The sequence below is a fragment of the Lichenibacterium minor genome (assembly GCF_004137685.1).
GTDB classification, from domain to species: domain Bacteria; phylum Pseudomonadota; class Alphaproteobacteria; order Rhizobiales; family Beijerinckiaceae; genus Lichenihabitans; species Lichenihabitans minor.
In genome coordinates this window covers 55350-95835 of sequence record NZ_QYBB01000017.1, presented here as the reverse complement: position 1 = coordinate 95835, position 40486 = coordinate 55350, and the positions used below count along the sequence as shown (strand labels likewise).

At 72.7% G+C, this 40486-nt stretch carries 39 protein-coding genes (1 of these 39 running past the window's edge); 13 read left to right on the top strand and 26 right to left on the bottom strand.

Annotation, left to right across the window (positions count from 1 at the left end):
• Positions 1-128 precede the first annotated feature (128 nt).
• The 6 genes from D3273_RS15615 to D3273_RS15590 form a co-directional block, all read right to left on the bottom strand.
• On the bottom strand, positions 129-371 hold the full coding sequence (locus tag D3273_RS15615; protein ID WP_129227812.1) for a hypothetical protein: 243 nt from the start codon (positions 369-371) through the stop codon (positions 129-131).
• Between the two features lie 631 nt (positions 372-1002).
• On the bottom strand, positions 1003-2433 hold the full coding sequence (locus tag D3273_RS15610) for a hypothetical protein (RefSeq protein WP_129227811.1): 1431 nt from the start codon (positions 2431-2433) through the stop codon (positions 1003-1005).
• A gap of 276 nt (positions 2434-2709) precedes the next feature.
• Positions 2710-2991, bottom strand: coding sequence for a helix-turn-helix domain-containing protein (locus tag D3273_RS29205; RefSeq protein WP_129227810.1), 282 nt, complete (start codon positions 2989-2991; stop codon positions 2710-2712).
• A 145-nt stretch (positions 2992-3136) separates the two neighbouring features.
• On the bottom strand, positions 3137-3991 hold the full coding sequence (locus D3273_RS15600) for a hypothetical protein (protein WP_207210789.1): 855 nt from the start codon (positions 3989-3991) through the stop codon (positions 3137-3139).
• A 90-nt stretch (positions 3992-4081) separates the two neighbouring features.
• Positions 4082-5038 carry an isoaspartyl peptidase/L-asparaginase family protein gene (locus D3273_RS15595; protein WP_129227808.1) on the bottom strand — a complete coding sequence of 319 codons (957 nt, stop codon included), beginning with the start codon at positions 5036-5038 and terminating at the stop codon, positions 4082-4084.
• Positions 5039-5048: 10 nt separating this feature from the next.
• Entirely contained in the window at positions 5049-5837 is a 789-nt protein-coding gene (locus D3273_RS15590; RefSeq protein ID WP_129227807.1) for an enoyl-CoA hydratase, read from the bottom strand.
• A 165-nt stretch (positions 5838-6002) separates the two neighbouring features.
• Here D3273_RS15590 and D3273_RS15585 point away from each other — a divergent pair, with 165 nt between their 5' ends.
• The gene (locus D3273_RS15585) at positions 6003-7232 is read left to right on the top strand and encodes a cell wall hydrolase (RefSeq protein ID WP_245501194.1); all 1230 of its coding nucleotides are present in this window, start codon (positions 6003-6005) and stop codon (positions 7230-7232) included.
• 34 nt (positions 7233-7266) lie between these two features.
• Here the strand turns inward: D3273_RS15585 and moaB are convergent, their stop codons facing one another.
• Entirely contained in the window at positions 7267-7815 is a 549-nt protein-coding gene (gene moaB, locus D3273_RS15580; RefSeq protein WP_129227806.1) for a molybdenum cofactor biosynthesis protein B, read from the bottom strand.
• Between the two features lie 216 nt (positions 7816-8031).
• Here moaB and D3273_RS15575 point away from each other — a divergent pair, with 216 nt between their 5' ends.
• Positions 8032-8604, top strand: coding sequence for a YbhB/YbcL family Raf kinase inhibitor-like protein (locus tag D3273_RS15575; protein WP_129227805.1), 573 nt, complete (start codon positions 8032-8034; stop codon positions 8602-8604).
• A gap of 162 nt (positions 8605-8766) precedes the next feature.
• Positions 8767-8988, top strand: a complete 222-nt coding sequence (locus tag D3273_RS15570) for a hypothetical protein (RefSeq protein ID WP_129227804.1) — start codon at positions 8767-8769, stop codon at positions 8986-8988.
• Between the two features lie 6 nt (positions 8989-8994).
• Here D3273_RS15570 and D3273_RS15565 read toward each other — a convergent pair whose 3' ends face one another.
• The 6 genes from D3273_RS15565 to D3273_RS15540 all read right to left on the bottom strand — a co-directional run bounded on the left by D3273_RS15565 (position 8995) and on the right by D3273_RS15540 (position 16105).
• Positions 8995-9579 (bottom strand): collagen-like domain-containing protein, encoded by a 585-nt coding sequence (locus D3273_RS15565; protein WP_245501193.1) that lies wholly within the window; start codon positions 9577-9579, stop codon positions 8995-8997.
• 110 nt (positions 9580-9689) lie between these two features.
• Entirely contained in the window at positions 9690-11048 is a 1359-nt protein-coding gene (locus D3273_RS15560; protein ID WP_245501192.1) for an MFS transporter, read from the bottom strand.
• Positions 11049-11210: 162 nt separating this feature from the next.
• Positions 11211-12143, bottom strand: coding sequence for a hydroxymethylglutaryl-CoA lyase (locus D3273_RS15555; RefSeq protein ID WP_129227803.1), 933 nt, complete (start codon positions 12141-12143; stop codon positions 11211-11213).
• Complete coding sequence (locus D3273_RS15550) at positions 12143-13384, bottom strand: CaiB/BaiF CoA transferase family protein (RefSeq protein WP_129227802.1); 1242 nt, start codon at positions 13382-13384, stop codon at positions 12143-12145. Before D3273_RS15550 ends, D3273_RS15555 begins: the two co-directional genes overlap by 1 nt.
• A gap of 108 nt (positions 13385-13492) precedes the next feature.
• The gene (locus tag D3273_RS15545; RefSeq protein ID WP_129227801.1) at positions 13493-15343 is read right to left on the bottom strand and encodes a bifunctional sugar phosphate isomerase/epimerase/4-hydroxyphenylpyruvate dioxygenase family protein; all 1851 of its coding nucleotides are present in this window, start codon (positions 15341-15343) and stop codon (positions 13493-13495) included.
• Between the two features lie 180 nt (positions 15344-15523).
• Positions 15524-16105 (bottom strand): AraC family ligand binding domain-containing protein, encoded by a 582-nt coding sequence (locus tag D3273_RS15540; protein WP_245501198.1) that lies wholly within the window; start codon positions 16103-16105, stop codon positions 15524-15526.
• Between D3273_RS15540 and D3273_RS29200 the strand changes: the two genes are divergently transcribed.
• Positions 16025-16285 (top strand): hypothetical protein, encoded by a 261-nt coding sequence (locus D3273_RS29200; RefSeq protein ID WP_245501199.1) that lies wholly within the window; start codon positions 16025-16027, stop codon positions 16283-16285. The two genes, D3273_RS15540 and D3273_RS29200, sit on opposite strands and share 81 nt — an antisense overlap.
• 137 nt (positions 16286-16422) lie before the next feature.
• On the top strand, positions 16423-16743 hold the full coding sequence (locus tag D3273_RS28800; protein WP_207210788.1) for a hypothetical protein: 321 nt from the start codon (positions 16423-16425) through the stop codon (positions 16741-16743).
• A gap of 74 nt (positions 16744-16817) precedes the next feature.
• Here D3273_RS28800 and D3273_RS15530 read toward each other — a convergent pair whose 3' ends face one another.
• The gene (locus D3273_RS15530; protein WP_129227799.1) at positions 16818-17618 is read right to left on the bottom strand and encodes a DeoR/GlpR family DNA-binding transcription regulator; all 801 of its coding nucleotides are present in this window, start codon (positions 17616-17618) and stop codon (positions 16818-16820) included.
• Complete coding sequence (locus D3273_RS15525) at positions 17615-18250, bottom strand: TIGR02466 family protein (RefSeq protein WP_165359516.1); 636 nt, start codon at positions 18248-18250, stop codon at positions 17615-17617. Before D3273_RS15525 ends, D3273_RS15530 begins: the two co-directional genes overlap by 4 nt.
• A 196-nt stretch (positions 18251-18446) precedes the next feature.
• Here D3273_RS15525 and glpD point away from each other — a divergent pair, with 196 nt between their 5' ends.
• Positions 18447-19988 (top strand): glycerol-3-phosphate dehydrogenase, encoded by a 1542-nt coding sequence (glpD, locus tag D3273_RS15520; RefSeq protein ID WP_129227797.1) that lies wholly within the window; start codon positions 18447-18449, stop codon positions 19986-19988.
• A 17-nt stretch (positions 19989-20005) separates the two neighbouring features.
• On the opposite strand, the gene D3273_RS15515 is transcribed toward glpD, so the two are convergent.
• Entirely contained in the window at positions 20006-20548 is a 543-nt protein-coding gene (locus tag D3273_RS15515) for a DUF1330 domain-containing protein (RefSeq protein ID WP_129227796.1), read from the bottom strand.
• A gap of 173 nt (positions 20549-20721) precedes the next feature.
• Positions 20722-21216 (bottom strand): YciE/YciF ferroxidase family protein, encoded by a 495-nt coding sequence (locus D3273_RS15510; RefSeq protein WP_165359515.1) that lies wholly within the window; start codon positions 21214-21216, stop codon positions 20722-20724.
• 299 nt (positions 21217-21515) lie between these two features.
• Here D3273_RS15510 and D3273_RS15505 point away from each other — a divergent pair, with 299 nt between their 5' ends.
• The 6 genes from D3273_RS15505 (at position 21516) to D3273_RS15480 (ending at position 29128) form a co-directional block, all read left to right on the top strand.
• Entirely contained in the window at positions 21516-22931 is a 1416-nt protein-coding gene (locus D3273_RS15505) for a sensor histidine kinase (protein ID WP_129227794.1), read from the top strand.
• Entirely contained in the window at positions 22916-24271 is a 1356-nt protein-coding gene (locus D3273_RS15500; RefSeq protein ID WP_129227793.1) for a sigma-54-dependent transcriptional regulator, read from the top strand. The genes D3273_RS15505 and D3273_RS15500 overlap by 16 nt, the downstream gene beginning before the upstream one ends.
• Positions 24272-24435: 164 nt before the next feature.
• Positions 24436-25656, top strand: coding sequence for an MFS transporter (locus D3273_RS15495; RefSeq protein ID WP_129227820.1), 1221 nt, complete (start codon positions 24436-24438; stop codon positions 25654-25656).
• Positions 25653-26798 carry a metallophosphoesterase gene (locus D3273_RS15490; RefSeq protein WP_129227792.1) on the top strand — a complete coding sequence of 382 codons (1146 nt, stop codon included), beginning with the start codon at positions 25653-25655 and terminating at the stop codon, positions 26796-26798. The genes D3273_RS15495 and D3273_RS15490 overlap by 4 nt, the downstream gene beginning before the upstream one ends.
• A 58-nt stretch (positions 26799-26856) precedes the next feature.
• Positions 26857-28101 carry an arsenic transporter gene (locus D3273_RS15485; protein WP_129227819.1) on the top strand — a complete coding sequence of 415 codons (1245 nt, stop codon included), beginning with the start codon at positions 26857-26859 and terminating at the stop codon, positions 28099-28101.
• 103 nt (positions 28102-28204) lie between these two features.
• Positions 28205-29128: a DMT family transporter gene (locus tag D3273_RS15480; protein ID WP_129227791.1), complete on the top strand. Its 924-nt coding sequence runs from the start codon at positions 28205-28207 to the stop codon at positions 29126-29128.
• A gap of 114 nt (positions 29129-29242) precedes the next feature.
• On the opposite strand, the gene D3273_RS15475 is transcribed toward D3273_RS15480, so the two are convergent.
• A complete protein-coding gene (locus D3273_RS15475; protein WP_129227790.1) occupies positions 29243-31036 on the bottom strand; it encodes a peptide ABC transporter substrate-binding protein in 1794 nt (597 codons plus the stop codon).
• 164 nt (positions 31037-31200) lie between these two features.
• Between D3273_RS15475 and D3273_RS15470 the strand changes: the two genes are divergently transcribed.
• Positions 31201-32556 carry an LLM class flavin-dependent oxidoreductase gene (locus D3273_RS15470; RefSeq protein WP_129227789.1) on the top strand — a complete coding sequence of 452 codons (1356 nt, stop codon included), beginning with the start codon at positions 31201-31203 and terminating at the stop codon, positions 32554-32556.
• Positions 32557-32587: 31 nt separating this feature from the next.
• Here D3273_RS15470 and D3273_RS15465 read toward each other — a convergent pair whose 3' ends face one another.
• From D3273_RS15465 to D3273_RS15430, 8 genes are all read right to left on the bottom strand, one after another.
• The gene (locus D3273_RS15465; protein ID WP_129227788.1) at positions 32588-33709 is read right to left on the bottom strand and encodes an NAD(P)/FAD-dependent oxidoreductase; all 1122 of its coding nucleotides are present in this window, start codon (positions 33707-33709) and stop codon (positions 32588-32590) included.
• A 108-nt stretch (positions 33710-33817) separates the two neighbouring features.
• Entirely contained in the window at positions 33818-35008 is a 1191-nt protein-coding gene (locus D3273_RS15460; RefSeq protein WP_129227787.1) for an NAD(P)/FAD-dependent oxidoreductase, read from the bottom strand.
• 4 nt (positions 35009-35012) lie between these two features.
• Positions 35013-36563 (bottom strand): FAD-dependent oxidoreductase, encoded by a 1551-nt coding sequence (locus D3273_RS15455; protein ID WP_129227786.1) that lies wholly within the window; start codon positions 36561-36563, stop codon positions 35013-35015.
• Positions 36563-37834 carry a cystathionine gamma-synthase family protein gene (locus D3273_RS15450; protein ID WP_129227785.1) on the bottom strand — a complete coding sequence of 424 codons (1272 nt, stop codon included), beginning with the start codon at positions 37832-37834 and terminating at the stop codon, positions 36563-36565. The genes D3273_RS15455 and D3273_RS15450 overlap by 1 nt, the downstream gene beginning before the upstream one ends.
• A 7-nt stretch (positions 37835-37841) precedes the next feature.
• On the bottom strand, positions 37842-39092 hold the full coding sequence (locus D3273_RS15445; RefSeq protein WP_245501191.1) for an aromatic ring-hydroxylating oxygenase subunit alpha: 1251 nt from the start codon (positions 39090-39092) through the stop codon (positions 37842-37844).
• Positions 39093-39278: 186 nt separating this feature from the next.
• Positions 39279-39614 carry a thioredoxin gene (trxA, locus tag D3273_RS15440; protein ID WP_129227783.1) on the bottom strand — a complete coding sequence of 112 codons (336 nt, stop codon included), beginning with the start codon at positions 39612-39614 and terminating at the stop codon, positions 39279-39281.
• Between the two features lie 130 nt (positions 39615-39744).
• Positions 39745-40425 (bottom strand): 3-oxoacid CoA-transferase subunit B, encoded by a 681-nt coding sequence (locus D3273_RS15435; RefSeq protein ID WP_129227782.1) that lies wholly within the window; start codon positions 40423-40425, stop codon positions 39745-39747.
• Between the two features lie 52 nt (positions 40426-40477).
• Positions 40478-40486, bottom strand: partial view of a CoA transferase subunit A gene (locus D3273_RS15430; RefSeq protein ID WP_129227781.1) — the final stretch only. Its footprint extends 729 nt past the window's final position; only the last 9 of its 738 coding nucleotides appear in the window; its start codon lies beyond the right edge, outside the window — the gene reads right to left on this strand; it ends in the stop codon at positions 40478-40480.

The window sequence follows — 40486 nt, the reverse complement described above, 5'->3', positions numbered from 1 at the left end:
CGCAGCGCTCTCATCCTGCCGCGTGATCGCGATCCCAGCCGCCATGGTCAGCCTCCCAGCAAGGAAGCCAAACCGAACCAGAAAGCCCGCCCCCTGTCCACGTGAGTCACGACTTCAAGCGATTGGTATTATCCGAGAAACAGCCGCGACTTGAGACACCTCGATCTGTCGAAGAAGCGTGGGCAGTTCGACTCGCCCCCGACGTCGTGGACGAGGTAGTCGAGGGCTTGAACGTGAGCCGTGACGGCTGCATCGAGCACCACGAAGGCCCGCGCCGCGGGCGTCGTGCCCCGGTCGACGTCGGCCAGACAGGGCCGGAACTCGTCCAAGACGGCGCGGGACGGCAACCGCCCGGTGATGAAATTTCCCAAGCCGATCCCCTCCGGCACGATCACGACCGGGAAGCTTCATGGGAGGGTCGAGGCCTTTACGGCTGGTGGCAGATATCTTTTCGCCACGGCGCCGGGCGCGGATCGCGAATCTAAGAGCGCCGCGGCCAGTCCGTCCGTCGAGACGAAGCGGGTCGGGCTGGGAAGACGTCCACGACGGGTCCCACGGTGCACAGACAGGGCGCGCCCGCAGTCGATGCCGGCAAGCGGCGGGTGCCCCGAGCCACATCCTGCACCGTCGGAAAAGCCCGAGACGAAGCCCCTTAAAAATAGTTGGGGCTTCTTTCGCTCTCCCCTCGGGACAGCCTCATCCGGAACCGTCGAGCGCCGTCACCCACCCAGCACCACGTCCGGCACCGGCGCGGCCCTCGATCTCCATGCCCCTTCCAGGGGCAAAAGAGGGTAGAATTCGCTCTCCTCCGGATGAAGCCTCCTCGACCAGGTCGAGGGTCACCCGACCGGCCCTGCGCCACATCCTGTACGCCCGTCCATGTCCCCGAAAGAAGCCCCTTAGATAGATGTTTTTGGGGCTTCTTTCTGCTCGTCTCCGGATGCTCCACATCCGGTACCGTCGAAGCTCGGCACCCGGCTGACCCAGGCTCGAGGTCGAGGATCACTCCCAAGGTAGCGGTGATCTGAGGATCCGCGCGATCAGGATGGAGCGCTTCTCCTCCCGAAGGCGGCGGAGCATGGAGACCTGTTCCTCGGTCGCGGCCACCACCTTAGGATCGGTGAGGTTCGTGGTTATCCTCGTCCGCTTGCCCGCGATGAAGCCCGAGCGGTTGTAGATCATCCAAGGATGCTTGCCGATCGTCTCTTTGCTGGCGGCCTTGAGAAGGTAGTTGAGCGCAGAACCGATCCGTTCACCGTCGATCTGTTCCTCCTCGTCGACCTTCCTGACGACGATGTCGCGGCACCATATCCGATCGTCCTTCCGAGCCATCGCATTCAAATGTTTTCGAAGGTGACGAAGCTCCTGATTGTCAGGGACGTGAATGAGCGTGTGGAAGTGCTCGCGTAGATGGTTGTGACGCTGTGACTCGCGGGCGCCGATGAGCACGAGCTGCCACCACGACGGCGGCTTCCCGCGGGCGTCCCGACGGGATGCGACATAAGACCTGATGTTGACCACGAGGTCGGCCCAAAACCTCACCCTCGCTGCATCATCGAGGTGGTCGATGCCGGGATTGAAGTCGAGGGCGACGTTGAACGGGTAGCCGAGTGCGTGCGCCACGAGGTACGCCGTCTCTATGTCCTCGTGGTCCGCGAAGGGTATAGTCTTGAGCTTCTTGAGCTTGGCTTTCCCCTTGCCCTTCCGAGGTGTGGAGGGGCGGCGACGGCGCGTGCGCTTCGGCTGTGACGATTGGGACCATTGATCGGTTGGATCGGCGCCGCCCTTACCTAATAAAGAGGGGGTGGAGGTCGGCTCCAGCACAGGCGAGGCACCCACACCCGGCAAAAGTTGAGCAGTGACAGGCTCTTGCGGCCTGTTTTCGATAGAGTCCGACGCGGGAAATTGCATTGTGGCTTTTGTGCGACGAAGCGCACCCGCGATCTCGCGATCTGCTCCCTGAGGGGTAGGTGAGTTGTCCTTGAAGGCGGAGATTGGCTCTTCGGACGGGATAGCTAGTGGATGAAGCTGAAGGCGAAAAACCTCGGCCGGCGCCACGCCGACTTCGAGCGGATCGGCAGAGCGTAGCTCGCACGCTCTGATCCGCGCCGACGTTCCATCCGGACGGAAGTAGTCGCCCTCGGGCTCGACCTGATCCGCTGACGGATCCATACCGGTCGGCGCGGGTTCAGCACCTCCCGTCGCCGACACTCCGATAGAGGCTTTGGATTTTGCGAGGATAACCTGCGCGAGATTCCAGAAACCGGCTTTCGTGAGCGCGGTGACTAGATCGCGCCTGCTCTTCTCCGCCGCAAATTCTGCGCGGACTTCGTCGAGAGTCGGAGCCGGATCAGATAGCGATGCGGGATCTCGGTCGAGGACACGGCGCCAAAACTCGGCCTCGGCCGGATCGCGCCGTTCATGGTAGAACATAAGTAGCTCGCAGACTTGGCGGCGAGCGGGCGCGGACCGGCGTTGTCGGCAGAGCCGACTTCGTTTCACCCTTGTGCAGATGAAGGCGAGGTACTACAAGAGTGTCGTCACACGCTCTTGGTAACGGCCTCGGCCGGCACGCGCCCACCTTTGCATAGGTGGGCGTTTGCATTCCGGCAAGCGGGATGCACTCGGTCGTTATTGATCGTGCGGATCCTCCTCAGCCTCGCAGCGAGTGAGAATTCCTGGATTGTGGAGATCAGAGGGCGTGCGGGCTCAAGCCCGGCGGAGCGACCTCTGCATCACACGCGTCGGCGTCACCGAGGGCTCAGAAGTGCTCCGGTACCGGTGCTGCTGAGCCCACGCCCTGAGATCGTCGGGGTGGTACAGAATGCGACGACCGAGCCGCATGAACACGGGACCGGTGCCATCAAGGCGGTGACGTTCGAGGGTCCGCGTTGCAAGGCCCAGGAAATCCGCTGACTTGGTCGTGTTGAAGTACCCGCCCGCGCTCTCGTGCGGGGTCGGGGTGCGATGAAAAACGGGAGGCGCTTCCACTTACCTGCTCCGGGATACCGTACTCATGGCGGTTCCGGGAAGAAGCAGTTTGGCAGGGTAGGGAGGAAGAGGCAGACAGTTCGGCACTGTCTGCCGGAGTGCTCCGCACTCTCCTCCTCCCTGCAAACCGGCTCCAGGAAGCGGTTTAAGAACTTCGACCGCGGGGGTACTCAACCCCGGCAAACGGCTTCTCCGGGTTCTGACTGCGACGGCCTTCCTCGTCCGGAGGTGGCGGCCTCCTGTCCCACTTGGGATTGCCGATCAAGGTGATAAGCACTCTGATAATGTTGTCGCTGAACTGGTAACCCCGTCCTTGCTCAGCCAAAAGCTGCTTTGCCAGGGACAAGGCCGCTTCCCTGTTGAAAGGGTAATCGAGCCAAAGATCAAACCGCTCTTGGAGCTCACGCGCGAACGCGAAGGCCACCGCCAAGCGATCGTTCGGAGCGACGATCTTCGCCGTGTCTACCGGGAATGCTGTGGCGTCGACGAGGCCGAGGTCACTGGATATGCCCTCCTCGAAAGCCTTCCGGTCCAAGACAAGGAAGCCGGGAACTAACCCAAATTCGGGGCGGATGGGGAGCTGGCTCTGATCCCACAGCGTCGCGAACCACGTCCCGTCGTCTCTGAAGGCAGCCTCATGGACGTCGCGTGGTGGAGAGCCGTGTGGGATACACGTCACCTTCACCCGACCTTTAACGAGAAGGTCCCGCACCGGCTGAGCGAGGTGAGCGACCTCTGGGCCGATCAATCGCTCGTGCGGCAAACCGCTCACTCTCGCGCAGAAGGATCGCACGGCATCGGCAAGCCCGATCTCCCCCGGCGCGACGTACGGCGGCGGGATGTCGGCGGGGCCAAACGGAACGCCGTCCCTTTTCCACGAAGGATCCTCGTCCATCTCGGAGGCGCGGTCAGCGGCGACCCTTTCCAACGTCTCGGTAGCCCAGTGGTAGCCTGGGCGGGCCATTTCATAGTGCCCCAGGATGTAAGTGATTGGTTTCAACGATGAAAACCTTGATACCCGAGGTTAGAACCTCCGCCTTCACCGGGCAGGCATCGGCGTCGACGTAGACGGCGATCGGGCCCGCCTCGCTCACGCGCCGAGCCGCCCGAGGGCGAACACCTGCCCGTGGGTCGCCACGAAGCCGTCGCCGTCCGGCGTCGCCCAGCCGCGGAACATGCCGCCGGTGTTGAAGGGCATGGCGACCCGGCCGGCGGCGTCGAGCGCGATCAGCCCGGCGCCGGTGCCGCGCGGCGTGAGGTCGGCGATGACGCCCGCCGTCGCGGCGTCGAGCGCGTCGCCGCGGTAGCGCATCCGCGCCGCCACGTCGTGGGCCAGCGCGTGGCGGATGAAGGCCTCGCCCTGGCCCGTGCCCGACACCGCGCAGACGCCGTCCTCCGCGTAGGTGCCGGCGCCCGGGATGGGGCTGTCGCCGACGCGGCCCGCCGGCTTGTTCGTGTAGCCGCCGGTGGAGGTCGCGGCGGCGAGGTGGCCGTCGCGGTCGAGCGCCACCGCCCCCACGGTGCCGTGCTTCTCGGCTTCGGAGGCCGCCGCCCCCGTGCCGGCCTGCCCCCGTGCCTTCATCGACAGGAGGTTGTCGCGCCGCCGCTCGGTGGTGAAGTAGGAGGGGTCGACCAGCGCCGCGCCGCGCGCCCCCGCATAGGCGTCGGCGGCCGGGCCGGCGAGGATCACGGCTTCGCCGCCGTCCAGCACCGCCCGGGCGGCCCGCACGGGGTTGCGGGCCCGGCGCACCCCGATCACCGCGCCGGCGAGCCGGCCGGCGCCGTCCATGATGGACGCGTCGAGCTCGTGCTCGCCGTCCGCGTTCAGCGCCGCGCCATGGCCGGCGTTGAAATGGGGGCTGTCTTCCAGCACCACCACGGCGGCTTCCACGGCATCGAGCGCGCGGCCGCCGGCCGACAGCACGCGCCAGCCGGCGCCCAGCGCCTCGGCCAGGGCCGCGCGGGCCTCGGCCCACTCGGCCTCGGGCTGGCTCCCGGGGCTCATCACCCCGCAGCCGCCATGGATCGCCAGCGCCATCGTGCCCATCGGCGGTCCCTCAGCGGTGGGTGAAGTTCGGGGCGCGCTTCTCGACGAAGGCGGCCATGCCCTCGCGGCGGTCCGCGGTGGCGAAGAGCGCCTGGATGGCGCGGCGCTCGAACAGCAGCCCTTCCGCCAGGCTCGCCTCGTCGGCACGGCCGAGGCATTCCTTCAGCGCCATCAGGGCGGGCAGCGACATGGCGGCGATGGCTTCCGCGGTCTTCATCGCCTCGGCCATGAAGTCGCCGGCCGGCACCACGCGGGCGACGAGGCCCGAGCGCTCGGCCTCCTGGGCGTCCATCATGCGGCCGGTGAGGCATAGGTCGGTCGCCTTGGCCTTGCCGACGGCACGGATCAGCCGCTGCGATCCGCCGATGCCCGGGATGATGCCGAGCTTGATCTCGGGCTGGCCGAACTTCGCCGTGTCGGAGGCGATGATCATGTCGCACATCATGGCGAGTTCGCAGCCGCCGCCGAGCGCGAAGCCCGACACGGCGGCGACGATCGGCTTGCGCACGCGGGTCAGCGCCATCCAGCCCCCGAACCCGTCCTCCATGTACATCGCGATGGCGTCGGCCTCGGCCATCTCCTTGATGTCCGCGCCGGCCGCGAAGGCGCGCTCGGAGCCGGTGATCACCAGGCAGCCGACCTCCGGGTCGGCGTCGAAGGCTGCGGCGGCATGCGTCACCTCGTGCATCACGCGGCGGTTCAGGGCGTTCAGCGCCTTCGGCCGGTTCAGCGTGACGAGGCCGACGCGGCCGCGCCGTTCGACCAGGATCGTGTCGTAGGGGGCGGCGGCTTCGGTCATGGGGGGCCTTCGGGTGGGAGCGTCCGGCCTTTCTGCCGCAAAACCGCGGCCTTGTCCCGCATCTCCACCGCCGCGCGAAAGCGGGGGGCGTTAACGCCTCCGCAAGGACCCGCGCCGATAAGGGACGGAGTGTTTCGTTAACCATGCCGGACGGGGACGACGGGGATGCATCGCAGCCGCATGGCGGTGCGCCGCAAGGCGCGGTCGCGGTCCCGCCTCGCCTGGGCCGGGCTGACGGTGGTGCCTTGGGCGCTGGCCGGCGGGCTCCTCGTGTCGATGGGCGCCGAAGCCGGGCAGGAGCCCATGCAGGCCAGCACGCGCGTCGGCCTGACCGACGCCGGGCCTGCCATGCCGGGCGACCTCGTCCCGCTCGCCGCCGCGACCGAGGGTGCCGGCTTCGCCCTGCCGCCGGGCGACCTGCTGGCCGTCGGCGCCGCACCGGCCGCCGACGAGGTCGAGCCCCGCATCGCGATGAAGGCGGGCGGGTCCCCGGGCGTCGTCGTGGACCGCGCGCCCCGCCGCGACCCCGCCGTGCCGGTGCGGCCGACCTTCGCGGCGCGGCTCGGGGCCGCGGGCGCGCTCGCGCGGTTCCGGGCCGCCGCGGCCGCCTTCGGGCCCGGCGACGAGGGGGCCGAGGGCGCGGGCTTCGCCGCCGTCCCGGTGGACTCCGCCTGGGCGGACCCGAGCCGGCTGCAGCCGCTGCCGCACGACCTCCCCGTCACGACGCGGCGCACGCGGTCGGCCAACTCGCCCCAGGCCGAGGCGGGCTCGACGACGCCGCACGCCGAGGACGGCTCGACGCCCCCGGTCGGCCGCGCCGTGTCGCTGGCCTCCACCACGCCGGCGCTGGCCGACGGCACGCCGATCGAGATCGCGGCGCTGCCGAAGTTCTCGCGCGGGCCGCACGGGCTCATCACCGGCGACCGCACCGTCGTGGGCGTGGCCCAGGTCCATCCCGACTATGCGGCGCTGCTCGACCGCGCGAAATCCGCGCCCGAGCAGCGGTGCCTCGCGCAGGCGGTGTATTTCGAAGCGCGCTCCGAGCCCGAGGAGGGGCAGGCCGCCGTGGCCCAGGTGGTGCTCAACCGCGCCACCAGCGGCCTCTACCCGGGCTCGGTCTGCGGCGTGGTGTTCCAGAACCAGCAGCGCCGCAACGCGTGCCAGTTCTCCTTCACCTGCGAGGGCCACGCGCTGCGGGTGAGCGAGGGCGAATCGTGGAACCGCGCCGTGCGGATCGCCCGCGAGGTGACGGACGGCACCACCTACGTGTCGGACGTCGGCGGCGCCACCCACTACCACGCCACCTACGTGCGCCCCGGCTGGGCGCGCGCGCTGACGCGCACCGAAGCCATCGGGCACCACATCTTCTACACGCTGAAGCCGGGGCAGACGTGAGGGGGCGCTTCCGTTCCGCCGCGACCCTCGCGCTTCACGACCCCTTGCGTCGCAGGTGCTCGTCGAGCCGCGGCAGGATCTCGACGAAGTTGCAGGGCTTGGCGCGATAGTCGAGCTGGTGGGCGAGGATGCCGTCCCAGGCGTCGCGGCAGGCGCCGGGCGATCCCGGCAGGGCGAACACGAAGGTGGTGCCGACGAGGCCGGCCGTCGCCCGCGACTGGATCGTCGACACGCCGATCTTGTCGTAGGAGATGCGGTGGAACACGGCCGAGAAGCCGTCCATCCGCTTGGTGAACAGGGCTTCCACGGCCTCGGGCGTCACGTCGCGGCCCGTGAAGCCGGTGCCGCCCGTGGTCAGCACCACGTCGACCGCGGGGTCGGCGGCGTAGCCCGACACGGCGGCGCGGATCGCGTCCACGTCGTCCTTGACGATCGCGCGCCCGGCGAGCCGGTGGCCCGCCGCCCCCAGCCGCTCGGCCAGCGTGTCGCCCGAGCGGTCGCCCGCGAGGTCGCGCGTGTCCGACACGGTGACGACCGCGATGCCGAGGGCCACGAAGTCGCGGTCGGGGTCGAGCTGGCTCATGGGGCGGTGTCCTTGCGGCGGCGGGCCGGCGCTCCCCCGGGCCGGGGTCGCGCGGGCGGGCCCGTGAAACCCCGCTCGATGCCGGGACGCATCCGGGCGGCATCGCGCGGGTTTCTTCGGTGCGCCCTTGCTTAGCAGCCGCGGCGATTCCGGCGAAAGCGCGGCGCCGCGCATCCTCGCGCGGTCGCGGCGCGTTGTCGCGACACGGAGGATGCGATGCTCGAACACATGCCCAAGATCGTCGGGGAAGCGCTGCGGGGCGTCGGCCCCGGCCTCGACAAACTGATGATCAACGCGGATTTCCAGGGCGCGCCCGGCGGCATCGCGGTGTCGAGCCCGGCCTTCGCCGACGGGGCGCCGATCCCGGCCGACCACACGGAGGACGGCCGCAAGGTGTCGCCGCCGCTCGCGTGGCGCGGCGTGCCGCCCGCCGCCGCGGAGGTCGTGGTGGTGATCGAGGACGCCGACAGCCCGACGCCGGCCCCGCTGGTCCACACCATCCTGCTCGGCCTGCCGGGGCGCGACGGCGCCCTCGCCGAAGGCGAGCTGAAGAGCGCCGGGGCGCAGGGTCGCGCCCACCATCTCGGCAAGAACTCGTTCCTGAAGGCGGAATACCTGCCGCCGGACCCGCCCACGGGCCACGGCCCGCACCGCTACGCCGTGCAGGTCTTCGCGCTCGACGCGGCCCTGTCGCTCGACGCCGAGCCGGGCCGCGGCGCGCTGGTCGAGGCGATGCAGGGACATGTGATGGCCAAGGGCCTGCTGATCGGCACCTACGAACGGGCGTGAGGCAGCGCCGGGGCTCGCGACGTTGCGTCGCAGCCCGTTCCGTGGTCCACCGCGGCGGGCGGCCCAGCGATCCCGCGGGCCGACCCGTCCCGCGCCCCTCCGGCGGCCCGACGCCGCACGGCGCGGCTCCGGCGGGGACGGTTGCCGAACCCGAAGGTCAGCATGCGTCGCCCCCACGTCTATGAACGCTCCGCCCCCCGGCGCCGCCGCGACGAAGGCGTGGCGCCGGGCGTCGACCCGGCGGAAGCGGCGCGGGGCGTCGCCCGCGCCCTGCCGGCGCTGGTCGCCATGGCCGAATCCGCCAACCTCGCGGGCCTGGCCAGCCTGCTCGACGCCGCCTGGGCCGAGGCCGAGCGGATCGAGGACGAGGCGGGCCGGGCCTGAGCCCCGCTACCTGGCGCAGGACACCGTGAGCCGGGCCGATGCGGCGGCGTCGGCCGGCGCCGGGCAGGACGCCTTGCCGTCGTCGCCGATCGTGGCGCCCGTCGAGCAGGTCGCCGCCACGATCTGCTCCCCCGCCTGACACGCGGCCGAGACCGCCTGTCCGGGCTGGCCGGCCGTGCTGCGCAGGGTGAAGACCGCCTTCGCGGCATCGCTCGCGGGGCCGGCCGGGCCCACGGCACCGACAGGGCCCGACGGGCCGACGGGACCCGCCGGGCCGGCGTCGCCCTTGGGGCCGGGGATGCCGGGGCTGCCTCCCTTGCCGTCGAGGCCGGCATCGCCCTTGGCGCCCGCCTGTCCGGCCGGGCCGGCCAATCCCTTGGCGCCGGGCGCGCCCTGCGGCCCCTGGGGACCCGCGGGACCGGCCGGCCCCGCCTGGCCCATCGCGCCCGCGGGGCCGACGGGGCCCTGCGCGCCGGCGGGACCGGGAGGCCCCGCGGGGCCGGCCGGCCCGGTCTGCCCGGGTTCCGGCTTGGAGCAGGCCGCGAGGGCGATCAGCCCGGCGAGTGACACGACGGCGAGGGACGGACGCATGGCTGCTCCTGATTCGGTGTGCAACGCTACTTTCAATCCCGGAAGCTGCAAAGCGCCCCGTTCCGGCGCGGCCCCGGATTTCACCCCGCGACGGCGCTGCCGCACCATCCTCACGCCGGCAGCGGCTTGCCGGTGGTTTCGGGCATGAACCAGGGCGCCACGAGGCCGATCACGAACACGCTGCTCATGATCAGGGCGGCGTTGGACACGCCGCCGAACTCGCCCACGATCTGCCCCGCGATGATGGGGAAGACCCAGGCCACCAGGCGGGCGCCGTTGAACACGAAGCTCGACGCCGTGGCGCGCACCGGCGAGGTGAACAGCTCGGCGAGGTAGATGGCCATCCAGCAGAACGAGAAGCCGAGCGTGAAGAACCCGTTGGCGAAGGCCAGCACGGCGAAGGCTTCGAGCGAGCCCGTCCAGGTGTAGGTCAGCGCCGTGACGACGAGGCAGCCCGCGTAGGTCATCACCAGGAACATGCGGCGCCCCATCGCGTCGGCGACGAAGCCCGCGATCAGGTAGGCGAAGATGGCGCCGCAATTGTAGATCACGCCGATGCGGGGGCCCCACACGGCGGGGTCCTGGCCCGCCGCCCTGGCGAGGCCCGCCGTGTAGATCGGCAGCCAGGACGACACGGCCCACCAGCCCACGGTGGCGGCGAAGGAAATGGAGGTCGCCAGCAGCACGCGGCGGCGGCTTTCCGGTTCGCGGAAGATTTCGGCGAGCGAGAAGGGCCGCGCGGCCCGGGACGGCGCCGCGCTTCCGGCGTGCTCGGTGGCGGCCCAGCGGTGCTCGCGCACGGCTTCCATCCAGCGCTCAGATTCTTCCATCGAGCCGCGCAGGTAGAGGCACACGAAGGCCGGCAGGGCGCCCAGCGCGAACATGATGCGCCAGGGCTCGATGCCGCCGATCCCGCCGGCCGGGATCAGCAGCCACGCGAGGGCCGCCAGCAGCGCCCCGAAGCCGAACCCCGACTGCAGGAAGCCGCAGCCCTTCGGCCGGGCGCGGTTGGGCCAGGTTTCGGCCACGAGGGCGATGCCGGTCGACCATTCGGAGCCGATGGCGAGGCCGGTGACGAAGCGCAGGGCCGCCAGCGCGGCGAAGCTCGTCGCGAAGGCGGTGAGGCCGGTCAGGAGCGCGTAGCCGAGGATCGACACCAGCATCATGCGCTTGCGGCCGATGTAGTCCGCCGCGACGCCGCCCGCGAGGCCGCCGATGCCCCAGCCGAGCAGCGTGATGCCGATGGCGAGGCCGAGATACCACGGCGTGGTCTTCGCCTGGTCGGGGGTGAGCAGCGCCTTCAGCGCCGGGCCGAGCGCGTAGACCAGCGCCACGGCCTCGTAGCCGTCGAAGATCCAGCCGAGGTACGCCCCCCACAGGATGCGCCAGTGGCGCGGCGTCAACCCTTCCCACCAGGCGCCCACCGGCGCGCCGGGGCGCAGCAGCGGGTTCTCGATCTCCATCGCCATCCTGGTGTCCTTCCCCCAGCGCGGCCCGTTCGCCGGGCCTGCGTTCCGCTTCGTCGCCGATACCGGGCGACGGAAACGCCGATGCATCTCCGTCGCGTTGCGCCGCACGGGCGGCGGCGCGCGTTCGCGCTCCCCGGCGGTCCGGATCGTCGACCGCCGCTCTTACACGGTCGGCGCGGTCCCGCACAGCCGGTCGGCCGCCGCCAGCGCGGCCCGCACCCGGCCGCCCGCGGTGGCGCCGGGCAGCGCGGCGGCGTCGCGCGCCACCGCCACCAGCCGGTCCATGTCGATGCCCGTGGCGACGCCGCGGCGCGCGAACATCCAGGCCAGGTCCTCCGTCGCCACGTTGCCCGTGGCGCCGGGCGCGAAGGGGCAGCCGCCGAGGCCGGCCACCGAAGCGTCCATCACCCGGACGCCCGCCTCGTAGGCGGCGTGGACGTTGGCGGTGCCGAGCCCGTAGGTGTCGTGGGCGTGGAACGCGAAGGCGGTGCCGGGCAGGCGCGCCACCGCTCGGCGGAACAGCGACGCCACATGGGCGGGGTCGGCGCGGCCCGTGGTGTCGCAGAGGCACACTTCGGCATCGGGCAGGGCCGGCACCAGCCGGTCGAGCATCGCCAGCACGGCGGCTTCGTCGACCCGCCCCGCGAAGGGGCAGTCGAAGGCGGTGGCGAGGTTCAGCCGCATGAAGGTGCCGGGCGGCAGCTCCGCCGCGAGCGCCTCGTATTCCGCGGCGGATTCGTCGGGCGAGCGGCGCACGTTGGAGCGGTTGTGCGGCTCCGACACGGAGATCACCCAGGCGAGGCAGCGGGCGCCGGCCGCCAGCGCGTCCGACGCGCGCCGCCGGCTCGGCACCAGCACCTGGGGCACGAGGCCGGGCAGGGCGTCCCCGCAGTGGCGCAGCAGTTCCGGCGTGTCGCGCATCTGCGGCAGCGCGGAAGCGCTGACGAAGGAGCCGATCTCGATGCGCTTCAGGCCGGCGGCGTGCAGCCGCTCCACCATGTCGACCTTGGCGGCCGTGGGCACGAAGGGGCCGATGCCCTGCAGCCCGTCGCGCGGGCCGACCTCGACGATCTCGACGGCGGCGTTCGTCGCCATCACAGGACCCCCTCGGCCCGCAGGGCTTCGACGTCGTCGCGGCCGATGCCGAGCTCGCCCAGCACCTCGGCGGTATGCGCCCCCACGGCCGGGCCGGGCCAGCGGATCGTGCCCGGGTCGTCCACCACCAGCGGCACCACGCCGGCGTGGAGCACCGGCCGGGCGAAGGCCGGATCCTCGACCTCGCGCACCATGCCGCGCTGCCGGAACTGCGGGTCGGCGGCGACCTCGGCGGCGGAATAGATCAGCGTCGACGGGATGTCGGCCTGTTCGAGCGCACGGTCGGCCTCGACGGCGTCGAGGGTGCGGGTCCAGCCGGCGATGAGCCGGTCGAGCTCCTCGACGTTGGCCAGGCGGGCGGGGTTGTCGACGAAGCGCGGGTCCGCGGCGAGCTCCGGCCGGCCCATCAGCGCCGCCAGCTTGGCCCACAGCGGCTGGGAATTCGCCGCCACGACGATCCACTTGCCGTCCCGGCACGGGTAGGCGCTGGTCGGCGCCGCCGTGGGGATGCGGGAGCCGACCGGCTCGCGCGACGTCCCCAGCACGCCGTATTCGGGCAGCAGGCCTTCCATCATCGACAGCACGGAATCGGTCAGCGCCACGTCGAGCGTGCGGGCCTTGCCGTCGCCCGCCTTCGCGGCGTCCCGCCGCCACAGCGCCGCCATGATGCCGAAGGCCGCGTAGAGGCCGGCGAGGGAATCACCGATGGAGATGCCGATGCGCACCGGCGGCAGGTCGGTCGTGCCCGCCGGATGGTTGCACAGGTGGCGCAGCCCCCCGACGGCTTCGCCGATGACCCCGAAGGCGGCGCGGTCGCGGTAGGGCCCGTCGAGGCCGAAGCCGGAAATGTGGGCCACGACGAGCCCGGGGTTGTCGCCGCGCAGCGCGGCGTCCCCGAGCCCCATCCTGTCGAGCTGGCCGGGGCGGAAGTTCTCGACCAGCACGTCGGCGGTGCGGGCGAGGTCGAGCACGATGCGCTTCGCCTTGGGGTGCTTCAGGTTCAGCGTGACGGAGCGCTTGTTGCGCCCGTGCATGGACCACCACGGGGCGGCGCCGTCGACCTGCTGGCCCCACTGCCGCACCGGGTCGCCGCCCGGGGGCTCGACCTTGACGACGTCGGCGCCGAGGTCGGCGAGCAGCCGCGTGCAGAAGGGCGCCGCCACGAAATGGCCGAGTTCCAGGACGCGCAGGCCGGCGAGGGGGCCTCCCCCCTGCGGGGCGGGGTTGGGGCGATCGTCCATGCTGGTCCTCCCGGGGCGCGCGCCGTGCGGCGTCGGGAGCCGTTTACGACGGCGGGCGCGCCGCGGGAACGCCTTTCGGCGGGCGGCCCGCCCCGGCTAAAGGCGCCGTCACCCCCGCGGCACGGCGGGATGCCGCGACAGGCGGTTCTGCACGGCGAGCCGGATCGCGGCGTTGGGGGCGCCGAAGCCCGTGTAGCCGCGCCGCTCGACGATCTCGAAGAAGAAGCGGTCGTCGAAGGTGCGGGTGAAGAGCTGGAAGAACTCGCCCCCGTCGGCGTCGCGGTCGTAGAGCACGCCGTTCGCCCTCATGCGCTCGAGCAGCCCGTCCTGGAGGACGAAGCGGGCGTCGAGGTCGTCGTAATAGTTGCCCGGCACCGGCAGCACGGCGAGCCCCGCGGCCCGCACCCGCTCGGCGGTGGCGAAGATGTCCGACGACGCGAAGGCCACGTGCTGCACGCCCGAGCCGAAGCTTTCGGTGAGGAAGCGCGCAGCGCCGGTGCGGCTGCTCTGCGAGCCGTTGAGCACGAGGCTGAGCGAGCGGTCGGCGTTCTCCAGCACCACGCTGTGGACGAGCCCGCCCGGGTCCGCGATGTCCTGCCCCGGCGTCTTCGCGAGGTCGAGGATCGACGAGTAGAACAGCAGCCAGGACAGCATCTCGTCGTAGTCCATCGACTGCGCGACATGGTCGATGGCCGTGAGGCCGGCACCGGCGCCATCGCCGAGGACGGGTTCGAAGTCGATCTCCCACAGGCGGCCGAGGTCGCTGGCGGCGTCGATGAAGTAGAGCAGCGACCCGCCCACGCCCCGCACCGCGGGGATGTCGAGCTGGCCGGGCGCGACGCCCTGGCGGAACGGCGTGGCGAGCAGCGCCCCGGCCCGGTCGAACACCGCGCGGGCATCGTCGACGCGGACGCACAGCGCGCAGACCGACGGCCCGTGGGTGTTGAAGGCGGCGGCGGCGAAGCCCTGGGTTTCGGCGTTGATGAGGAGGTTCACGCCGTCCTGCCGCCACAGCGCCACGTCCTTGGTGCGGTGGCGCCCCGCCGGGCTGAAGCCGAGCGCGCCGAGCGTTTCGGCGAGCCGCGCCCCGGCGGCGGCGTCGACGGCGAATTCCACGAACTCGACCCCCGTCGAGCGCGGGCGGGGCGGCAGCGGGGCGCCCCCGCCGATGGCGATCAGCGAGCGGCGCCCGTCCACCGCGATCGTGTCGGCCGAAGCGGCGCGGAACAGGTCGTTGAAGACTTCGAGGCTGAGATACCCGTCGTAGCCCGTGGCCCGCACGGCTTCCACGAAGGCCCCGACCGCGAGGTCGCCCTGGCCCGGCATGTTGCGGTAGTGACGGCTCCAGCTCAACAGGTCCATCTGCAGCTTCGGCGCGTCGGCGAGCTGCACGAAGAACACCTTGTCGGCCGGGATCGACCGGATGCTGTCCGGGTCGATGCCGCGCGACAGGGTGTGGAAGCTGTCGAGGATGATGCCGACGGCGGGATGGTCGGCGCGGCGCACGATCTCCCACGCGTCGCGGTGGTCGGCGACGAAGCGGCCCCAGGCGAGCGCCTCGTAGCCGACGCGCAGGCCGCGACGGGCGGCGCGCTCGCCGAGTTCCCGCAGGTCGGCGGCGCAGCGGTCGACGCCCCCCAGCGCGTGCGGCGACACGGCCGAGCAGACCAGCACGAGGTCGGCGCCCAGCTCCGCCATCACGTCGAACTTGCGCTCCGCACGATCGAAGGCCTTGGCGCGGAACGGCTCGGGCAGGCCCTCGAAGTCGCGGAACGGCTGGAACAGCGTCACCTCCATGCCGGCGTCCCGCACCATGCGGCCGACATCGCGCGGCGAATGGTCGAAGGCGATGAAGTCCTGCTCGAAGATCTCGACGCCGTCGAAGCCGGCGCGCGCGATGGCGGCGATCTTGTCCTCCAGGTCGCCGCTGAGCGACACGGTCGCGATCGAGCTCTTCATGGGTGCCGGCCTCCGCGCCGGACCCTACAGCCTGTCGGGCCGTCGTTGAAGCGAAGCTTCGACCCGAGCCCGTGCACGGGTTCGCGTTTCGACGCCGGCGTCCGTCGGCCGGCGCGGGAGGCGGCCGCGAAGGGCCGGGCGTTGCGCCCCGGCAACGTTCGCCATGGACGCTTACCGTGATCAAACGTCGCGGTGGACGGTCGACGTCGAAACCTGCACATTGTCGCCATGCGCGGACCCCTGCTCATCCTCCTCGCCTTCACGGCATCGTTCGCCGCGCCCCCCTGCGTCGCGGCCCCGCAGGCCGTCATCCCCGACGCGCTGCAGCAGGAAGCCATGACCTGCGTGGGCGAAGCCATGCAGATCTGCCCCGACGTTTGGACCTCCGAGGACCACGGCCTGGCCTGCATGACCGGCAGGCGGCAGAGCTTCAGCCCGCGCTGCCGCGTCATCTACGACAAGGTCGCTCACGTCCTCAACCGGTAGTCGGTCGCGCGGGCTTGCGGCCGACGGCCTTGAAGAACGTGTAGCAGAAGGTGCCGCCGGGCCCGGCGCTCCGGGCGAGGGCGGCCAGCCCCGCGTGCCGCCGTCCACCGCGATGCCATCGTGGATCTCGCCCGGGTTGACCATGATGCAGTCGCCCGCGGCCGCCTCGACGGTGCCGGACCCGCTCCAGGACCGATGACCCCCGAAGGCGACGACCCCGAAGCCGAGGTGATCGTGAGCATGGCGCGGGAAGCTGCGGTCCGTGCTCAGCGTCACGGCCTCGATGCCCGCCGCGGCGGACCGGTGCTGGACAGCGCGGTGACGGTCCTGGGTCAATCGCGCTTGTTTCCCCAGCCTCGGGCCACGTCGGCAGCTCCCGATCCCGGCAGCATGGCTCCGTTTCGGCGCATCGGCAAGCTTCGCCGCCGCACCGTCGCCGCGATGCCGTCGATGTGACTCGATGTGTGGCTCAGTCTTCTGGACGGCTTGTTTCTCGACTGTATCCGTCCTGCATGGACGAAGCTTCATCTGAAGATGATGGAACAGGGCGGGCTCGTCTACCGTTGATGCCGAAACATCGACACGGTGATCCCATGCCCATTCTGTTCCGCAACGCGACCGCTTCGGCCGCCGCCCTCGCCCTCATGGCCGCCGCCCTGGCCGCCTCGCCCGCCGACGCGCAGGTGCGCCGGCGAGGTGGCGACGGGGCTGGGGTGGCGGCGGGTGTGCTCGGGGGCCTGGCGGCGGGCGCGCTGGTCGGGGGCGCCCTGGCGGGGCCGGGCTATGCGGACCCGGGCTACGGGCCGGACGGCATCGACGGTCCCTACGCCGACGAGGGCTGTCCGCTCGTCCGCCAGCCCGTCTACGACGGTGCGGGGCGCTTCGCCGGCTACAGGGCCGTGCCGGCCTGCTGAAGTTGGAGATCGCCGGGCCGGCCGAGCGGTCGTGAAAGCGGGCGCGGTGCTGGCGTCCCACCCCGCCCGCGCCCTCACCCCTCCTCGCCGTCCAGCGGCCCGCCCGCTTCCACCACCTCCACGCCGTGCGCCCGGCACAGTTCCGCGGCGGCGGCGGGCAGGCGGTCCGTCACCAGGATGTCGACGTCGTCGAGATGCGCCACGCGGGCCGGGGCCGAGCGGGCGAACTTGCTCGAATCCGCCACCAGCACCACGCGCCGCGCGTGCTCGATGATGGCGCGCTGCGCCTGCACCTCGCGGATGTCGAAGTCGAGCAGGGTGCCGTCGGCGTCGATCGCCGACGTGCCGATCACGGCGAGGTCGACCCGGAACTGCGCGATCAAGGCTTCCGACTGCGCACCCACGATGCCGCCGTCCCCGTGGCGCACGCTGCCGCCGGTGATCACCACCTCCATCCCGCTGTTCCGGTACAGTTCGGCGGCGACCTGCAGGTTGTTGGTGATGACGAGCAGGCCCACGTGGTTGCCCAGCGCCCGCGCTACCTCCTCGGTGGTGGTTCCGATGGTGAGGAACACGGAGGAATGGTCCGGCACGAGCCGCGCCGCCGCTTCCCCGATGAGCCGCTTGTGCGGCCCGGCGATGAGCTTGCGCGCCTCGTAGGCGAGGTTGACCACCCCCGACGCCACCATGGCGCCGCCGTGCACCCGAACCACCATCTGGGCGTCGGACAGGTCGTTCAGGTCGCGGCGGATGGTCTGCGGCGTGACGGCGAAATGGCCCGCGAGGTCCTCGACCGTCACGCGGCCCTTCTCGCGCAGCAGGTCGACGATCTCGACCTGGCGCCGGGTCGGCGCCTTCGCGGCCGCGAGGCTCATGCCGGCAGGCTGAAGTTGAACGCCACCGAGATGCGCGTGCCCGCCCCGCGATAGGGCCGCACCTGGTGCATCAGCCAGGACGGGAACAGGATCAGCAGCCCCGGCTTCGGCCGGATCGTTTCCGCCCCGCCCACCGACGCGCCGTCGCCGGTGAACTTCAGCGCCGGCGCGTACATGCCGGGGCCGGGCCCGCGGGGGTCGAGCATCTCGAACTCCCCGCCGAGCGACGGGTCCGCCGCGCAGCCGCCGTCCTCGACGTAATAGGTCCCGGACCAGAACGCGCCGGCGTGGTAGTGCGCCACGTTGGCATGGCCGGCCGTGTTGACGTTGGCCCAGGCCGAAACCGTCCAGGCCGGGCGGATCGGCGCGCCCGCGCGGTCCGCCGTGAGCTGCGCCGCCACGCCCTTGGCGAGTTCGATCACCTCCGCGGCTTCCGCGCCGCCCCAGCCGAGGATGTCGCGGTCCGAATGCCAGCCGCCGGCGTTCGACGCCTGGACGGACGGGTGCGCGTCGCGCCGGGCCAGGATGGCCCGCGACAGCGCCGCATTGATGCGGCCGGCGTCCGGCACCTCCAGCGCCGCCACGGGCGTGGCGAAAAGGCCGCGGACCGCGAGGTTGAGCCGCACCGCCATGGTTCCCCCCGGGCTTCGCCGCGATTCCCGCGGCGTTCGTTGTCGGTTCCGCGGGGAGCCTAGCCGATCGCGCGGTCCCGCGACACCGCGCCGTCGCATTTTCGTTTCGGTGTTCGTCCTGATCGCTTGCCGGTGAACGATTTTCGTTTATCGTCGCCTCCCAGAGGCGGACCACGCCGCACCCGGGAGGACGGCCTTGGACACCAGCTATGATCTCGCCGTGATCGGCGGGGGCGTGAACGGCTGCGGCATCGCGCGCGACGCGTCCGGGCGGGGCCACCGGGTGCTGCTGTGCGAGCAGGACGACCTCGCCTCGGGCACCTCGTCGGCCGCCACCAAGCTGATCCACGGCGGGCTGCGCTACCTCGAACACCGCGAGTTCCGGCTCGTGCGCGAGGCCCTGATGGAGCGCGAAGTGCTGTGGGGCATCGCGCCCCACATCATCTGGCCGCTCCGCTTCGTGCTGCCCTACCAGAAGGGCCTGCGCCCCGCCTGGCTGCTGCGCCTCGGCCTGCTGATCTACGACAACCTCGGCGGCCGGAAGCGGCTCCCCCCGACCCGGACGCTGGACCTCCGCGCCGACCCGGCCGGCCTGCCGCTGAAGCGCGGCGCCTACACGATGGGATTCGAATATTCGGACTGCTGGGTCGAGGATTCGCGCCTCGTGGCGTTGAACGCGCGCGATGCCGCCGACCGCGGCGCCACGGTGCTCACCCGCACCCGGGCGGTCGCGGCCGAGCGCGGCGCCGACGGCTGGACCCTCACCCTGCAGGACCGCGGCACGCGCCAAACCCGGACGGTGCGCGCCGGCGCCGTGGTCAACGCCGCCGGCCCCTGGGTGGGGCAGGTGCTCAACAACACGCTCGGGCAGAACGCGGCCGCCAAGGTGCGGCTCGTGCAGGGCTCGCACATCGTGGTGCGGAAGCTCTACGAACACGACCGCTGCTACTTCTTCCAGAACCCGGACGGGCGCATCTTCTTCGCCATCCCCTACGAGACCGACTTCACCCTGATCGGCACCACCGACCGCGACTACGAGGGCGACCCCGCCGACGTCCGGGCGACGCCCGAGGAGGTCGCCTACATCTGCCGCTCGGCCAGCGAATATTTCGCGCGGCCCGTCACCGAGGCCGACGTCGTGTGGAGCTATTCGGGCGTGCGCCCGCTCTACGACAAGGGCGACGGCCAAGCCCAGGCGGCCACGCGCGACTACGTGCTCGACCTCGACGCGGGGGCGGGCCGGGCGCCGCTGCTCAGCGTCTTCGGCGGCAAGCTGACCACCTACCGCAAGCTCGCCGAACACGCGCTGGAGCTGATGGGGCCGCACCTTCCGGCGGCGGCGGGCGGGTTCGGCGCGGGCTGGACGGGGCGCGAGCCGCTGCCCGGCGGCGATTTCCCGGTCGACGGCTTCGAAGCCCTGGTGGCGGAGATCCGAGCCCGCTGGGCCTTCCTGGCGCCGGCCCACGCGCGGCGCCTCGCGCGCCATTACGGCACGGCGGCGCGCGCCATCCTGGGCGATGCCGCCTCGGCGGCGGACCTCGGCCGCGACTTCGGCGCGACGCTGACGGAAGCCGAGCTCGACCACCTCGTCGAACGGGAATGGGCCCGCACCGCCGCCGACGTCGCGTGGCGCCGCACCAAGCTCGGCCTGCGGCTCACCCCGGCCGAAATGGAAGCGCTCGACGCAGCCCTCGGCGAAAAGGCCGCCGCAGCGCGGAGCCTCGCCCCGACGCGCTGACGGGGACGCCCCGTCGCTCAGCAGCCCCGGCAGATGTCGGCGATCCTGGGGATGTCCGGCAGCGCCCTGCGGCTCGGCGCCGGGCCGAGCGAGGCCGCCGGCACGGCCGGCGCGGCGCCCGGGTCGGCGATGCCGCCCGCCGCCGCCACCTGCAGCGTGCCCGCCTTGCCGAGTTCGGCGGCCAACGCCTTGAAGGCCGGCGACCTTTGCCAGGCGCCGGCGCTCCCGACGTCGTCGAAGACCAGGACGGCGAGGTGGGACGGCGCGGTCCCGGCCACGGCCGTGGGCTCGTCGGCGTCGACGAGCAGGCGGCCGCCCGTGCCGGCCAGCGAGGGGCCGAGCTTCGCCAGCGCGGCCTTCAGCGCGGCGGGATCCGTGACGGCCGACACCGCCACCACCTCGTAGATGGCGGCCCGGCTCCGCCCGACGGCGCCCCCTCGTCCCCCGCCGCCATGGGGCCGGTGCGGGCCGCCGAAGCCGTGCCCCTGTGCGCCGGCGGGGCCGGCGCCCGCGGCGATCAGCAGGGCGGCCAGGCAGGCCGATGGGACGCGGTGGCGCATGGAACGCTCCTCGGGAGTCAGGACCGGCCCGCCGTCGGCGGCGGGCCGGGGACGCCGTCGCCCCGCGGGAGGCCGGCCGGCACCCTCCCATCCGACGTCGTCGGCCCCGTGTCGATCCGGTTTCGGATCGGTGGCGCCGGTCCCCGGTCCCGAAGCCGACCGGGGCCGTGCGGTCAGGCGCCCGACGCGGCCCGCGCGTTGGCGTCGCCCTCGGCGATCTGCGAGAAGCGCTCGTCGCCGGCCTTCATCTCGTCGAGCATGCGCGTGATGGCCCGGGCGTCCTCCTCGCGGCCGAGGTGCTTCGCCGTCGAGGCGAGCGTGCCGTAGGCGGCGATGAAGTAGTGCGTGGCGATCTGCGCCGCGCCCAGCACGCTGGCCAGGCGCACCTCGGGGTCCTTCGCGGCCGCGATCATCTGGCGGCTGCCGTTCTGGATGCCGTCCATGAAGGCGTTGGGGCGGTCCGACGCGGTGCCGCCCGCCGCTTCGAGGAGCGCCGTCAGCGTGTCCGCCTGCTCGGCGAAGCTTTTCGCGCCGGCCTCCATCATCGACCTGATCTCGGGCGTCCCGTCGCGGCCCGCATTCGCCGAAGCGTCGCGGGCCGTGTCGGCGGCGGTCTTCAGGGCCTGCAGCCCTTCCACGTAGAACTGTTCGTAGTCTCGCTTCGCCATGGCGTGTGTCCCGCTGGCGCGGCCGCGGGTCGTTCCCGGCCGACGCAGGGCACCAACGCGGCCGATCCGACGTGCCGCCGCGGGGCTGCTGCACCGCGACGCAGGGCAGAGGGACGCGGGGCAGAGGTAGGCCCGGGGGGCTGCACCGCGCCGGCGCTTCGGACCGGCCGGCATCGTCGAACCCCCGTCCACGTCGGACGGGTCGACGTCGGACGGGATGGCGCCTTCCGTCTTGCGGCGGATGCCTCTACGGATCGTCGGGGAAGCGCGACCGGGGTCGCGCGGGGGCTGGACGCATCGTGCCGCGCTCGCTGGTGGGACGCTTGATCGCCATCCTGGCGTTGCTGCTGGCCGCCGCCGTGGCGGCCGGCTTCGTCATGGTGTCGCTGTTCCAGCAGTCGGCCGCCGCCCGCATCGGCCAGGCCGGCGCGGTCGCGGGCCAGTCCTGCGGGGCGGTGGCGCGCGCCTACCGCGTCGCGTCCGCCGGCGGGGCGGACCCCGACCTCGCCGCCGTGGTGGCGTCCGCCCTCGGCGACAAGCCCGGCATCGAGGGGGGGCTGTGGCGGGCGGGGGGCGGGCCGCTCGCCTACGGTTACCCCACCTACGAGGGCGGCGCGCCCAAGACGGACGTGCCCCAGGCCGAATCGGCGCGCATCGCCGACGCCGTCGCGGCGACGCTGGCCGAGGACCATTCCCGCCTCGCCCGCTTCGACGCCCGCTCCGAAACGCTGCTCATCGCGACCTGCCCCGTGTCGGGCCCGCTGCCGGGTTTGAGCGCTTGGACGATGACGCGGGTGCACAGCTTTTCCGGCGGCACCTACGCCCAGCTGATGGCCGGGCTCGCCATCCTGTCGGCCAGCGTCGTGGGCGCCACCGTGCTGGCGGGGCTGCTGGCGGTGACCTGGGCGCGCCACGTGGCCCGCATCGAGGCCGCCTTCGCGGCGACGGCCGGCGACGACCTGCCCCGCCTGCCGGCGACGGGCGAGCGCGAGCTCGACCGCATCGTGCTGGCGCTGAACGACGCGGGCCGCCGCCTCGCCGGCTCCCGCGAGCGCACGGGCGCGTTGTCCCGCCAGGTCGCCGAGGCCGAGCGCCTCGCCGCCGTGGGCCGCGTCGCCGCCGGCGTGGCCCACGAGATCCGCAACCCGATCGCCGCCATGCGGCTCAAGAGCGAAAGCGCGCTGCGCGGGGGCGACGAGCGCCGGGTGCAGGCGCTCGGCCTCGTCATCGCCCAGGTGGATCGGCTCGACCGCCTCGTCGGGCGCCTGCTCGCCGTCGCGGAGCGCGACCCACCCCGCCTCCGCGACGTCCCGCTCGCCGCCTTCCTGGCCGAATGCGCCGCCCCCCACCCCGACGGCGCGGTTTCGGCCGCCCCCGGCACCCCGGCCACCGCCCGCTTCGACCCCGACCAGATGCGCCGCGCGCTCGACAGCCTCGTCGCCAACGCGCTCCAGGCCGGGGGGGCCCCGGTCGAGATCGCCGCCGCGCGGGACGGCGACCGCCTCGTCCTGGCCGTGTCGGACCGCGGGCCCGGCCCGCCGGACGACATCGCCGCGACCCTGTTCGAGCCCTTCGTCACCGGCCGCCCCGAGAACGCCGGCCTCGGCCTGTCCATCGTGCGGGAGATCGCCCGGGCCCACGGCGGCGGGGTCGAGTTCGCGCGCCACGGCGGCGCCACGACCTTCCGGATCGTCCTGCCATGCCCCGCGTCCTGATCGCCGACGACGACGAAGCCTTCCGCGAGGCCCTCGTCGAGGCCGTGACGGACCTCGGTCACGTCGCCGTCGAGGCCGCGACCGGGACGGCGGCCGATGCCGCCCTCGCGGCCGGCGGGCTCGACGCCGTGCTGCTCGACCTCCGCATGCCGGGGATGGACGGGCTGGAGGTGCTCCGGCGTGCCCGCGCGCGGCCCGATGCGCCGCCCATCGCCATCGTCACCGCCCACGCCACGGCCGCCAACACCATCGAGGCCATGCGGCTCGGCGCCGTGGACCACCTGACAAAGCCGATCGGCGGGGCGGACCTCGACCGCGTGCTCGGCGCCATGCTGGCGTGCCGCGCCCCGGCCGAGCCCGCCGCCCCCGCCGAAACGGAAGCCTTCGTGGGGTCGAGCGGCGTGCTGCGGGCGGTGCAGAAGACCATCGGCCTGCTGGCCGACCGCGACGTCACCGTGCTGGTCACGGGCGAAACGGGCTCGGGCAAGGAGGTGGTGGCCCGCGCCCTGCACGACCACGGCCGCCGGGCGGCGCGCGCCTTCGTGGCGGTGAACTGCGCCGCCGTCCCGCGCGACCTGATGGAAAGCGAACTCTTCGGCCACCTCCGCGGCGCCTTCACGGGTGCGACGCAGGACCGGGCCGGCGCGTTCCGCGACGCCGACGGCGGCACGCTGTTCCTCGACGAGATCGGCGACATGGACCTGTCCCTGCAGGCCAAGATCCTGCGGGTGCTGCAGGAGCGGGTCGTCACACCCGTCGGCGGGCGGCCGGCGCCGGTCGACGTCCGCATCGTGGCCGCCACCCACCGCGACCTCGCCGAGCGCGTGCGCGAAGGCACGTTCCGCGAGGACCTGCTCTACCGCCTCGCCGTCGTCCCCATCCACCTGCCGCCCCTGCGCGAGCGCATCGCCGACATCGTGCCGCTGGCCGAGCATTTCCTGCGCGGGTCGCGCGGCCCCGGCCTCACCGCGGACGCCGCCGCCGTGCTGGTGCGCCATCCCTGGCCCGGCAACGTGCGCGAGCTGCGCAACGCCATGCTGCGCGTCGCCGCCCTGGTGCGGGCGCCGCGCGCCGACGCGGCCGACCTCGCCTTCCTGGGGCAAGCCGGGGCCGGCCCGGCGGGGATCGACTGGCCCGACGAGGACCTGCCGAGCGCGGTGGCGCGGCTCGAAGAGTTCCTGATCCGCCGGGCGCTGGACCGGAGCCGGGGCAACCGGGCCGAGGCGGCGCGCCGGCTGAACATCCGCCGCCAGTTCCTGTACGCCAAGCTCGAACGCTACGGCCTCGCCCTGTCCGCGGATCGGACGGGCGATGTGCGCGAAGACGACACCGGCGGCTGAGCCGGGACGCCGTTCCCCTCGACGGCGGGCGCGTGGCGCCGTGGCACGGGGGGTGCAGTCGGGACCGTCGGCGGGCGGCGCGATGGGCGTGCGGCGCGGCATCGGGAGCATCGCGCGTGGGCCGGTCGGACGTGGGGGAGGGGCCGCGGGGCCTCTGGCCCCTGATGAGCCTCAACTTCTTCATGGCCGACATGCAGGCCGGCATCGGCCCGTTCCTCGGCGTCTTCCTGCTCGCGCACGGCTGGGGGAGCGGGCTCATCGGCACCGTGATGACGGTCGGCGGCGTCGCCGGCATGGTCATGACGGCGCCGGCCGGCGCGCTCGTCGATGCATCGCGCCACAAGCGCCTCCTCGTGGTGGTGCCGGGCATCTGCACCGTCGCGGCTTCGGCGCTGATCCTGCTGTCGCAGCAGTTCTGGCTCGTGGCCGCGTCCCAGGTCGCCACCGCGGTCGCGGGCGCCGCCATCGGGCCGGCCGTCGTCGGCATCACGCTCGGCATGGTGCGCCAGGCCGGCTTCAACCGGCAGAACGGCCGCAACCAGGCCCTCAACCACGCGGGCAACATGGTGGGGGCCGCGCTGTCCGGCCTGCTCGGCTGGCGGTTCGGCTTCACGGCCGTGTTCTGGCTGGCGGGCCTGTTCGGCGTCGTGTCGATCGCGTCCGTGCTGATGATCCCCGCCAGCAGCATCGACGACGACGCGGCGCGCGGCCTCGCCGCCGGGGCCAGCGACCGCGACGGCGCCGGCGGCCTCGCCACGCTGCTGCGCTCGAAGCCGCTGCTGGTGCTGGCCGCGGCGCTCGCGTGCTTCCACCTCGGCAACGGCGCCATGCTGCCGCTCTACGGCCTCGCCGTCGTGGCCGCCAAGGCGGGCGACCCGTCGCTCTTCGTCGCCACCACGATCGTGGTGGCCCAGGCGGTGATGATTGTCGCCTCCCTCGCCGCCATGCGGGTGGCGGAGGGGCGGGGCTACTGGCTCGTGCTGCTCGTGTCCTTCGCGGCCCTGCCGATCCGCGGCCTGCTGGCGGCGAACATGATCGACAGCTGGGGCGTGTATCCCGTCCAGGCGCTGGACGGCATCGGGGCGGGGCTGCAGAGCGTCGCGGTGCCGGGCCTCGTCGCCCGCATCCTCGACGGCACGGGACGCGTCAACGTCGGGCAGGGCGCCGTGATGACGGTGCAGGGGCTCGGCGCTTCGCTCAGCCCCGCGATCGGCGGCTGGATGGCGCAGAGCCTCGGCTACAGCCCCACCTTCCTCGTCCTGGGCGGATTCGCCCTCGCCTCCATCGCGCTGTGGCTCGGCTTCGCGGGGATCGTGAAGCCGGCCTGCGCCGGCGCGCCGAACCGTTCCATCCCCGACGCCGCGGCCTCAGGAGCCCCCGCATGAACCACGACGATGCCGGCGCGGCGGGGGACGGCGTGCTCGCCTTCGCCCATATCGGCGACCTCCACCTCACGGACGCCAAGCAGCGCAACTTCGCCGACCTGCTCGCCATCGTGGCGCAGATCGAGACGCAATGCGGGCGGAACCTCGATTTCGTGGTCCTGCCCGGGGACAACGCCGACCAGGGGCTCCCCGAACAATACGCGCTGGCCGCCACCGCGCTGAAGATGCTGAGCGTGCCGGTCCACGCCATCCCGGGCGACCACGATATGGAGCAGGGCGGGCTCGCCGCCTTCTACGGCGGCCTCGCTGCCGACCCCCTGCCCAAGGCCGTCACGGTGCGCGGAACGCGCTGCCTGTTCCTCGACATCAGCGGACCCGGGTCGGGCGGCCCGGATTTCCGGCTCGGGGACGACCAGACCGGGTGGCTCGCGCGCGAACTCGACGCGGCGAAGCGCGAAGGCCGGACGAGCCTCGTCTTCATGCATTCCTACCCCGACGACCTCAGGGGCCAGGGCGAGACCGAGGCCGTGAACGGCCTCTTCGCCGCCCACGACGTGGCCCTCGTGGACATGGGACACACGCATTACAACGAACTCGCCAACGACGGCCGCACGGTCTTCGCCGCCACCCGGTCGACCGGGCAGATCGAGGAAGGGCCGGTCGGCTACGCGATCGCCACGCTCGACGGCGGGGTCGTGAGCTGGCGCTTCAAGGCGCTCGACGACGCCTTTCCCTTCGTCCAGATCACAGCGCCGGCCGACCACCGGCTCCTGCGGGCGGACGGCCAGCGCGTCGCCGGGCGCTCGACCGTGCGGGCGCTGGTGTTCGGCGCCGACGCGACGGCCCGGGTCGAATGCCGGGCGGGCGGCGGCGGCTGGGTTGCGATGGCCCGCGCGCCGGGGCAGCGCGCGTGGAGCGCGGAGCTGGACGTGCCCGGCGACCGCCTCGTCGACGTCGAGGTCCGGGCCGTGGACGCGAAGGGCCGCCCCGGGATGCACGCGATCCGCGCCGCCGGCCCGGGCTATGTGCCGCCGGCCCGCACGGCCCGGGGCAGCGACGCGGATGCGGTCGGGGCCTGGCCGGAGAACGGCATCTTCGGCACGCAGCTCGGGCCCAACCGCAACGGCGCCTCGTCGTCCTGATCCGCTTTCCTCCCTTCCGTCGTCTTTCGCCGAGGCTCGTTTCGTGACGCAGATACAGATGTGGACCTGGGGCATCGCCGCCCTGGCCACCGCCGGGGTCATCATCCGCCCGTTCGACTGGCCCGAGTTCATCTGGGCCGTCGCAGGGGCGGCGGTCCTCGTGGTCGCGGGGCTGCTGCCCTGGCATGACGCGCTGGCCGGGATCGGCAAGGGGACGGACGTCTACCTGTTCCTCACCGGCATGATGCTGCTGTCCGAGATCGCCCGGGAGGAAGGGCTGTTCGACTGGCTGGCCGCGGTGGCGACGAAGCGCGCCAAAGGGTCGCCGCAGCGCCTGTTCCTGCTCATCTACGCGGTCGGCACCGTGGTGACGATCTTTCTGTCCAACGACGCCGCCGCCGTGGTGCTGACGCCGGCCGTGGCGGCGGCGGTGAAGACCGCCAAGGCCAAGGACCCGCTGCCCTACCTGTTCATCTGCGCCTTCATCGCCAACGCGGCCTCCTTCGTGCTGCCGATCTCCAACCCCGCGAACCTCGTGATCTACGGCGCCCACATGCCGCCGTTGCTGCAATGGCTGCCGCGCTTCGCCATACCCTCGGTCCTGTCGATCGTCGCCACCTACGCGGTGCTCCGTTTCGCCCAGCGCGGGGCGCTGGCCGGGGACAGCATCGAGTCCGAGGTCGAGGTCCCCGAGCTGAAGAACACCGGCAAGCTCGCCGGGGCCGGCATCGTGGTCACCGCCCTGGCGCTCCTGGCGTCCTCGGCGCTCGACATCCAGCTCGGCCTGCCGACCGCGGTCTGCGGCATCGCCACCGTGGCGGCCGTGCTGATCCTGAAGCGCGCCAATCCCTGGAACACCGTGACGTCCGTGTCCTGGGCGGTGCTGCCGCTCGTGGCCGGCCTCTTCGTGCTCGTGGAAGCGCTCGACAAGACGGGGCTGATCCGGATGATCAGCGACGCCCTGCACGATGCCGCGCGGGCTTCCGCCGGGGAAACCGCCTGGGGCGCCGGCGTGCTCATCGCCTTCCTGTGCAACATCCTGAACAACCTGCCGGCCGGCCTGATCGCCGGCAACGCGGTGCAGAGCGCCCACGTGTCCGACCAGGTGACGAGCGCCATCCTGATCGGCGTGGACATCGGGCCGAACCTGTCGGTGACGGGCTCGCTCGCCACGATCCTGTGGCTGACGGCCTTGAAGCGCGAGGGCGTCAGCGTCGGCGCGGGGCAGTTCCTCAAGCTCGGCATCCTGGTGATGCCCCCCGCGCTGATCCTGGCCCTCGCCGGCCTGATCGTCCTGCACTGATCGCCGCACGCCCGTTTCGCGGGCCGGCCCCGCAAACCTTCCGCCGCCCTCGGGCGTCCACCCCAGGTCCGCCGTCACGGTGGCCCGCCCACGAGCGACCCTCATGACAGCCACGCTCCTCTACCCCTTCATCATCGTCGCGGGCCTCCTCCAGGCCCTCGGCAATTCCATGAATGCCCAGTACCGGTCGCGGCTCGTCAATCCCTGGCTGACCGCGGTGGCGTCGTTCCTGCCCATCGTCTTCGTGTTCGCGACGCTGTTCTTCCTGATGCCGACGCCGCTCCCGACCCTGGCGTCGCTGGGCGGGATGCCGTGGTACGCGCCGCTCGGCGGCGTGGCGGGCGCCGTGGCGGTGTTCGGCGGGCTCGCCTTCGTCGACAAGGTCGGCGCGGGCCCGTTCAACGGGCTCACCATCACGGGCAACATCCTGACCTCGCTGGCCCTCGACGCCTTCGGGCTGTTCGGCCTGCAGGCTTCGGGCTTCAAGCCGTTGCCGTGGCTGGGCGGGCTGCTCATGGTGGGCGGCATCATCCTGATCGCCCGCACGAGCGCCGGCGACGGCGGCGAAAAGGACGAGGGCTTGGCGGGCAAGCTGCTGTATCCCTTCATCCTCGTCGCCGGGGTGCTCCAGGCGGTCGGCGTCGCCTGGAACGCCCAGCTGAACCATGCCTTGGTCAATCCGTGGCTCGCCGCCACGGTGTCGTTCCTGCCGGTGGTGTTCGTCTTCGCCCTGGTCTTCCTCGTCCGCCCGAGCCCGCTGCCGAACCGCGACGACATCGCCGGCGTGCGGTGGTGGATGCCGCTCGCCGGCCTCGCGGGCGCCGTGGCGGTGTTCGGCGGCCTGCTGTTCGTCCACGAGGTCGGCGCCGGCGCCTTCAACGGACTGCTGATCACCGCCAACCTCCTCACCTCCATCGCGCTCGACCACTTCGGCCTCCTCGGCATGAAGCAGGTGAAGATCGGGCGGGAGCGGCTGGGCGGCGCCGGCCTGATGGCCGCCGGCATCGTGCTGATCTCGGTGTTCTGAGGGCATCGGCGCCGGTTGCACCCGACAGGGCGGGGTCGGCAGCCCTGAACAGGTCGGCGTCCCGGTTCCGCGAACGTCGTCACGCGGTCGGGTGGCCCCCCGTCGCGGTCGGCCTCATGCCTCCTTCCACCAATCGGGCAGGTTCCACAGGTCGTTGTCCCAGCCGCTCTGCGGCGCGTGCAGGCCCTTCACGACCGCCGACACCTTGGCGCGGTGCAGCAGGGGCAGCACGTTGTCGCCCACGGCGAGATCGTTCATGCGGATGTAGGTCGCCGCGCGCTTCACGGGGTCGAGTTCCGTCGCGGCCTCGTTGTAGAGCCGGTCGTATTCGGCGCTGCGCCATCGCACGATGTTGCGGCCCTGCCATTTGTTGATCTTCTGCGCCACTTCCCAGGACGCGTATTGCAGCATCCAGGTGGTCGGGTCCGGCTGCGTGGCGTTGGTGGTGTACATCTCCAGATCGGCGGTGAAGTGCGGGAAGGTGTCGGTGTTGCCCACATCCGACGAGAAGAACACCGAGGCGACGACGGACTTCAACTCCAGTGCGATGCCGGCCTTCGCGGCCGCCTGCTTGATGATGGCCTGGGTCTTCTGGCGCGGCGCGTTGATGGAGGTCTGGAACACGAGGCGGAGGCGGCGTCCGTCCTTGGCGCGGATGCCGTCCGCCCCCCTCGCCCAGCCGGCGGCGTCGAGCAACGCGTTGGCCTCGTCGACGTCGAACCGGCGGACGACGTTCTTCGACACGAAGCGGGCGGGGCCGTTGATCGTGTTGTGGGTGGCGCGGCCGGTGCGGCCGTAGATGAAGCGCTGAATCGCGTCCCGGTCGATCAGCAGGTCCATCGCCCGCCGCACGGCGGGATCCGAGAAGGCGAAATGCCGGGTCTCGACCGACGACCGCTCGCCGTCGACCTCCGTGTCGGGATCGGTGGCGTTCAGCAGCACGAATTCGAGGTTGCCCCCGTAGACGAGGTCCACCCGGCCCTTGCCGCCCTCCTCGAACCTTTGCAGCACCTCGTCCTCGACCTGCAGGTTCCAGGCGTAGTCGTATTCGCCGGTCTGGAGCACCGCGCGCGCCGCCGATACGGCGTCGCCGCCGCCCTTCATCTCGATGGCGTCGAAGAAGGGCCGGTTCGGCAGGTGGTAGTCCGGGTTGCGGGCGCCGCGGAGCATGTCGCCCGGCCGGAACTCGACGAACGTGTAGGGCCCGGTGCCGATGGGACGGAGGTTGGCGGGCGCGTCGCGCGACTTGGCGCCCGCATAATCGGCGAAGACATGCTTCGGGATGACGCTGCCGGCCGTGCCCACGAAGGCGTCTGCCCAGAAGGGCGTCGGCTTGGGGAACTGCAGCCTCACGGTCAGCTCGTCGACCTTCTCGACCGTGATGTCCTTGTAGGAGCCGGTCGTCACCGCCGCCGTGGCGGGGTCCCTGGCATAGGCCCAGGTGAACACCAGGTCGTCGGCCGTGACCGGCACGCCGTCGGCCCACCTGACGCCCGGCTTCAGCTTCCACACCACCGATCGGCCGTCGGGCGCCACGCCGCCGTTCTCGACCGAGGGGACCTCGGCGGCCAGCACCGCCACGAGGTTGCCGTCGTCGTCCCAGGCCCCCAGGGGCTCGTAGAAGATGCGGCAGGCTTCCTGCTCCTTGGTGCCGACCGCGAAATGCGGGTTCAGCAGCGTCGGTCCCTGCCACCACAGGAGCTTCAGCGTCCCGCCCCCGCCGGCCTTCGTCGGCCTGTAGGCGCCCCGGGCGTCGGCCGCCGCGAGCGCCGGGACCCCGTGGGCCAGCATGGCGGCGGCGAGCGGGGCGCCGAGCCCGAGGCCCACCATGCGCCGCACGAAGCCGCGGCGCGACAGGCGACCGTCCCTGACGTCGTCGATGAGGTCCCTCAGGTCCCGCTCGAACATCGCATCGTCTCCCGTGGTCGCCGCCGGGGGCAGGCAGCAAGGATCGCGCCAGCCGGCGGCGGCCCCCACCCCGCGCGTCGCTCGAAAATTCTCGACAGGGGCGCGCGGGCACCGTCCAATGTGCCCGCAGCGCGGCGTCGTCCCGCGGCATCGGGAGGCACGCGATGGCGGCTCGGCGCGAGATGGTCCTCAACGCGTTCACGATGAACTGCGTCGGCCACATCAACCACGGCCTGTGGACCCACCCGCGCGACCGCTCGGCGGACTACACGAGCCTCGACCATTGGACCGCGCTCGCCCGCACGCTGGAACGCGGGCTGTTCGACGCGGCCTTCATCGCCGACGTGTCGGGCGTCTACGACGTGTACGGCGGCGGCATCGGCGTCACGGCGCGGGAAGCCGTGCAGCTGCCCGTCAACGAGCCCACCCTGCTCGTGCCCGCCATGGCGGCCGTGACGCGCCACCTCGGGTTCGGCGTGACGGTGAACATCGCGGGCGAGCACCCCTACACCTTCGCCCGCCGCATGGCGACGCTCGACCACCTGACGGGCGGGCGCGTGGGCTGGAACATCGTGACGGGTTACCTCGACAGCGCCGCCCGCGCGGTCGGGCGGGACGGGCTCGACGGGCACGACACCCGCTACGACCGCGCGGACGACTGCCTCGACCTGCTCTACAAGCTGTGGGAGGACAGCTGGGACGACGATGCCGTTCGCCGGGACCGGACGGCCCGGGTCTACGCCGACCCGGCGAAGATCCGCGCGATCCACCACGAAGGGCCGTTCTTCCGCTCCGCCGGCGTCGCCCTGTCGGCGCCGTCGCCCCAGCGCACCCCCGTGCTGTTCCAGGCCGGCAGCTCGGGCCGGGGGCAGCTGTTCGCGGCGCGCCACGCCGAATGCGTGTTCATCTCGGCGCCCGATCGTGCGGCGGCCCGGCGCGCGGCGCGCGGCCTGCGGGAAGCCGCGGCGGCGGCGGGGCGCGACCCGTCGGGCCTGAAGGTGATCATGGGCCTGACCGTCGTAGCGGGCGAGACGGCGTCGGCGGCGCGCGACAGGCTCGCCGACTACGTCCGCCATGCCAGCCCCGAGGCCGGCCTCGCCCACTTCGGCGCGGGTTCGGGCATCGACCTCGCCCCCTACGGCCTCGACGAGCCGATCTCGACGGCGCCCAGCAACGCCATCCGGTCCACCACCGAGGCCGCTCAGCGCCGGGGCGCGACGAAGCGGCAGCTCCTCGCCGAGTTGGCGCTCGGCGGCCGCTATCCCCTCGCGGTCGGCACCGGCGCCGAAGTGGCGGCGGAGATGGAGGGCTGGATGGACGAAGGCGAGGTGGACGGCTTCAACCTGACCCGCACCGTCGAGCCGGAATGCTGGGAGGACTTCGTCGCCCTCGTGGTCCCGGCCCTGCAGGAGCGCGGGATCCACAAGACGTCCTATCGGGAGGGCACCTTCCGCCGCAAGCTGTTCGGCCGCGGCGACCGGCTGCCCGCGGGCCACGCCGGCCGCCGAAGCGGCGCGTGACCGGCTCGACGCGTTCGCCGGGGCGACGCGGTCAGGCGCGTCGCCCCGCGGCCCAGTGGGGGAGCTCGTCGCGGGTGCGCTCGCCGGCGATGACCCGCGCCACGCCTTCCCCCATCAGCGCGCCGAGCTTGAAGCCGTGGCCCGAACAGGCGCTGAGCACGTAGCCGCGGGCGCCGATCGCTTCCGCGATGAAGCTCTCGTCCTCGGTGACGGTGTAGAAGCAGGCCTTGCGCTCCAGCACGCCGTAGCGGTCGAAGTCGCGGTACGACAGGGCGGCGGCGGCGAACAGGCGCGCGACGTCCTCGTCCGTCGCCAGGCGGTCGCCGTCCGGGTCGCCGCGGCGGGTGAACTCGTGGTCGCCGACCTTGAGCCGCGTGCCGGGGCGGGGCGGCAGCGTGTAGGTGCCGGACGCGAGGCCGAGGTCGATGAACACCGGAGCCCGGGACCAGGCTTCGGCGAGGTCGGGCGGCGGCGCCACGAAGGCCACGGCCTGGCGCGACGGCACCGCGACGCCCTTGAGCCGCGGCACCAGCCGATCCACCCACGCGCCGGCCGCGACCACCAGCACGTCCCCGCGATGGGTGGCGGCGCCGACCCGGACCGTGGCGGTCTCGGGGTCGACGGCGTCCACGCGGGCGCCGGCGTGGAAGCGCACGCCCCGCCCGGCGAGGTGGACCACGAGGTCGGTGAGGATGCGGATGGGGAACAGCACGCCCGCGCCTTCGGCCTCGTAGGCGCCGGTCAGCCCCTCGGTCTCCAGCATCGGGTAGCGGGACGCGACCTCGCCGAGCGGGATGTCGCGGTGGGCGACGTCGAGCTCGTCCATGGACGCGCGGCTGGCGTCGAACCAGGGCACGTCCTCGCGCTTCAGCACGACCAGGGGCAGCGGCTCGAAGTGCCGGACGCCGAGGTCGGCCCACAGGTCCTCGTAGACCCGGAACGCGTCGGGCATCATCCGCGCGTAGCCGTCGAAGGTCCCGTAGGCGTGCCGGGTGATGCGGTGCTCGTCGTAGGACGAGGCCTTGGCGTTGGGCACCTGGCCCTGCTCGAAGACCTCGACGGCGAAGCCGCGGCGCGTCAGCGCCCAGGCGGTCGACAGGCCCGCGATGCCGCTGCCGACGACGAGGACGCGGGGAAGGGCGGAATGGGTCATGGGGGATCCTGGCGGACGACGGGGATGCGTTGTGTTTCCATCACGTCCCTCGTCCCGGGCAGGACCCGGAAGGGTCCGTGCCGAGGGGCGAGGGCGGTCGGGGCCGGATCAGGCCGCCCGTTCCGCCGCCGGCGTCACCCAGCCCTGGCGCTCGCGCCAGTCGGCCGGGAGGTCGCGGAAGCGGTCGAGGCCGAGCTTGCCGATCTCGGCGAAGGAGCAGCGGCCCTCCACGACGAGGTCGCGCACCGCGTGGCCGCTGGCGGGCGACAGCCCGAAGCCCACCCCCGACATGGTGCAGACCGTGACGTTTCCGGGGTCGGCCGGTCGGTCGATCACCGGGCGGCCGTCGGGCGTGTTCTCGACGATGCCGGCCCAGGAGCGCAGCACCCGGGCGTGGGCGGCCTTCGGGAACAGCTCCGCCAGCCGCCGCGACAGGTTGGCGAGCAGCGGCGAGGCCGGGCGCCCGCGCGGGCCCGCGGCCTCGGTGTCCAGCCATTCGTGCGGGCCGCCCCCGTAGGCGAGGTTGCCGCGCAGGGTTTGCCGCCCGTAGAGCCCGTTGCCGTCCGTGCCGCCGACCCGCAGGGGGGGCAGGGGCTCGGTGACGATCATCTCGGCGCGGGCCGCCGCCAGCGGCAGGCGGATGCCGGCGGGCAGGAGAAGCCCTTCGGCCTGCGGGCCGGCCGCCACCACGAGGTGGTCGCAGCCGATCTCGCCCGCCGGCGTGGCGACGCCGACGACGCGGCCGCCGCGCAGGACGAGGCCGAGCGCCGGCATGTGCTGGAGCACCCGCCCGCCGAGGTCCTGCAGCGCCCAGGCGTAGGCCTGCACGGTGCGCTGCGGGTTGGCGTGGCCGCCGGTGCGGACGTGGATGGCGCCGACCGCGTTGTCGCCGGCCAGCGGCACGGCTTCGCGCGCCTGGGCGGGGTCGAGCTCGTCGACCGCGAAGCCCTGGGACCGGATGATGCCGGCGATGCGCCGGTACTGATCCCACTGCCCTTGCGTCACCGCCAGGATGATGCGCTCGGGCCGGTGCTCCGTCGGGTAGCCCAGCAGGGCGTCCATCTGCGGCCACAAGCGCTGCTCTTCGAGGAACAGCGGGCTCTGGTAGTGGGAACAGCCGCCGCCGTTGCGGCCCGAGGCTTCCCAGCCGACCACGCCCTTGTCGATCACCAGCACGTCGACGCCCGACCGCGCCAGCCACCAGGCGGCGCTGAGCCCGGTGACGCCCCCGCCCACCACCACCACCTCGGCGCCCTTCGGCGCCGCCGCGTCCCGCAGCCCGTCCATGTCCATCACCATGCCGTCACAGGTGCATGTTGCCGCGGAGGTGCTCGGCCTCGCGCTCCGTGCCGATGTCGTCGTAGGGCACCCACTGGGTCGGGATGCCGAACCACACGTCCCAGCCGTCCCGCATCTCCGGCCGCTCGTCGAGGCGGCCGAGCAGCCCGAGCGGCAGCGGCCGGACCGGCGCCCGGTAGCCAGCGAGCGGCACGGCCTCGACGGGGATCTGCGCGCCGAGCGCCAGCAGCAGCGCGACCTGTTCGCGGCAGCGGCGCGCCTGGCAGGCGCCCATGCAGGCGCGGGTGAGGCGCTTGATCTGGTCCTGGTTGACGGGGCCGTCGCCGAGCAGCGTGTCGAGCGCGCGCGGACTCGCCGGCGCGCCCAGGTAGCGCGGCGGGCGCACCCCCAGCACGTCGCCGCGCGTCACGTCCTCGCACTGGCAGGCGAGCACGTCGGGCGTGCCGACCGCGAGCAGCCGCCGCATCCAGTCGAGGCGGTACGGGTTGCGGTCCCGCCCGGCCGCGGGGGCGGGGGCGGGGGCGTCGTAGCCGAGGGCGGCCCGCGCGGCGGCGACGCCCCAGGCTCTGGCGGCCGACGCGTCGCCGGCCGGACCGGGCGCGACCCCGGCGGCGTCGCCGGCGACGAACACGCCCGCGATCGACGAGGCGGGGCCGACGAGGCGGGGCGCGAAGCCGCCGCGGGCGCCGTCGGCCACCAGCGCGCCGCCGGCGGCTTCCAGCAGCTCGACGGCCGGCACGCGGTCGACCGCGAGGCAGACCGTGTCGCAGGGCACGCGCCGCTCGGCGCCGTCCGGCCCGACGAGCAGCGCCGCCGCGACCCCGAAGGGCCCGCGTTCGGCGGCGCGGATCACCGTGCCGGTGAGGACGGGGACGCCGCGGGCGAGCAGCGGTGCCACGTCGGCTTCCGGCGCGTCGCGCACCTCCACCATCGCGGCGACCGCGACGCCGCGGTCGAGCGCCAGGGTGGCGGCCGCGACGGCGAGGTCGCCGGTGCCCAGGATCACCACTTCCCGTCCGTCGAAGGCCTCGTAGCGGCCGAGCAGCGCGTGCAGCGCCTGGGCGCCCATGACGCCGGGCTGGTCGGCGCCCTCGAAGAACAGGACGAGGTCGCGCGCCCCGGTGGCGAGGATCAGGCGGTCGAAGCCGCAAAGCCAGGCGTCGCCCTCGTCGGCGAGGCCCACGACCGGGCCGGGCAGGGTTTGGAGCCCCGGCCCGTGCGCGAAGAGGCCCCAGGCGGTGGTGCCGAGCGCCAGGTCGACGCCGGCCTCGAAGGCCTCCTCGAGCTTCGGGTCGGCCGCGAACACCCGTTCGAGCATGCGTTGGCCGTTGCCCAGCGCCGCGCCGGCGCGGCCGCCGAAGAACAAGGGCACGTCGAGGCCGGCGAGCCCGCCCGACACGGGGTTCTCGTCGACGAGCTTCACCTTGGCCCCCAGGCGGGCCGCCGCGATGGCCGCCGCCGTGCCGGCCGGGCCGGCGCCGACGACCAGCACCTCGACGTGCTCGCGCGAGGCCGGGAACTTGCCGTGGAGGGACTTGGGATCGACGGTCGCCATCACGCCGCCTCCAGCGCCTGCCGGAGGTCCGCGACCAGGTCGTCCGGGTGCTCGATCCCCACCGACAGCCGCAGGGTGCCGTCGTCGACCCCGCCGGCCTCGCGCCGCTCGCGCGGCACGGCGTAATGCGTGGTGGTGGCCGAATGGCAGATCAGCGTTTCCGTGCCGCCGAGGCTCACCGCCATGCGGATCACCCGCAGCCTGTCGAGCATCCGGAACGCTTCGGCTTCGCCGCCGCGCAGCCGGAACGAGAAGGTCGAGCCCGTCCCGGCGCATTGGCGCGCCAGCATGGCGCCGGCGCGGCTTTCCGGATCGACGTGGCCGAGGAACGAGGTCGAGCGCACCTTGGGATGCGCCGCGAGGAAATCCGCCACCGCGCGGGCGTTGGCGCAGGCCCGCGCGGTGCGCAGCCCCATGGTTTCGAAGGAGCGCAGCAGCGTTGCCGACACGTGGGGGTCGAGGCTCGTGCCGAGAAAGGTGCGCAGCTTCTTCAGCGGGTCGACCAGCGCCCGCGCGCCGCTGACCCCGCCGGCGAGCAGGTCGGAATGGCCTCCGGCATATTTCGTCAGCGACGTCACGGTGAGGTCGGCGCCGTGCTCCAGCGGGCATTGCAGGAAGGGGCCGAGGAACGTGTTGTCGACGACGAGCAGCGGGCGCCGGCCCTGGCGGTCGCCCATCTCGGCCGCCACCGAGGCCACCATGGCGATGTCGGCGACGGCGCCGGTGGGGTTGGCGGGCGTTTCGAGGTGGATCAGCGCCAGTGGGCCCGCCGCCGCGGCGTCGCGCGCGGCGGACAGCACCGCATCGCGGTCGAGCCCGTCGCCGAACCCGAAGCTCTTCACCCCGAAGCCGGCGAGCAGCCCGGTCAGCAGCCCGTCGGTGCCGCCGTAGATCGGCCGCCCGTGCACCACGGCGTCGCCGGGCCTGAGCGCGGACAGCATCACGGCCGAGATCGCCGCCATGCCGGAGTTGAAGGCCGCCGCGTCCTCGGCGCGGTCCAGGGCCGCCAGGCGGCGCTCCACCATGTCGAGGTTGGGGTGGCCCAGGCGCGAATAGATGTGGCCCGGCTCCTCGCCGCCGGGCAGCGGCACGCCGTCGAAATAGGCGCGGTGCACGTCCTTCGCGTGGCTCGCCGAGCGGTACATGTAGGTCGTCGACGGGTAGATCGGCGGCTTGGCGGCGCCGTGGTGCCGGTGCGGGTCGTAGCCGTGCGACACCGCCAGGGTGTCGGGATGGAGGGCGTCGGGAGGGAGATCGCTCGAACGGGTCATGCCGGCTTCACTCCGCGGCGGCGAGGCGGCGCGTCGGCCCCGCCACGTCCTGGGACAAGTGGTCGAGGAAGGCGCGGGCCTTGTCGCAGTACCAGTCGGTAAAGCGGGCGCAGAGCGCTTCCGCTTCCTCCGAATAGGGACCCGGGCGGTAGCCGGCGCCCTCGACGCCGCGCTGGTTGTTCTCGACGAGGTCGCGGTCCTGCAGGTTCGTGGCGGTCCACAGCCCGGCGAGTTCGTCGAGGCGGTAGTCGACGCCCTCGACCGCGTCCTTGTGGACGAGCCACTTCGAAGTCACGACGGTTTCGCGCGCGCCGGTCGGCATGGCGGAGAAGGTGAAGGCGAAGTCGCCGACCGCGTGGGCGAAGTGGTGCGGTTCCAGCGCCCAGCGCATCGAGCCGATGTCGCCGCCGCCGACGCCGCACAGCGGCTTCGCCACGCAGGCGCGCCCGTCCGCCGTCATGGACACGCAGCCCTCGTTGAGGGGGAAGCGGGCCGCCTGGTACCAGTCGCCGTCCCTGGGGCCGACGGGCAGGCCCAGCGCCGCCATGCGGGCGTCGAAGGCGTCCCGCTGCGGGTCCCCGCCGTGCTCGAAGTTGCCGCGCGCCTTCGTGGGGAAGGTGAAGGACAGCTCGGGGTGCTTCGCGTCGCAATGGTAGCACTCGCGCGCGTTCTCCATCACGAGTTTCCAGTTGCCGCGCTCCACCAGCGTGTCGACGTGGGCGACCCTGGCGTCGGCGAAGCCGTGCGGGGCGAGCAGGGGCTCGAGGTCGCGGCGGAAGGGGGCGAAATCCGGCGCGTCCTCGGCCACGCAGGCGTAGACCGTGCCCGCCACCGTTTCGACGCGGATCGGCACGAGCGCGTGTTCGGCGGGGTCGAAGCTTTCGCCCATGCGGGCCGCGCGGGCGAGGCGGCCGTCGAGGCCGTAGGACCATTGGTGGTAGGGGCACACCAGCAGCGAGCGGCGGCCGGTCCCTTCCGCGCAGATCTGCGCGCCGCGGTGGCGGCAAGCGTTGTGGAAGCCGCGCACCTGCCCGTCGCGGTCGCGCAGGACCACCACCGGGGACGCGCCGACCTTCAGCGCCATGTAGCTTCCGGGGCGGGGGATCTCGCACTCGAAGCCGACCATGACCCAGGACCGGCCGAACACGGCGTCGAGGTCGAAGGCGAGGATGTCCGGGTCCGTGTAGAACGGCTGCGGCAGGGTGTGGCCGGGACGGCGGGCGTCGAGCAGGGCGCGGATTCGATGGTGATCGTGCACGGCGGGCTCCGAAGGATGCCGCGATGGTGCACGGGGATTCCGGCGCCCGACACCGCAGAATATCGATGCGGCCATCGAATAAAGCGGTGCGGCCGGGGGCCGGGCTGCGGAGCTCCGCACCGCCCATCTCGAAGCCCCCGCGCCGGGGGGCGCGAGGGCTTCGAGATGGGCGGCCCGGGCGACGCTTCAGATGGCGCCGTTGATCCACTGCTGGAGGGCGCCCTTGGGCTTGGCGCCGACCATCTTGGCGGCGACCTGGCCGTCCTTGAACAGCAGCAGCGTGGGGATCGACTGGATGCCGAGCTTGCCCGGGATGCCGGGGTTCTCGTCGATGTTGAACTTCACGACCTTGACCTTGCCGTTCATGTCCTTGGCGATCTCCTCGAGCGCCGGGGCGATCATGCGGCAGGGGCCGCACCATTCGGCCCAGAAATCGACCACCACGGGCTCGGACGACTTGAGCACGTCCTGCTCGAAGCTCTGGTCGGTGACTTTGTGGGTGGCGGAACCGGCGTCGGCCATGGCGTTGAACCCCTTTGGATGCGCTGGCCCCGGGCCCGCGCTGTGTCGGAACAGCAGTTGGTGACGGGCCGGGATGGCGTCAAGCCGTCGCGCGGTGCCGGGCGGGGGCGCGGCCCGGCGCGCCGGCCGGTCAGGCCGTGGCGGCCTCGCCGACCAGCGCGGGCGACACCGCGTAATGCGCTTCCGTCTTGGCCGCGATGTCGTGGATCGTCACGCCGGGCGCGAGCTCGGTCAGCACCATGCCGCCGCCGTGGCGGTCGACCGTGAAGACGCCGAGGTCGGTGATCACCATGTCGACCACCCCCGAGCCCGTCAGCGGCAGCGTGCAGCTGCGCAGCAGCTTGGCGTCCTCGCCGCCGGTCTTGGACTTGGCGGTATGCTCCATCAGCACCACCACCTTCTTGACGCCCGCCACGAGGTCCATGGCGCCGCCCATCCCCTTCACCATCTTGCCGGGGATCATCCAGTTGGCGAGGTCGCCGTTCTCCGCCACCTGCATGGCGCCGAGGATCGACAGGTCGATGTGGCCGCCGCGGATCATGGCGAAACTGTCCGCCGAGGAGAAGAAGCTGGTCGTCGGCAGGGCCGTGACGGTCTGCTTGCCGGCGTTGATCAGGTCGGCGTCCTCCTCGCCCTCGTAGGGGAAGGCGCCCATGCCGAGCATTCCGTTCTCGCTCTGCAGTTGCACGCTGATCCCGTCGGGGATGTAGTTCGACACGAGCGTCGGGATGCCGATGCCGAGGTTGACGTAGAAGCCGTCGCGCAGCTCGCGCGCGGCGCGCTCCGCCATCTGGTCGCGATTCCAAGGCATCAGATCACTCCCTTACCGGCCGTGCCGACCGCGAAAGACCTGTCCCACGCCATCAGACTTC

Bases quoted from the DNA above. Each gene is read 5' to 3' on its own strand.
- D3273_RS15610 (WP_129227811.1), bottom strand. From the start codon at position 2,433: ATGTTCTACCATGAACGGCGCGATCCGGCCGAGGCCGAGTTTTGGCGC.
- D3273_RS15595 (WP_129227808.1), bottom strand. From the start codon at position 5,038: ATGGGCACGATGGCGCTGGCGATCCATGGCGGCTGCGGGGTGATGAGC.
- D3273_RS15590 (WP_129227807.1), bottom strand. From the start codon at position 5,837: ATGACCGAAGCCGCCGCCCCCTACGACACGATCCTGGTCGAACGGCGC.
- D3273_RS15585 (WP_245501194.1), top strand. From the start codon at position 6,003: ATGCATCGCAGCCGCATGGCGGTGCGCCGCAAGGCGCGGTCGCGGTCC.
- moaB (WP_129227806.1), bottom strand. From the start codon at position 7,815: ATGAGCCAGCTCGACCCCGACCGCGACTTCGTGGCCCTCGGCATCGCG.
- D3273_RS15575 (WP_129227805.1), top strand. From the start codon at position 8,032: ATGCTCGAACACATGCCCAAGATCGTCGGGGAAGCGCTGCGGGGCGTC.
- D3273_RS15570 (WP_129227804.1), top strand. From the start codon at position 8,767: ATGCGTCGCCCCCACGTCTATGAACGCTCCGCCCCCCGGCGCCGCCGC.
- D3273_RS15565 (WP_245501193.1), bottom strand. From the start codon at position 9,579: ATGCGTCCGTCCCTCGCCGTCGTGTCACTCGCCGGGCTGATCGCCCTC.
- D3273_RS15560 (WP_245501192.1), bottom strand. From the start codon at position 11,048: ATGGCGATGGAGATCGAGAACCCGCTGCTGCGCCCCGGCGCGCCGGTG.
- D3273_RS15555 (WP_129227803.1), bottom strand. From the start codon at position 12,143: ATGGCGACGAACGCCGCCGTCGAGATCGTCGAGGTCGGCCCGCGCGAC.
- D3273_RS15550 (WP_129227802.1), bottom strand. From the start codon at position 13,384: ATGGACGATCGCCCCAACCCCGCCCCGCAGGGGGGAGGCCCCCTCGCC.
- D3273_RS15545 (WP_129227801.1), bottom strand. From the start codon at position 15,343: ATGAAGAGCTCGATCGCGACCGTGTCGCTCAGCGGCGACCTGGAGGAC.
- D3273_RS29200 (WP_245501199.1), top strand. From the start codon at position 16,025: ATGACCCCCGAAGGCGACGACCCCGAAGCCGAGGTGATCGTGAGCATG.
- D3273_RS28800 (WP_207210788.1), top strand. From the start codon at position 16,423: ATGCCCATTCTGTTCCGCAACGCGACCGCTTCGGCCGCCGCCCTCGCC.
- D3273_RS15530 (WP_129227799.1), bottom strand. From the start codon at position 17,618: ATGAGCCTCGCGGCCGCGAAGGCGCCGACCCGGCGCCAGGTCGAGATC.
- D3273_RS15525 (WP_165359516.1), bottom strand. From the start codon at position 18,250: ATGGCGGTGCGGCTCAACCTCGCGGTCCGCGGCCTTTTCGCCACGCCC.
- D3273_RS15515 (WP_129227796.1), bottom strand. From the start codon at position 20,548: ATGCGCCACCGCGTCCCATCGGCCTGCCTGGCCGCCCTGCTGATCGCC.
- D3273_RS15510 (WP_165359515.1), bottom strand. From the start codon at position 21,216: ATGGCGAAGCGAGACTACGAACAGTTCTACGTGGAAGGGCTGCAGGCC.
- D3273_RS15500 (WP_129227793.1), top strand. From the start codon at position 22,916: ATGCCCCGCGTCCTGATCGCCGACGACGACGAAGCCTTCCGCGAGGCC.
- D3273_RS15495 (WP_129227820.1), top strand. From the start codon at position 24,436: ATGAGCCTCAACTTCTTCATGGCCGACATGCAGGCCGGCATCGGCCCG.
- D3273_RS15490 (WP_129227792.1), top strand. From the start codon at position 25,653: ATGAACCACGACGATGCCGGCGCGGCGGGGGACGGCGTGCTCGCCTTC.
- D3273_RS15485 (WP_129227819.1), top strand. From the start codon at position 26,857: ATGTGGACCTGGGGCATCGCCGCCCTGGCCACCGCCGGGGTCATCATC.
- D3273_RS15480 (WP_129227791.1), top strand. From the start codon at position 28,205: ATGACAGCCACGCTCCTCTACCCCTTCATCATCGTCGCGGGCCTCCTC.
- D3273_RS15475 (WP_129227790.1), bottom strand. From the start codon at position 31,036: ATGTTCGAGCGGGACCTGAGGGACCTCATCGACGACGTCAGGGACGGT.
- D3273_RS15470 (WP_129227789.1), top strand. From the start codon at position 31,201: ATGGCGGCTCGGCGCGAGATGGTCCTCAACGCGTTCACGATGAACTGC.
- D3273_RS15465 (WP_129227788.1), bottom strand. From the start codon at position 33,709: ATGACCCATTCCGCCCTTCCCCGCGTCCTCGTCGTCGGCAGCGGCATC.
- D3273_RS15460 (WP_129227787.1), bottom strand. From the start codon at position 35,008: ATGGTGATGGACATGGACGGGCTGCGGGACGCGGCGGCGCCGAAGGGC.
- D3273_RS15455 (WP_129227786.1), bottom strand. From the start codon at position 36,563: ATGGCGACCGTCGATCCCAAGTCCCTCCACGGCAAGTTCCCGGCCTCG.
- D3273_RS15450 (WP_129227785.1), bottom strand. From the start codon at position 37,834: ATGACCCGTTCGAGCGATCTCCCTCCCGACGCCCTCCATCCCGACACC.
- trxA (WP_129227783.1), bottom strand. From the start codon at position 39,614: ATGGCCGACGCCGGTTCCGCCACCCACAAAGTCACCGACCAGAGCTTC.
- D3273_RS15435 (WP_129227782.1), bottom strand. From the start codon at position 40,425: ATGCCTTGGAATCGCGACCAGATGGCGGAGCGCGCCGCGCGCGAGCTG.